General features: G+C 48.7%; 38 protein-coding genes, 1 riboswitch and 1 other annotated feature. Of the genes, 10 read left to right on the top strand and 28 right to left on the bottom strand.

The window, feature by feature from the left end; genetic code table 11:
- Window positions 1-233: 233 nt before the first annotated feature.
- The 5 genes from IC21_RS08490 to IC21_RS08470 all read right to left on the bottom strand — a co-directional run bounded on the left by IC21_RS08490 (window position 234) and on the right by IC21_RS08470 (window position 7,199).
- On the bottom strand, window positions 234-1,310 hold the full coding sequence (locus IC21_RS08490; RefSeq protein ID WP_029141444.1) for a bifunctional 3-deoxy-7-phosphoheptulonate synthase/chorismate mutase: 1,077 nt from the start codon (window positions 1,308-1,310) through the stop codon (window positions 234-236).
- 329 nt (window positions 1,311-1,639) lie between these two features.
- Window positions 1,640-2,017: a YtxH domain-containing protein gene (locus IC21_RS08485; RefSeq protein WP_017554629.1), complete on the bottom strand. Its 378-nt coding sequence runs from the start codon at window positions 2,015-2,017 to the stop codon at window positions 1,640-1,642.
- An 18-nt stretch (window positions 2,018-2,035) separates the two neighbouring features.
- Window positions 2,036-2,560, bottom strand: coding sequence for a DUF948 domain-containing protein (locus tag IC21_RS08480; RefSeq protein WP_019720690.1), 525 nt, complete (start codon window positions 2,558-2,560; stop codon window positions 2,036-2,038).
- Window positions 2,561-2,769: 209 nt separating this feature from the next.
- Window positions 2,770-4,083, bottom strand: a complete 1,314-nt coding sequence (murC, locus tag IC21_RS08475; RefSeq protein ID WP_029141445.1) for a UDP-N-acetylmuramate--L-alanine ligase — start codon at window positions 4,081-4,083, stop codon at window positions 2,770-2,772.
- A gap of 290 nt (window positions 4,084-4,373) precedes the next feature.
- Window positions 4,374-7,199, bottom strand: coding sequence for a DNA translocase FtsK (locus IC21_RS08470; protein ID WP_029141446.1), 2,826 nt, complete (start codon window positions 7,197-7,199; stop codon window positions 4,374-4,376).
- A gap of 173 nt (window positions 7,200-7,372) precedes the next feature.
- Between IC21_RS08470 and IC21_RS08465 the strand changes: the two genes are divergently transcribed.
- Entirely contained in the window at window positions 7,373-7,963 is a 591-nt protein-coding gene (locus tag IC21_RS08465) for a YhcN/YlaJ family sporulation lipoprotein (RefSeq protein ID WP_029141447.1), read from the top strand.
- Window positions 7,964-8,014: 51 nt separating this feature from the next.
- Here the strand turns inward: IC21_RS08465 and ytpR are convergent, their stop codons facing one another.
- The 3 genes from ytpR to IC21_RS08450 form a co-directional block, all read right to left on the bottom strand.
- Entirely contained in the window at window positions 8,015-8,620 is a 606-nt protein-coding gene (gene ytpR, locus IC21_RS08460) for a YtpR family tRNA-binding protein (RefSeq protein WP_013859985.1), read from the bottom strand.
- A 13-nt stretch (window positions 8,621-8,633) separates the two neighbouring features.
- Window positions 8,634-9,428, bottom strand: coding sequence for a DUF1444 domain-containing protein (locus tag IC21_RS08455; RefSeq protein ID WP_013859986.1), 795 nt, complete (start codon window positions 9,426-9,428; stop codon window positions 8,634-8,636).
- 148 nt (window positions 9,429-9,576) lie between these two features.
- Window positions 9,577-9,891 (bottom strand): thioredoxin family protein, encoded by a 315-nt coding sequence (locus IC21_RS08450; RefSeq protein WP_013859987.1) that lies wholly within the window; start codon window positions 9,889-9,891, stop codon window positions 9,577-9,579.
- Between the two features lie 143 nt (window positions 9,892-10,034).
- Between IC21_RS08450 and IC21_RS08445 the strand changes: the two genes are divergently transcribed.
- Entirely contained in the window at window positions 10,035-11,174 is a 1,140-nt protein-coding gene (locus IC21_RS08445; RefSeq protein ID WP_029713761.1) for a SpoIIE family protein phosphatase, read from the top strand.
- A gap of 255 nt (window positions 11,175-11,429) precedes the next feature.
- Here the strand turns inward: IC21_RS08445 and IC21_RS08440 are convergent, their stop codons facing one another.
- Window positions 11,430-12,269: a CheR family methyltransferase gene (locus IC21_RS08440; RefSeq protein ID WP_029141448.1), complete on the bottom strand. Its 840-nt coding sequence runs from the start codon at window positions 12,267-12,269 to the stop codon at window positions 11,430-11,432.
- A gap of 244 nt (window positions 12,270-12,513) precedes the next feature.
- Window positions 12,514-15,279, bottom strand: coding sequence for a hybrid sensor histidine kinase/response regulator (locus IC21_RS08435; protein WP_029141449.1), 2,766 nt, complete (start codon window positions 15,277-15,279; stop codon window positions 12,514-12,516).
- Window positions 15,280-15,659: 380 nt separating this feature from the next.
- Here IC21_RS08435 and IC21_RS08425 point away from each other — a divergent pair, with 380 nt between their 5' ends.
- Entirely contained in the window at window positions 15,660-15,971 is a 312-nt protein-coding gene (locus tag IC21_RS08425; protein WP_013859992.1) for a PepSY domain-containing protein, read from the top strand.
- 359 nt (window positions 15,972-16,330) lie between these two features.
- Here IC21_RS08425 and IC21_RS08420 read toward each other — a convergent pair whose 3' ends face one another.
- Window positions 16,331-17,185 (bottom strand): YtnP family quorum-quenching lactonase, encoded by an 855-nt coding sequence (locus tag IC21_RS08420; RefSeq protein WP_029141450.1) that lies wholly within the window; start codon window positions 17,183-17,185, stop codon window positions 16,331-16,333.
- A 300-nt stretch (window positions 17,186-17,485) separates the two neighbouring features.
- On the bottom strand, window positions 17,486-18,148 hold the full coding sequence (gene trmB / locus IC21_RS08410; RefSeq protein WP_013859994.1) for a tRNA (guanosine(46)-N7)-methyltransferase TrmB: 663 nt from the start codon (window positions 18,146-18,148) through the stop codon (window positions 17,486-17,488).
- A gap of 154 nt (window positions 18,149-18,302) precedes the next feature.
- Between trmB and IC21_RS08405 the strand changes: the two genes are divergently transcribed.
- A complete protein-coding gene (locus IC21_RS08405; protein WP_029141452.1) occupies window positions 18,303-18,581 on the top strand; it encodes a YtzH-like family protein in 279 nt (92 codons plus the stop codon).
- A 167-nt stretch (window positions 18,582-18,748) separates the two neighbouring features.
- Here the strand turns inward: IC21_RS08405 and IC21_RS08400 are convergent, their stop codons facing one another.
- Complete coding sequence (locus IC21_RS08400; protein ID WP_029141453.1) at window positions 18,749-19,540, bottom strand: phosphotransferase family protein; 792 nt, start codon at window positions 19,538-19,540, stop codon at window positions 18,749-18,751.
- 57 nt (window positions 19,541-19,597) lie between these two features.
- Here IC21_RS08400 and IC21_RS08395 point away from each other — a divergent pair, with 57 nt between their 5' ends.
- Window positions 19,598-19,828, top strand: a complete 231-nt coding sequence (locus IC21_RS08395) for a hypothetical protein (RefSeq protein ID WP_234969432.1) — start codon at window positions 19,598-19,600, stop codon at window positions 19,826-19,828.
- A 138-nt stretch (window positions 19,829-19,966) separates the two neighbouring features.
- Here IC21_RS08395 and IC21_RS08390 read toward each other — a convergent pair whose 3' ends face one another.
- Both IC21_RS08390 and thpR read right to left on the bottom strand, forming a co-directional pair.
- Window positions 19,967-20,917 carry an NERD domain-containing protein gene (locus IC21_RS08390; protein WP_017552524.1) on the bottom strand — a complete coding sequence of 317 codons (951 nt, stop codon included), beginning with the start codon at window positions 20,915-20,917 and terminating at the stop codon, window positions 19,967-19,969.
- 12 nt (window positions 20,918-20,929) lie between these two features.
- Window positions 20,930-21,499 carry an RNA 2',3'-cyclic phosphodiesterase gene (gene thpR / locus IC21_RS08385; RefSeq protein ID WP_029141454.1) on the bottom strand — a complete coding sequence of 190 codons (570 nt, stop codon included), beginning with the start codon at window positions 21,497-21,499 and terminating at the stop codon, window positions 20,930-20,932.
- 150 nt (window positions 21,500-21,649) lie between these two features.
- Here thpR and IC21_RS16995 point away from each other — a divergent pair, with 150 nt between their 5' ends.
- A complete protein-coding gene (locus IC21_RS16995; RefSeq protein WP_019720672.1) occupies window positions 21,650-21,817 on the top strand; it encodes a hypothetical protein in 168 nt (55 codons plus the stop codon).
- 48 nt (window positions 21,818-21,865) lie between these two features.
- Here the strand turns inward: IC21_RS16995 and dat are convergent, their stop codons facing one another.
- Together dat and pepV are read right to left on the bottom strand one after the other, a co-directional pair.
- A complete protein-coding gene (gene dat / locus IC21_RS08380; protein ID WP_029141455.1) occupies window positions 21,866-22,735 on the bottom strand; it encodes a D-amino-acid transaminase in 870 nt (289 codons plus the stop codon).
- A gap of 96 nt (window positions 22,736-22,831) precedes the next feature.
- Window positions 22,832-24,250 (bottom strand): dipeptidase PepV, encoded by a 1,419-nt coding sequence (gene pepV, locus IC21_RS08375; RefSeq protein ID WP_029141456.1) that lies wholly within the window; start codon window positions 24,248-24,250, stop codon window positions 22,832-22,834.
- A 730-nt stretch (window positions 24,251-24,980) separates the two neighbouring features.
- Here pepV and IC21_RS08365 point away from each other — a divergent pair.
- Complete coding sequence (locus tag IC21_RS08365) at window positions 24,981-25,202, top strand: DeoR family transcriptional regulator (protein WP_014097668.1); 222 nt, start codon at window positions 24,981-24,983, stop codon at window positions 25,200-25,202.
- A gap of 494 nt (window positions 25,203-25,696) precedes the next feature.
- Here the strand turns inward: IC21_RS08365 and IC21_RS08360 are convergent, their stop codons facing one another.
- The 6 genes from IC21_RS08360 to IC21_RS08330 all read right to left on the bottom strand — a co-directional run bounded on the left by IC21_RS08360 (window position 25,697) and on the right by IC21_RS08330 (window position 33,422).
- On the bottom strand, window positions 25,697-27,322 hold the full coding sequence (locus IC21_RS08360; protein ID WP_013860004.1) for a putative polysaccharide biosynthesis protein: 1,626 nt from the start codon (window positions 27,320-27,322) through the stop codon (window positions 25,697-25,699).
- A gap of 228 nt (window positions 27,323-27,550) precedes the next feature.
- Window positions 27,551-27,736 carry a sporulation protein Cse60 gene (locus IC21_RS08355; RefSeq protein ID WP_013860005.1) on the bottom strand — a complete coding sequence of 62 codons (186 nt, stop codon included), beginning with the start codon at window positions 27,734-27,736 and terminating at the stop codon, window positions 27,551-27,553.
- 52 nt (window positions 27,737-27,788) lie between these two features.
- Window positions 27,789-28,292: a hypothetical protein gene (locus IC21_RS08350; protein WP_029141458.1), complete on the bottom strand. Its 504-nt coding sequence runs from the start codon at window positions 28,290-28,292 to the stop codon at window positions 27,789-27,791.
- A 591-nt stretch (window positions 28,293-28,883) separates the two neighbouring features.
- A complete protein-coding gene (gene leuS / locus IC21_RS08340; RefSeq protein ID WP_029141460.1) occupies window positions 28,884-31,298 on the bottom strand; it encodes a leucine--tRNA ligase in 2,415 nt (804 codons plus the stop codon).
- Between the two features lie 69 nt (window positions 31,299-31,367).
- Window positions 31,368-31,574, bottom strand: a binding site (T-box leader).
- A gap of 54 nt (window positions 31,575-31,628) precedes the next feature.
- Window positions 31,629-32,816 carry an MDR family MFS transporter gene (locus IC21_RS08335; protein WP_013860009.1) on the bottom strand — a complete coding sequence of 396 codons (1,188 nt, stop codon included), beginning with the start codon at window positions 32,814-32,816 and terminating at the stop codon, window positions 31,629-31,631.
- 330 nt (window positions 32,817-33,146) lie between these two features.
- Window positions 33,147-33,422 (bottom strand): YtzC family protein, encoded by a 276-nt coding sequence (locus IC21_RS08330; RefSeq protein ID WP_013860011.1) that lies wholly within the window; start codon window positions 33,420-33,422, stop codon window positions 33,147-33,149.
- Window positions 33,423-33,802: 380 nt separating this feature from the next.
- Here IC21_RS08330 and mnmM point away from each other — a divergent pair, with 380 nt between their 5' ends.
- Window positions 33,803-34,375, top strand: coding sequence for a tRNA 5-(aminomethyl)-2-thiouridylate-methyltransferase MnmM (gene mnmM, locus IC21_RS08320; protein WP_029141462.1), 573 nt, complete (start codon window positions 33,803-33,805; stop codon window positions 34,373-34,375).
- A gap of 154 nt (window positions 34,376-34,529) precedes the next feature.
- Here the strand turns inward: mnmM and tbcS are convergent, their stop codons facing one another.
- On the bottom strand, window positions 34,530-35,624 hold the full coding sequence (gene tbcS / locus IC21_RS08315; RefSeq protein ID WP_029141463.1) for a tetraprenyl-beta-curcumene synthase: 1,095 nt from the start codon (window positions 35,622-35,624) through the stop codon (window positions 34,530-34,532).
- 10 nt (window positions 35,625-35,634) lie between these two features.
- Window positions 35,635-36,441, bottom strand: coding sequence for an alpha/beta hydrolase (locus tag IC21_RS08310; RefSeq protein WP_029141464.1), 807 nt, complete (start codon window positions 36,439-36,441; stop codon window positions 35,635-35,637).
- Window positions 36,442-36,599: 158 nt separating this feature from the next.
- Here IC21_RS08310 and IC21_RS08305 point away from each other — a divergent pair, with 158 nt between their 5' ends.
- Window positions 36,600-37,115 (top strand): gamma carbonic anhydrase, encoded by a 516-nt coding sequence (locus tag IC21_RS08305; protein ID WP_029141465.1) that lies wholly within the window; start codon window positions 36,600-36,602, stop codon window positions 37,113-37,115.
- A gap of 214 nt (window positions 37,116-37,329) precedes the next feature.
- On the opposite strand, the gene asnB is transcribed toward IC21_RS08305, so the two are convergent.
- Together asnB and metK are read right to left on the bottom strand one after the other, a co-directional pair.
- Entirely contained in the window at window positions 37,330-39,228 is a 1,899-nt protein-coding gene (gene asnB, locus IC21_RS08300; protein WP_029141466.1) for an asparagine synthase (glutamine-hydrolyzing), read from the bottom strand.
- A gap of 220 nt (window positions 39,229-39,448) precedes the next feature.
- Window positions 39,449-40,660 (bottom strand): methionine adenosyltransferase, encoded by a 1,212-nt coding sequence (metK, locus tag IC21_RS08295; protein WP_029141467.1) that lies wholly within the window; start codon window positions 40,658-40,660, stop codon window positions 39,449-39,451.
- A gap of 144 nt (window positions 40,661-40,804) precedes the next feature.
- Window positions 40,805-40,953, bottom strand: a riboswitch (SAM riboswitch).
- Between the two features lie 176 nt (window positions 40,954-41,129).
- Between metK and pckA the strand changes: the two genes are divergently transcribed.
- Entirely contained in the window at window positions 41,130-42,716 is a 1,587-nt protein-coding gene (gene pckA, locus IC21_RS08290; protein WP_029141468.1) for a phosphoenolpyruvate carboxykinase (ATP), read from the top strand.
- A gap of 18 nt (window positions 42,717-42,734) precedes the next feature.
- Here the strand turns inward: pckA and IC21_RS08285 are convergent, their stop codons facing one another.
- Window positions 42,735-43,124 carry an NUDIX hydrolase gene (locus IC21_RS08285; protein ID WP_029141469.1) on the bottom strand — a complete coding sequence of 130 codons (390 nt, stop codon included), beginning with the start codon at window positions 43,122-43,124 and terminating at the stop codon, window positions 42,735-42,737.
- Window positions 43,125-43,305: the final 181 nt, after the last annotated feature.

The raw sequence follows: 43,305 nt of genomic DNA, 5'->3' as shown, positions 1-43,305 counted from the left end.
GCTCTAATTATTTAAATTATTACATATTTAGCCGCATTTTTGGGGGGGATAGTTAAATTATCACGAAAAATTTTTACTCCTCAGAGCTGCAAGGTTTGACACAAAATTGCCACATTCTTCACAAACGAATTTAGCCAACCATCCGGATTCAACGTTTTATAACAGAATGTAGCCAACTGAAAAAGCGCCACAAAGAAAAACCTTCTGCAAGGCAGAAGGCTGGATGCTGATCCTTATATTTTCGCCGGCAAGGCGGATTGGATTTCCTGATAAAACGCATCGAACTGTTTCAAATCCATTTGCTGTGCGGCGTCCGAAAGCGCGACTGCCGGATCCGGGTGCACTTCCGCCATCACACCGTCCGCGCCGATCGCAAGCGCCGCTTTGGCGGCCGGAAGGAGCAAATCCCTTCTCCCTGTCGAATGGGTCACATCCACAAATACCGGCAAATGCGTTTCCTGTTTTAAAATCGGAACCGCCGTGATATCGAGCGTATTGCGGGTCGCCCGTTCGTACGTCCGGATGCCCCGTTCGCAAAGAATAATCTGTCCGTTTCCTCTTGACATAATGTATTCAGCGGCATTGATAAATTCTTCAATCGTTGCCGCGAGCCCGCGTTTTAAGAGAATTGGCTTCTGGATGGAACCTGCCGCTTTCAACAGCTCGAAATTCTGCATATTGCGCGCGCCGATTTGGATTACATCGAGGTAATCGGCCGCTTTTTCGAGATCAGCAGGTGTCACGATTTCACTGATCACAGCGAGATCATATTCATCGGCAATCTGCTTTAAAATTTTCAGGCCTTCAAGCCCAAGCCCCTGAAAATCATACGGAGAGGTGCGCGGTTTGTAGGCGCCGCCGCGAAGCAGTTTCAGCTCCTTCGCTTTTACGGATGCCGCAACAGCCGCAACCTGGTCGTACGATTCAACCGAACACGGGCCGAATACAAAATGCGGGTTGCCGTCGCCCACTTTTTCGCCTTTAATGTCAACAATTGTATTTTCCGGCTGTTTCTTCCGCGAAACAAGCAATGCTTTCCGGTGGTCATCTTCCTGCAGTTCAAGGGCCGCTTTAAAAATCTCTTTAAATAAATGTTCAATGGTAGACGTTTCAAACGGGCCATCGTGATGTTCTATAATGGCATTCAGCATTTCGCGTTCCCGGATCGGGTCATAGCGGCTTACGCCCTGGGCTTCTTTCAGTTTCCCGATTTCCTGGACGAGCTCACCCCGCTTGTTGATCAACTCCAGCAGCTTTAAGTTTACTTCTTCAACTTCTTTCCGCAATTGTTCAAGCTCTCTGTTCCCCACGTACCTCTCATCCTCTCTGTCAATATCCTTATCTCATTTTGTTGCCGGTGCCTGTTGCCATAAAAGTTTACAAGTGATTGCACTTATTATAATCGATTCATTTTAAAAAGTCACGGAAAAATTCTTTACTGGATAAACGCTTTTATGTACTAAAGCAACAACCGTCCTGTTATTGTTTTATATGTTTTTTTCGGAAAAGGTTCCCGCTCGGCCTGAAAAAAAGCGCACAAAAAGGGGCAGGCTCTTAGCCCGTATCATTCGTCTTGTTCTGTTTTGCCGCCTGAAAAGCGCAAAAAAAAAGCGGCAGACATGCCGCTTTTTTTGCGTCGTTACTCGCCGGCCGATGAGGAACTGCCTGGATTTGAACTTTGCTGGTTCACATCTCCCGTATCCGTTTCGGCTTTATCTTTTGCCTGCTGCGCGGTCTGGACGGCGCTGTCTTTCAGCTGGTTGCCTTTCTGCACGGCAAAATCGCGTACTTGTTTTGTTTTTTCAGCAGCCTGCGAAGCCAGCTGGGTGCCTTTTTCGGTCGCAAATTCACGCCAGCCGTCTGTTTTTCCTTTGATGGTTTCCACCTGGCCGCTTAAGTCTTCCCGAAGTTCTTTCCCTGATTTCGGCGCCAACATAAGCGCTACCGCAGCACCGACAACACCGCCGACAATTGCACCAGTCAAAAAATCTTTCGTGGACATTTGTTCTTCAGACATGTAAATTCCTCCTTCAGTTTATGAATTTCTTACCCGTTGGAGCAGCCTTTCATCATTACGGGCCGGTTCTTCAAGAAGGTGTTTCGGGATAGGGTTTTGGGCATGGACAGGATGGGTTTCATTCGTGCCTGCACCTTTTTTGCCCGACCATCTATCTTTTATTTCCTTCAGCGCAGCGCCCCATTGCACGGCCTGTGCAATTTTGTCCTGCCTTTTGCTGACGGCCGAAGCAATCGATGTTGTGACTTTACGCAGCGTCTGGCTCAGTTGCTGGGCGGAAACACCGATATCTTCCACGGCATAGACGACACTGTTCAGCCTTTCCAATTTATGCTCGATGTCTTCAACCAGCACATTCGTTTTTTCTAGTAATTTTGTAGATTCCTCTGTAATGCCGTGCATCTGCCCTTCAAGGCCCTTTACCGTATCCGACAAGTTGTCCAATGTTTTGCTTAATGATTTCAATGTCCTCGTCAGGGCGATGACCAGAATGAGGAATGCAACAGCAATTAGCGCCACGCTCAAATACAGGATAATTTTCATCTTTCGTTACCACCTCCATGTACAATGTACAATAAAATTACCCCAAATCGCCTTCCTTAAACAATTGGGGGTTGAAATCTTTGCGGGTACCACCCTTATTTTCGCATAACGGCCGCCTTATGCCAACAAAAATGGAAACATTTTCTGCTTGACAAATCTCATAACAAAAAGAGGCATTGCCCGCCTGTTTTTCGGACAATGCCTCTGCCTTACCGGCTTACATGCTTTTGCAGCAATGTTTCGTATGCCTTTTGGTACTTTTGGATATCCCCGGCACCCATAAAGAGGATGACACTGTTTTCAATGCCAAGAAGCGGGGACATGTCCTCTTCCTTGATAATTTGCGATCCGCCGACTTTTTCCTGCAAATCGTAAATAGAAAGCTTTCCGTGATGTTCACGCGCCGAGCCAAAAATATCGCACAGAAAAACCCGATCTGCAAGGTTTAAACTTTCCGCAAACGCTGTAAGAAATGCCTGCGTGCGGCTGAAAGTATGCGGCTGGAATACGGCGACAAGCTCTCTTTCCGGATATTTTTTCCGCGCGGCATCAATGGTTGCCTTAATCTCGGTCGGGTGGTGGGCATAGTCATCAATGATGATTTGCGTGCCGATTTCTTTTTCCGTAAAGCGGCGTTTGACCCCGTGAAATGTTTTTAAATGCGTTTTAACCGCTTCTTTTTCGATGCCTTCGTATTGGCAGAGGGCGATGACCCCGAGCGCATTCAGCACATTGTGGTTCCCGAAGGAGGGAATTTCGAACGTTCCGTAAAAACTATTGCGGACCACCACATCGAATTTCGTTCCTTGCGGCTCCGTCACAATATTTCTTGCCTGAAAATCGTTGCCTTCTTCAAAGCCATAAAAAACAACCGGCACTTTTGCCTGAATTTTTTGCAGCTGCTCGTCATCCCCGTAAGCGATGATGCCTTTTTTGACTTGCAGCGCCATTTCTTGAAAAGCGGAAAAGACATCGTCAATGTTCGCATAGTAATCCGGATGGTCGAAGTCAATATTGGTCATAATCGCATAATCCGGATGGTAGGAAAGAAAGTGGCGCCGGTATTCACATGCCTCAAATACAAAATATTCCGCTCCCGGAACCCCTTTTCCCGTTCCGTCCCCGATCAAATAGGAAGTGGGCTTGATCTCATGCATGACATGGGCAAGCAGCCCGGTAGTCGATGTTTTGCCGTGCGCGCCTGTTACAGCAACGCTCGTAAAATTTTTCAGAAACTCACCGAGAAATTTATGGTAACGGATCACAGGAATGCCGCGTTTCATCGCTTCATCAATTTCTTCGTGCGTATCGGGAAAAGCATTGCCGGCAATCACCGTCAGGCCGGGGCGGATGTTTTCCCGGTTGAAAGGCAGGATCTTAATGCCGGCATCTTCTAATGCCTGCTGGGTAAAAAAGCGCTTTTCCACGTCAGACCCCTGCACTTCGTATCCGATGTCATGCAGGATCTGTGCCAGTGCGCTCATGCCCGATCCTTTAATCCCTACGAAATGGTATACAGTCATAATAGAACCTCCAACAATGTCTATATGTATGCAGTATATGATAAAAACCCGCCATGTGCGATAAGGCATGTTTCCACAGCAGCTGTACAGGCTTTATACGGCCGCCTTCATGCCCATCATAAAAAAATCATACTCCATCATTATATCATTTCCAGGCAGCCGTGAACATGAAAAAGCGGAATTTTGCCCGCAGCCCGCCGGAAGCCGGAAAGGGCAGTTCACATCCGCATTCTTCATGCCCTTTTTCCACTATCCTTGCCAAAACAGCTGCCGGCTATAAGGAAAAACCATCACTCTCTGCTTTCTGCTTCCTGCATTTGCATCAATTCGCTTTTCGTGATTAAAACATCCCGCGGCTTGCTTCCTTTCGCCCCGGAAATAATCCCCTGCTGCTCCATCATATCAATCAGGCGGGCAGCCCGGTTATAGCCGATCCGGAAATTGCGCTGCAAAAGTGACGTGGACGCCCCGCCCTGATGAATGACAAATTCGCAGGCGTCGGGAAAAAGCTCGTCTTCTTCTTCGCCCGGTTCCGTTTGTCTCAGCAATTCTTCAGGCTGGAACAAATATTCAGGCGTTGCAGCTTCCCTTACATATGACACAACATCGTCGATTTCACGGTCGCTCACAAAAGTGCCCTGCAGCCGGACCGGTTTGGAAGTACCGTTTTCCAAAAACAGCATGTCCCCTTTTCCAAGCAGCTTTTCCGCCCCGCTCATATCGATAATGGTGCGCGAATCGACCTGTGAAGAGACGGAAAAAGCAATGCGCGTCGGGATATTGGCCTTGATTAAGCCGGTAATGACGTCCACGCTTGGCCGCTGTGTCGCCAGAATCAGGTGAATCCCGCAGGCGCGCGCTTTTTGCGCAATCCGGCAGATGGCATCTTCCACATCCCCCGGCGAGGTCATCATTAAATCAGCGAGCTCATCGATGACAATGACAATATACGGCAACTTTTCGGAAAACCTGCGGGTACGGGCGGCCATTTCATTATAACGGTGAATATCGCGTACACTTTCATGGGCAAACAATTCATAACGCCTTTCCATTTCTTCAACCGCCCACTTTAATGCCGCTGTTGCCATTTTGACATCTGTAATGACCGGGCTGACGAGATGCGGAATCTGATTATATGGCGCAAGCTCCACCATTTTCGGGTCGATCAGGAGCAGTTTCAAATCCTGCGGCGCCGCTTTATACAGAAGCGAAACAAGCACCGAATTGATACAGACGCTTTTTCCCGATCCGGTGGCGCCTGCAATCAGCCCGTGCGGCATTTTTTGCAGGTCGGTTACAACCGGTTTTCCGGAAATATCCAGGCCCATCGCAACCGTCAACGGGGATTTGCTGTTTTGAAATACGGGATCGCCGATAATCTCACGCAAACGGACAGGGCGGCTTTTCAAGTTCGGGATTTCAATGCCGACCGTATGCTTGCCCGGAATCGGCGCTTCGATCCTGATATCTTTCGCAGCGAGGCTTAATTTTAAGTCGTCGTTCAGATTGGTGATTTTATTGACTTTTACGCCTGGTTCAGGCTGGACTTCAAACCGGGTAACGGAAGGCCCCTGGCTTGCATTTACCACTTTCGCGCGGACATTGAAATTTTCAAGTGCCTCATCCAGCGTATAGCTTTGTTCTTGGATCCACCCCTCATCCCGGGTCTGCTTTACCGGCGGCTCCAGCAACGAGAGCGGCGGGAAAGAAAACGGTTTTTCACGACTGTTTTCGGCCGGGTTTTCCTGTTCCGGCCGGGGAACCGGGGCCTCTTTTTTTTCTGTGATCTTCCGGCGATCCTGTTTCAGCATCAGCACGTTAAACGGCAGATGCTTTCTCGGGCGTCCTTCCGTTTTTGTTGCTTCGCCGGATGACGGAGAAATGCCCGCCGTTTCCGTATGCCGCTGTTCCGGTTCATTTCCTGCATTTTTTTCGGCTTTTTCCAAAGCATATATCGAAGAGACTTTTTCCGGTTCATTTGCAAGGTCCGCCATGCTTGCCTTCGGAGAAACAGCCGCGGCTTTCCCTGTTTCCGGTCTGTTTGCCGGATCGGCTTCGGATTCCACTTTTCCAGGATCACTTGCCAGGCTGGCTTTCCCTGTTTCCGGTTCATCCGCCAGGCTTATGCCAGTTTTCTCCAATCCGTCTGCTGCTCCAGATTCCGGCGTTCCTATGCTATATTGTTCTGGCTCCATATTCTCCAAAGCGGACGCCGGGGTCTCTTCCGCTTTCCCTTTTGCCGGTTCACTTGCCGGATAGGATGCCATTGTTTCTTTTTCTGCTTCATCTGCCGGGTTTGCACCGGATTCTTCAGAAGAAATGGCCGCCGCATCCTCTTTTGGCAGCGCACTTGCCGGGCCGGATTCCGACGTTTTCACTTTCGGCTGTTCCGATTCATTAGACGGAATTGTGCCGGGTACTTCTAGCCTGTATGCCGTTTCGGATTCCGGCGTTCCTGCGGCTTCATCTGCCGCACCTGGCGAATCTTCGCCGTGCCCTGTTTCCGTTTGGACAGATTCGCCCTTTTCCGCCTGATCCGCTGTTGTGCGCCCGGCTTGATCTGCCGGTAAATCAGTTTGTTCCTCTTCGAACCAATGATCCGCCATTTGGATGCCGTGTTCCGGTTCTGCCGGGTTCCCTTCGCCGTCCGTGCCCGGATTTTCTGCAAAATCAAGCAATTGCTGCAGTTTTGCCATATCGAATAGATGGATATCCTTTTTATAATGATCTTCCAGCTCGTATTCCAACACTGTTGTTTCTTCTTGCGAAGGCAAATCATTTGCCGGCCGTTTGAATCCAAAGACCGGGGAAGGGATGTCCGTCGGCCGGAAAGGATGGCCTTTTTGCACCTTTTCTCCCCGTTCTGGCCGTGGATCCGGACGATGTTTTTTTGCCCGCGGCTGCTGCTTTTCCGGTTTTTCAGTCGTCTTCCGGCGTTCCCCTTCCTGATCCGGAATCACAGGAAAACGAAACTGTTTTTTCGGATAATGATAAGCCACACGGGTATCTATATTCTCCGGGCGTGCCTGGTAAAGCCCGGCCGGATCCCGGGCCTCTTCGTGCACGTTTTCATCTTTGAAGTATTTTGCCATTTTTTTAATCCAGCTCAAATTCATCACTCTTTCCTTTGCTCATGCGTCCGAAGAGCCTTTCAAAAATTCCTCTCACCTTCCATTATACAAAGGAAACACATGTTTTTCGAGGGATTTTTTAACACGGGCACGTCAGCATAAAAAAATCGGGGGTAGGCACATTATGACTGATACTATTTTTTGAAGGAGGGAATGGATTGAAGATCGCAAAAGCATTGCTCGGCATCGGGCTTGCATCCGGGCTATTAATGGGATGCGGAAACAATAACGGCGCCGGCGACAATAACGGCAACCGCAACAATGCACGGCCTGTACGCTATAACGACACAGCCGACAATAATGATGTGCGTTACAATAACGTCCGTTACAATACAGGAAGAACAGACGGCAATAATGGCGCCGATTTGACGAACAATAATGGCAACGGCAACAACAATAATAACAACAACGATGTCCGGGTGGCCAACCGTATTGCGCGCAGCATTGAGGATTTAAAAGAGGTGGCACAAGCGTTCGTCATCGTCACGAATGACAATGCCTATGTGGCTGTCTTGCTGGAAAGGAACCAAAACAACGACAAACTTGACAAGAAATTGAAAAACAAAATTTCAAAAGTCGTCAAGCAAACCGATCCATCAATCAATGATGTGTACATTTCCGAAAACCCGGATTTCTTTGACCAGATGAGTGATTACGTCAACGACATCCGGAACGGCCGCCCGATTTCAGGATTTTTTAACCAGTTTAACGATACCATCCAGCGTGTCTTTCCGAATGGATCAAGATAAGTAAAAAAGGGCTGCATCACGCGTGATGCGCCCTTTTTTGCCATCCCGGCTTTATTTTGGCAGCGGAAATTCGCTTCCGACTTTGTACTGCCCGTCGAGCACTAAGATGCCCTTTTTCTGCGGCGCATTCGGGAGCCCGAGTTCACGCGCCGAGCAGATCATGCCGCTTGAAGCCACACCGCGCAGGACAGCATCTTTAATGATCATCCCGTTCGGCATCACAGCGCCTGTTTTTGCAACCACTACTTTTTGCCCGGCTTCCACATTCGGCGCGCCGCAGACAATTTGCAATGTCTCAGTGCCGGTGTCAACCTGGCAAATGCTTAAATGGTCGGAATCCGGGTGCTTTTCCTTTTCTTTTACATACCCGACAACGAATTTCGGGGAAAGATCGGCGTCAAGTTTTTCATTGAACCCGTTTTCGGCGAGAATTCCGTTCAGCTTGTCGAGCAAAGCTTCCGTCAGTTTCACGGGTCCGCTTCCTTCAAACCCCCCGTACCGGGATGCTTCGAAAATATTGAACCCGGCTGTTTCTTTTGTCTTTTCATCATAAATGCGGGCGACAGTGCCCCTCTTTTCATAAGCGGCATGCTCCGCCTCTTTGATCATGACAATCAATGTATCGCCGATGCCTTCGCGGTTGTAAAAAACATTCATAAACGTACTCCTTTCAAGATTTCCGGTTTTTGCCCAAAATAAAGACCGGCTCCAGTTCGCCGTCCTGATATAAAAATGAGAGGGCTGTAATCGGCACATGGCCGTTTGCAAAAAAATTCATCGCCATTTGCGCGATTATATCATAACCTGTTGCATTGCGGATGTCACCTATAATGAAAACATCCTGATGGGGAACGGCGAGGACCATCTCCCCTTCCGTTTTTACAGACATTTCCTGCAAAAACTTTTCATTTAAAATCCGGCTCGCATCATAGCCGTCATTCGTATTTAAAAAATAAAAATCATTCCCGGCGACAGTGTCTTTTTTCATTTTCGTGGAAAGCGACCGCAAATTAAACCGCGCCGTTTCCCGGACATGTTCCGGGCTCCATCCTTCCCGCTCCAGCATTTGAAAATCGATCAGCCTGTACGTATTCCCGAGGTCGAGCGCGTAATAAATGCGCGTCTCCGCCGTGTGCGCATCCGTTAAAAAAGGGATGCCTCCCGGGGCTTCTGCCGGAAAAGAAGTAGACCGGATCACAGGAAAAATACTTTTTTCCCGGCCATGCAGTGAATGGTTTTTCCCCATCACGCCGAGCGCTTCTTCCGCATAATAGACAACTTCTTCAATCGCTTCTTCTTTTTGGGAGACCCATTTGGCGGCAATCTCCGGCAGGGAAATATTGAGTCCCTGATGCGTGTCTTCATTTTCGACCCGGAGTATATCTTTTTCACGGTCATAGGAAAAAATGCGGCCTTTTTTCTCCAGCCTTTTTTCCAGTTCCCGCCTTAATTGTTTCGTATCCATTTTCCGGCTGGCACCTCCTTTATCGCCGGCTACGGAAAAATCCCCCATCCGCAAAGAGGGGGAAATCCGGCCTGCTTTTTGTCTTTCCTGAAAATATGCGCGTGCATTCGGGTGATGCCACGTTCCATGCGGCATGGGCATCGATGATTCAGGCAAGGCTTTCGATGAATTTTTCGACTTCTTCTTTTGTTTTCCGGTCTTTGCTGACGAAACGGCCGATTTCTTTGCCGTCCCGGAATGCGACAAAACTCGGGATGCCATATACATCGAGATCCGCGCATAAATCCAAAAATTTGTCGCGGTCAACATGGACAAAAGTATAATCGCTGTATGCTTCTTCAATTTCCGGCATAAACGGGTCTAAAAAGCGGCAGTCCGGGCACCAGTCCGCTGAGAACAAAAAAATGTGCGCCCCGTTTTCTTTCAAGTTTTTAAAATCTTCCATTGATTGCAATTCCTGCATGGTTAACCCTCCAGTTTCTGTTTCTGCTTTTTATTATACCGTAACGGCAGAGCTGTTTCATTTTTCATCACCCGGCTTTCCCGGTATAATGAAAGTTGATCAGTTTGCGGGAAATGGATTTTTTTACATAAGGGGTAGACTTCATGACCATTTTAATTGTAGATGACCATAAAGTAAATTTATTTGTCATAGAAAAAATTTTAAAAAATGCCGGATATGATCAATATATATCTTTCACTTCGGCTAAAGAATTATTCGCTTATTTGCATCTGGGTGAGGAACATGCTCCAAAATCACCTGCCGACTGCATTCTGATGGATATTATGATGCCCGAAATTGACGGGATTGAAGCGTGCCGGATGCTGCAGCAGTCGCCGCGTTTCCGTGATATTCCCGTCATTTTCCTGACCGCGCTTGATGATGCCCGGAAGCTGGCGGAAGCGTTAAACGCCGGGGGAATCGATTATATTACAAAGCCGATCAACAAAGTCGAGCTGATCGCCCGCCTTAAAGTGGCACTGCGTCTGAAAGAGGAGAAAGACTGGCATACGGAACAGGAGAAACATTTAAAAGACGAGCTCGATCTTGCAATGCAGGTTCAGCGTACGCTTTTGAGCGAACCGATCAAAGAAAACTGCCTTTCCATTACATCTTCTTACAAACCGGCACATCAATTGGCCGGTGATCTTTATTACTGGTATAAAATAGATGACCACCGATACAGCCTCATGCTACTCGATGTGATGGGGCACGGCATTTCGGCATCGCTCGTCTGCATGTTTATTTCTTCCAAATTAAGGGATTTAATGCAAAGCAAGGCAGACCCTGAAACAGTGATGCAGGAATTAAACGAACTGATGCGTTACTTGAATAAAGACGGCGGGATGCAGCATTATTTTACGGCGATCTACCTTGTGCTTGACTGTGCCGGCAAAACGGTTGAATATGTGAATGCCGGCCACCCGCCCGCTTTTGCCCTCGTGGATGAAAAGGAAGTCGTGCCGCTTTCGGAAGGCGGATGTGCTGTCGGCTTCTTCCCGCAATTGGAAGTGGAAAAGCAGGTGCTCCGTTACCATGAAAGCCTGCAGCTCCTTTTATTTACAGACGGCGTAATGGAAGCACTCGATTCGGACAGCCGCGACGGCCTGAACATCCTGCAGCAGCTCGCCTCGTCCGCCTGGTCTCCGGAAAAGGCGGCTGCCCCCCTGGATGCCGTCCTTGCCAAAGAACTGCAGGAACAGCAGCTGGATGATATGTGTGTTGTGCTCGTTCAGGCAAATTGAGTATAGTTCCATCAGCCATTTTCTCCATAGGACGGATGTGTCGGGCCCGTTCAGGCTCCTTGCGCAGATGCCGTAAAAAAACGGCCGGTTCCATTCAGCACGCACTGTTTTGCTTAAAAACGGAAAATCAGGCTTTTTCTGTGCGATGCAGCTTTCCGCGCGCTTATATCACTTGCAATGGATCCGGCTATTTGCCGGATCCATTGCAATGAAAAACGGCGGGGTCATATTGCCCCGCCGTTTTTTGCAAATGGATTATGCTTTTTTTCGGTAAATTTTTTCATCTCTGTCAAAAACCTCATACTTTCCTTCCGTATCAATCGTCAGCACGGTTTCTTTATGGCCGAGCCCTAAAAATCCCCGGTTCGTTAAGCTTTCATCAAATAATCGCAAAACTTTTTTTTGAAGGTTTTGGTCAAAATAGATCATCACGTTCCGGCAAATAATGGCATGGAACTCATTAAACGAACCGTCCGTGACAAGATTGTGCTGGGCAAAGACGATATTGTCCGCAAGGCTCTTGTTGAAATAGGCATGCTGGGCATCCGCCGTGTAATAATAGGAAAATTCACGTTTCCCACCTGCCTGGAAATAATTTTTTGTATATGTCTGCATTTTATGAAGCGAAAAGGCGCCGCTTTCCGCCTGGCGCAGCACCCGTTCATTCATGTCGGTTGCATAAATTCTCGTTTTTTCGCGCAGCCCCTCTTCGTCCAAAAGAATGGCCATCGAGTAGGCTTCTTCACCAGAGGAGCAGCCTGCATGCCAGATCCGGATTTCCGGGTACTGCCTTAATTCCGGGACGACTTTTTCACGGAAGGCGGCAAAAAAGTCCGGATCCCGGAACATTTCTGTCACTTGAATGGACAAATCGTTTAGCAACACTTCAAGGAATTCGGGTTCATGGATCACCCTTTCGATCAGCGCACTGATGCTCGGGAGATTTTCGAGCCGCATCCGGTGCGTAACCCGCCTTTCAATGGAAGAACGGGCATACTGGCGGAAATCATAGCCTGATATCCGGTAAATGGCAAATAGCAGCATATCCATTTCAAGCTTCCTGATGTCATCATCCGTTAGTTGGTTTTTTTTCACGCTTTTTGCACTCCATCATCCTAAAGTTTGGGCTTATTGAATTGTGGAAGGAAGCATCCATTCCGGACAGGCGGCTAAGAAAGCAACGAAATTTTTCGGGCTTCCTTCACTAAAAAAGCATTCCTGCGGGAAGAAACCACGCTAAATTGCGGCCTCCCTTTACATAGAACAATCCTCGTGAGGAATCCCTTTATCCCCTACTTACAGCATGCTTTTTCACGTGCTTCCTTCCCTCAGCCTGCCATTATTCTTGCGGCAGCCATACCCGCATGACAGATAGCAGCTGGTCCATCTTCAGCGGCTTGCTGATATAATCTGTTGCGCCGGCATCCAGGCATTTTTGCCGGTCGCCTTTCATCGCTTTTGCTGTCAGGGCGATGATGGGCAAATCCGAAAAATTTTCGTTCGCCCGTATTTTTTGCATCGTTTCATAACCGTCCATGCCCGGCATCATAATATCCATGAGGACAATGTCGACCTCTTTGTGAAGGCCCAGCATATCCAGGCATTCGAAGCCGTTTTGCGACACAAGCACTTTCATGCCTTCTTTTGACAGCGCCTTTTTCAGTGCATAAATATTCCGGTTGTCATCGTCACAAATCAGCACGGTTTTATTCCGGAACGCCCGGCCGGCTGATTCTTCTTCGCCCAGCTGCTGATCCTCTTCATACAGCAATGCCGGCGCTGCTTCGCTTTCCGGCGCGGGCACTTCTTCCGTAGCGGCTATCCCGTTCGGCAGGCTTGGAATATACAAAATGAACGTGCTGCCTTTTCCGACGGTGCTGTCGAGACGGATCGTGCCGCCAAGCAAGCGGGCAAATTCGCGGCAAATGGACAAACCAAGTCCCGTGCCGCCGTATTTCCGGCCGGTTGCGCCGTCCCCTTGCTGGAAGGCTTCGAAAATGAGATCCTGTTTCTTTTCCGGAATGCCGATCCCCGTGTCTTGCACAGCCACTTCCAGCCAAAAATCTGCGCCTTCTGTTTTCACGTATTTTCCGGCTGTTTCTGCACCCACTTTGCGCATCCGGAACGTTACCGAACCATTTTCCGTAAATTTGACGGCATTTGAAAGCAGATTCTTCACGATTTGTTGGAAACGGCGCTGGTCGGTATAAATCAAATCCGGCAAATGATCATCTACATCAATCTTCAGTTCAAGCCCCTTTTGCTCTGCCAAATAAGCAAACTGGTTGCCGACATACACCGGCAATTCACGGGTATTCATCTCTTCAATAACCATTTCCATCTTGCCGGCTTCCACTTTGGACAAGTCAAGTATATCGTTAATTAAATTGAGCAGATCGCTACCGGATGAATGGATCACACGGGCAAATTCTTTCTGCTCTTCGGTCAGATTGCCCTCTTCCGATTCATCCGCAAGCATTTCGGAAAGAAGCAGAATGCTGTTGAGCGGCGTCCGCAGTTCATGCGACATATTCGCAAGAAATTCAGATTTATACTGCGAGCTCTGGATAAGCTGCTCTGCTTTTTCTTCCAGCTGCTGCTTTGTTTTTTCCAGTTCATGCGCTCTTTTTTCCGCTTCTTTCGTCCGTTCCTCAAGCTGTTCATTGATCATGCGCAATTCTTCAGACTGCGACTGCAATTCCTCCGATTGGGCCTGCAGCTCTTCCGATTGCGATTGCAATTCCTCCGATTGGGCCTGCAGCTCCTCCGTCATCATTTGCGATTCTTTCAGGAGCCGCTCGACCTCCATTCTGCTCAGGACACTGTTAATCGCCATCCCGAGTGTATGGTTAATTTGCTTAATGAGCTCAAGCTCAGCCGGCGTAAACTCCTCCAGGCTTGCCAGTTCCAAAACCGCCAGCACTTCTTCTTCATAAATAACAGGCGCGATCAAAATGCTGCGCGGTTTCGCTTCACCTAACCCGGTCGAAATGAGCGAATAATTTTCGGGAACATCGGTAATGACCCGGCTCTCTTTTTCCAGTGCACACTGGCCGGCCAGCCCCTCCCCGTATGAAAATGTTTCGCGGCCCGGATTTCCGCGGTCTTCCGCATAAGCGGCAATTTTAACAAACTCGGCTTTTGTTTTTTCTCCTCTTTTCAAGTAGAAGGCACCCATCGAGGCTGCCATAACAGGTACGGCTTTTTGAATAAACCGTTCCGCCAGCGTGTTGATATGGGTAATATTCTGGTACATCGTCGCCATTTCGGCAAGCGTCGTCTGCATCCAGTTTCTTTCCGATATTTGTTCGATATAATTTTTTTCTTTCTGGCTTGCCTGTTCAAGCGATGCGGCCATCCGGTTAAAAGCCGCGGCGATTTCTCCGATCTCATCCTCTGTCTTCACATCCACCCGCGGCAGTGACGTAAGGTCATCGTAATTGATATGCGCCATTACTTTTGAGATGTTGTTTAAGCTTTTCCCCGTTCCCGATACAATCCAGTAAGCAATAAACAGCATAACAGCAATCATCAGCCCGGAAGAAACGACAATCATCTGCAGCAAGTTTTTTTCCAGCTGGCTGGCATTTTTCATTGCTTTCGACATCAAGTTTTCCTGGAATTTTTTAAAATCGGTAATGTATGCCGTTAAATGGCTCCGCTTCGTTTGATAGTCGGAAATCACCCCGGACGGCACCGTTTTATTGTGCCGTGCATCATTGATAATCGTTTCTTCCGTTTCCGTATAGGAAGCAAATTCATTTTGGAGCTTTGCCAAAATATTCTTTGCCTGGCTATGGTTTAATATATTGTCTAGCTGGTTCAGCCTTGATTCGATTTTTGCACGGTTAGCCGTAATATTTTGAATGGCGGTTTCCGTGTCGCTTGCTTTTTCATCATTGATAATGGCTAAAAGTTCCCGGTCGGACTGCGAAAACAGCAGCTGGATCTCCGTTGCCATTTTTACTTTCATATAGCGGTCCTGCACGATTTCAGACATGTTTTTTTTCATATGGTTCATGGAAACGAGCATGACGACAGCCGTGACAAGCATAAAAGCGAGTATCACGCCGAACCCTGCATACTGTTTTTTCTTAAAGCCCATGCTTTCTTCCCCCTGTTTTTCCATCTGCCGGATATATCAACACTTCTCAAGCCAAGTGATGAAGCCATTGAAGCTTATACTCTATTCCCGATTTTCCAACATATTATACCACCAATTTGTGGCAAATTTGTTACAAAACGCTGTCCCCCGCAAAACCGGACGTTTTTCCCGGGACAAAAGCCTGTGGACGTTGCAAAGAAATGTCTGTGTGGTAAAATTTTTCTCGAAAGGCAGAAGTGTTGGCGCGGAAAAAGAAGCGACCGATCTGAAAAAGCTGGTTTATTCAAATTTTCCGATCGTTATCTTTCTTTGCTTTTTCAGTGTATAATGATAGCTAAGTGAAATATTAGATGCACTAAATAATGAAAGGGTGGGCACTTATGAATTGGAAAACTTTTATAGCCGGAATTGCAGTGGGCGCAGCCGCAGGGTATGCCGTAAATGAAACATTGCACCATACCGTTAACGTATCCGCAGAAACCGTTCTTGCAAAGGTCAAGAAAGCGTTTAAAGAAAACGGGCCGATTGACGGTTCCTGGATTCAAATGACAGCGGAAGATTATGAAAAATATCCGTTTAAAACGAGGGTTTATAAGGGCGGGGTTTCGCTTACAAAAGACGGGGAGAAGAAGCAGTACGAGTTTATTGCTGACTCCAAAACCGGCACCGTCCTCGATGTCTATCCGATTTAACGGAAAAGCAGATCTGTAAGGACCGGTTTTGTAAACCGGCTTGTGCCGGATGGCTGGAAAAGCAGCATCCTTTTAGGGCTGGCTTTTCATGCCGGCTCTATGCGCACGGGTTTCTTAATTTAAACCCGGCTCTGTTCCGGATATCCCGGTTTAGGGCTGGTTTTTCATGCCGGCTCTGTACCGGACAGTAAGCAGAATCGGTTTAAGGGCGGGGGTTCATGCCGCCCTTCTCAATACCGGCCAGTTTAGCAGGAAGCCGCAGGGGGTTATGGCCATGCAAGAAAAATATGTGCATAGATCGTTTTCCATACGCGGCAGTAAAAAACGGCGGACCTTTTGTTCACCGTTTTTTTGCTGCTTTATACGGGCGTTTTTTCACGCTCCACTTTTTCTGCCATATTCCCGTCCGTATCCCACTTCAGCGCCCGGTAGACAGCGTCGTGGTAAAATACAAACCAGGCATTGTCCCGGATCGCCTCTTCAATCCATTTCTGTTTTTGAAAAATGGAGGTCATAGGGTAATCATCATAAGCCATCACCCAAAGCGGGTTGCGGTGCGCATGCGTCGGCAAAAGATCTGCCATATGGATCCATTTTTCGCCGCCGGACTCCGCCATGACAATCGCATGCCCGTCACTGTGCCCGCCTGTATGTACCATCCGGACTTTGCCTTCAATAGTAACTTCTTCTTTAAACGTTTGTACCTGATGCTGGATCGCTTCCCAGTTTTCCTTCCAATACGTGCTTTTTGAACGGATATTCGGGTGGCGCATTTCGTCCCATTCCGTTTCAGATACATAGATGGCCGCATTTGGAAATGAAGGGACATATCCCTTTGTATCATCCGGCATGGTCAGGCCGCATGCATGGTCAAAATGCAAGTGCGTCATCAGGACAATGTCGATATTCTCACGTGTCAGCCCGAATGCGCTTAATGCGCGCTCAATCTGCGACTCCTCTGTGACGCCGTAATTCCGCTTCTGCTTGTCTGTCAGTTTTCCGTTCCCAATGCCGGACTCAATGAGGATGTTTTTCCCGTTCAGCTGAAAAAATATCGGGTCTGTCCGAAGTTCGATCTGGTTTTTTTCATTGTATGGATATTTCCGCGACCAAAGCGGTTTCGGGACAACGCCGAACATTGCCCCGCCGTCCAGATGCGTGACGCCGCCATCGAGCCAGTAAAGGGTCATTTCACCGACTGTTAAATGTTCCATTCTTTTCCCTCCTGTAATCGATTTCATTTAAAAGGATTCGCTGCCATTTCCCATTTTCCTGCCTGTGCCGCGACGAAAAAAGGCAATGCTCCCTGCTCGCTTTGCCCTTGTGGTTTTTCCCAGCCAGTTCCGTAATGCCAAAAACTGAAAATGCTGTTGCGTTTACCCCAGCCTGCTGCACGGTGCAAAAAACTGAAAATGCCATTGCGTTTTCCCAGCCTGTTCCTCGTGCAAAAAATTGAAAATAACGTTGCGTTTTTCCCTGCCGCGATGCAAAAAAAAGCGCCCGGCGCACTGCCATTATCCTTGCAGTGCGCCGGGCGCGTTGCGGTATTTTGCCTCACAGCGGTAAATGCGCTGCCCTTGTGCGGAAAACTTTTCTTCATATTCCGTCATGACATTGCCGGAAAAATCACTGCGATGCAAATCAAGGCTGATATTTTTTAACAGCAGGCCATATTCAGAAAAACTTTGCAGCGAGTATTCGAACAGGCCCTGGTTGTCGGTTTTTAAATGAATTTCCCCGCCGTCCGCCAAAATGTCTTCATAAAGCTGCAAAAAAGTGCGGTATGTGAGCCGCCGTTTTTCATGGCGATTTTTCGGCCACGGGTCGGAAAAATTCAAATAAATCCGTCCGACATCGCCTTTTGCAAAAAATTCCCGCAACCGTGCACCGTCTGCATTCAACAGTTTTACATTCGGGCTGTTCTTTTCAATCAGCTTATCGAGCGCAGACACGATCACGCTCGGCTGTTTTTCGATCCCGAGAAAATTGATTTCGGGATGCTGTTCCGCCATTTCGGAAATGAACCGGCCTTTCCCTGTTCCGATTTCAATATGGAGCGGGTTGCCGTTTCCAAACAGCGCTTGCCAATGGCCGCGCCATTTTTCCGGGTCCGGTACGACGAATTGCGGGTACTTCTTTAATTTTTCTTCCGCCCACGGCTTATTCCGTAATCTCATAAAAACACCCCAACTTATATTTTTTGGCAAAAGCCAGGCCTGCCTGCATAAAAAAAGAGGCAGGTTAAACAATAGAGTATGTATGGAGGCACCGGCGCAAGACCTTCATGCACATGTCAACAGCTGCATATCTCAAGTGAAGGATGTGTTCCACTTGGCACTCAGCCATCGCGACCAGTTAACCTTATTGATGGATATTTTGTACGATCATCAAACAGAATGCTGCGGATCTGTTTCAGAATGTGAACAATTGGAAAGGCTGGTCAAATCATTGCTCGTCAATCCGGCTGTCGCAAATGATATGAAACAAACGCTGACAGATGTTTACAGCTACAGCCAGGCGGGAAAATATGCACAGCATTTGGACGACCATATTGAAGCCCACCAAAACAAGCTTGAGGAATGGGTTGACCAGCTGAACACCTATTTTTAAAGAATGAGGAGCGGCAAAAAGAAGAGAAACCATCACCCGGTTTCTCTTCTTTTTCATTCGAAACCGGAAACACCAGGCACTCTTTTTTCGAAAGCAATAAGCCCGCAGCCAGCGTTCTCTAAAGCCCCTGTAAAAGCAGTCCCGGGCAAACGCGGATGAGCCTTCTCTTATTTTTTCACGCCGCCATGCACACTCTGCAAAAAATCAAGCCAGTGCTGCATTTCTTCGTACCGGCCTTTTTCTTTATGCCAGCAAATCATTACGATCGCCTGGTAAATGGTGTGCCATTTCATCCGGAGCGCCAGGCTTTCGGTCATTTCCGTGCCGTATTGGCGCAGCCACCTTCCCCAATTTTCGGGCGGAATGTAGGCGTACAGAAGCATGCCGATGTCCATTGCCGGATCGCCGATCAGCGGGCCGTCCCAATCGATCAGAAACAATTCATTTTCGTTTGATAAAAGCCAGTTATTATGATTGATATCGCCATGGCAGACGACACAATCTCCGTATGCAACGTTCGGCTGTTCGCGTTTGAGAAATTCAAGGGCATCCAAAACACCCGGTGTATCGGGCCATTCCCCTTTTGCGCCGGATTTGAGATCATGCAGCATGCTTTCAGGCTCCATCGATTCCAGCCCGAGCCTTTGCAGCATCGTTAAAAGCGGTTTTGAGTCGTGAATTTTTTTCAGCATCCTAGCAACGCGTTCTTCTTCCATTTCGTAAGGCTTTAGTTCCCTGCCCTCCACCCACTGCTGGGCAGTGATGGTGTCGCCGTTTTCAAGCCTTTTCGTCCAGACAAGCTTCGGGACAATGCCTTCAGCGGATAACACGGCCAGAAACGGCGATGAATTCCGTTTTAAAAAGAGGGATTGTTCCTGGTATTTGGCATAGAAGGCTTCTCCTGTCGCCCCCCCTGCCGGCATGATCTCCCAGCCTTTTCCTAATATATCTTCCAACATGTTCACCTTCAAATTCAGTAAGTCAACCTCACATCGATGAAAAAACAGCGATATAAAATGGACGAAACTTTGCGTCCCTGTTATAAAGCCGGGAAAAGCAGGATTTGTAAAAAAGTAAAAAATGCCATTCCATTTTACACAAAATATTGGCGCAGATTTTTCATGTTTGTTGAAAAATCCTCAGCTGCCGGTTTTTTCACGGCAAACGGAGACAAAAACAAAAAAAGACAGCTATTGGCAAGTATCATTCACAATAGCCACCTTTCAGTAAATTTTATCGCTTTTTGACTTTTTTCGTCAAGCGCAATTTTGGTTTGGCACGGGCCCGGGTTTCCCGAAAGTGTTGAAATGCCGGTAAGGCGGCTTTTTTGTATGCCAAAAATTTTCCAATGCTGCAGATAAAATTTTTACAAGGGACAACCCGCTTTATTCCCCGCCCCCGCCACGGGCAGCCCCGCTGTTTCCGGAACTTGTATTTGTAGCCAGGCATTCGTTAAGCAGCACTTGCGCCGCCTTCAGCTGCATATATTTAAACGGCGAGCGCAAATTCCGCTGATGCCGGAACCATTCGGCATGCGGGCGTTTGTCAAGAATATGGAGGCCGTCCGGCGCATCCGGCCATTGGATAAACCCGTTCCGGCAAATGAGCGCCCTTTCGACCGGAAACGTGATATCATGCCGTTTCAGGATGCTGCGCACGATTTTTTCCGTCCGCGCGAGGGCAATGGCCGGATTTAAAATCTTTTCTTCGTTCCTGGCTGTCCGCTTCTTCCAGAAACGGCCGTTCGACCCGAAAAAGACGGCATCTTTTTCTTTTTCCACAAAGGCAATACACCACACTGCCATTGGCGAAATCAAAAGATGTTCCATTTCCAAGACGGCTTTTTTGAAGGAAAGAACCGGCCGGTACATCAATAAAAATGTATCCGGAAATCTTTGCAAAAAGTATTTTAAATCCGGGTCAAAATAAAGGACAGCCGGGATTTCGGACTGTTGCAGCAAAGTGGAACTGGCCCATTTCAGCTGGAAACGGAACAGCTGGTCGAGAAATAATTTTTTTAACTGGTCTTCCGTCTCCGGCAAAAAGGCAAGCTGCGGGGCAAAATCCAATTCCCCGGGAGGCGCGGGGGAAACCGGCGCGGCCTGCTCCTCTGTTTCGGCCGTATCTTTTCTTTTTAGCCAGTGTTTCATGCGGGAAAGGACCTGGCGCGATTCTTCCGGCGCAGGCGCTTCCTCTTCTTCCTCCGGCCCGTTTTCCCAGTTTTCCCGGAATTTTTCCCACTGTTGTTTTTTCAGCCGGATAAACTGGTTGGTGTAACGGATTAAGTCTGTTTCATAACGTGATACAAAGTCTTGCATTTTTAATAACTGTCCCATTTTCCTTTTCCCTTACTTCAAATTCTGTGCATCAGCCAGCCTGAAAGACTGCACGATTTCGTATTTTGGCGTTTTATGGAGATTCGTCCGGTAGAGCACGATCCGGTCTGCCGAAAAAGGCACCGGTTCAGGCAAATACCTGTCCAGCATGCCGGCAGCAAAAGGCCTGTCGCCGCCCCATTTCCGCGCCAGCGTAATATGCGGGTGAAACGGTCTTCGATCAAGTGAAAATCCTGCTTCAAGGCAACAGCCGGCCACCATTCTTTCGAGATCAAAAAGCGGCTGCGATTCCTGTATGCCTGCCCAGAGCACGCGCGGTTGTTCTTTTTTTCCAAAAGTGCCGAAGTGGTCGAACACAAGCGGCAGCACGCGGAATGTGCTGATTTTATCTGCAATCAGCCGGTTCGCTTTTTCCAATTGCGCCTCTTCTGCCGCTCCCAAAAAAGCAAGGGTAATATGGGCATCATCGCGGTGCACCCATCGCTGGAACGGCAGGCTGCTTTTCATGCCGGCAGTTGCCTGCTGCAATTTTTGTTTGAGCGCTTCCGGCAGCATGACGGCATAAAAATAATGGTTTGCCATCGCTTTTTTCACCCCTGTCCATCATGGTTTTGTGTTTATTTTAACAAAAACCGCCCTGCTGGTATACTGTGCAAAACTTGGTTTCTGCCATTTTCCATGTTTTTATTTTTCAAAATCGGGTATATAAATATGTTAAGGGGGGGAGCTGGAGTGAAGATTGGCGACCATGTCATGTACAAAGGAGAGAATTGTGAAATCGTATTTATTTACAAAAGCGGGTATTGTGAACTGAAAAAGCCGTTTCTTCATCAGATTGTGCTTGCCCGCATGTCGGAGCTTGAACCGGCAGGAGAAGAAGAGGCCAGGCTCCAAAAATAGCAGGGGCTTCCTTTAACCGTTTCTCCGGCTAAAGGAATGCCCCTTCTTTTAGTTTGGCGCCCCCGGAACCGCTTGAGCCGAAAGGGCATGAATCTCCCTATCAAAAGCATGCTGCAGTTTTAACGTTACCGTGCCCGGTGTTCCGCCTGCAACGGGTTTACCGTCAATGTCCACAACCGGCATCACTTCGGATGTCGTGCTTGTAATCAGGACTTCATCCGCCGTGCACAAATCCTCTACCGTAAATGGCTCTTCCCGAAAAGGAATGCCTTCTTTCCCGCAAATGCCAAAGACCACTTGTCTTGTAATTCCGTTTAAAATGAGGTTCGTTGCCGGGTGTGTCAATAGCACGCCGTCTTTCACAATAAATACATTCGACGATGAACCTTCTGTCACTGTTTCGCCGCGGTGCTGGATTGCCTCATAAGCGCCATTTTCCGCAGCTTTTTGTTTGGCGAGCACATTGCCGAGCAGGTTCAGGCTTTTGATGTCGCAGCGCAGCCAGCGGATGTCTTCCGCAAGCACCGCTTTTACGCCTTTTCTCATTTTTTCCAGCGGCCGTTCCATTTCACTCGTGTATGCAACAAACGTCGTTTCGCTTGTTTCCGGAAAATGGTGTTTCCGTTTTGCGACGCCGCGCGTAAATTGCAAATAGACAATCCCTGTATGGAGCTGGTTTGCCGCAACCAGTGCTTCCAATTGCGCCGTCAGCTGCTTCATTGTATACGGAATGTGGAGCGAAAGTTTTTCCGCGCTTGAATAGAGCCGTTTTAAATGCATTTCGCTTGTAAACAGCCTGCCCCCGTATACGCGGACCACTTCGTAAATGCCATCCCCGAACTGATAACCGCGGTCTTCAATATCAACACTTGCTTCTCCCCTGTCGACCAGGGTGCCGTTTAAAACCAGTTTCTCCATGATGCAACCCCTTTGCCTTTCTTCATTTTATTGCGGCTTTCCCGCCCATTTCTGTGCTTGCTTGCATCCCGCCGGCATTGACGCTCACAGCTGAAGTCACGCGTGCTTCCCGCCCAGTTCATAAATGGACTGTGCATAAATCGCCGTTGCTTTGAGCAAATCTTCCACATACATGTACTCATCTTTTTGGTGCATGACATCTTCGCGTCCCGGGAAAAGCGCCCCAAATGCCACACCTTTTTTAAGGGTACGTGCATATGTACCACCGCCGATTGCCAATAGCTTCGCTTCCTCTCCGGTCTGCTCCTCGTACACTTTCGCAAGCGTCGTAATCAGCGGGTCATTTTTGTCAACATAATGCGGTTTCTGATCGGAAAAATGATCGAAACGCAAGCCGTCTTTTTTTAATTTCGACACAATTTTTGTTTTTCCTGCTTCAAGATCGAAAGTAACGGGATAACGCATATTTAATCCTATGCGGCCGCCTTTTTCCTGATGATAGGACATGATCCCGATATTGATCGTCAATTCCCCGGAAACTTCATCTTTGTACCCGATGCCGAAATATTCACCGCGTGAACGGCCGAAGAACTGGTTGAGCGTTTTGATGAATTTTGCCCCGGCACGGTCAAGCGCCACACTGTTTAAAAATTTTGCCAGATAAAGCCCCGCGTTTTTTCCGTTTTCCGGTTCCGCGCCATGGGCCGAAACGCCTTCCAGCTTTAAAATCAAAACGCCGCCGTCCACGAAATCCTGCCCGGCAAGCCCAGTTTCCTTCTGATAATCCTGGAATTTTTGCAAAAGTTCCGTCTGCTCGCCGTGCGCGACAAGGCGTGCCTCCGCATAGTCCGGCACCATATTGTAGCGGCGCCCCGATTCAAAAGAAAGCAGTTCCGCCTGCTGCGGGTCTTCCGTTTTTTCCGGATCCTGGATAATGTCAAAATCGGCAATCCCTTTTTCCGCATAAATGATCGGGAAGTCGGCATCCGGCGAAAACCCGATGGCCGGCATTTCCTCGTTTGCAAAATAGGCGTCCATGCATCTCCAGTTGCTTTCTTCATCTGTCCCGACAATGAGGCGCACCCTTTTTTCAAGTGGCACCCCGAGTTCTTTTACAATTTTCATGCCGTAATAAGCCGCCATTGTCGGGCCTTTGTCGTCGCTTGAGCCGCGCGCATAAATTTTCCCGTCTTTGACTGTGCCGCTGTACGGGTCAACTGTCCAGCCGTCCCCCTCCGGCACTACATCGACATGCCCGAGGATCCCGAGAATGTCTTCTCCTTCCCCCATTTCAAGGTGGCCGGCGAGATTTTGCACATTTTTCGTTTTGAACCCGTCTTTTTCACCGAGATCGAGCATATATTGGAGCGCCTCCCTGACGCCTTGCCCGAGTGGTGCTTCTTCCGTTGCATTCGCTTCATCGAGAACGCTCCTGATCTGCAAAATCCCTTTCAGATCGCGGATCAAATCCTCTTTCCTTTTTAATACTTCTTCCATCCAGTGGATATCGGCCATTTTTGTCGCTCCTTTATGTTGTCATTCGTTCTTTATTTTACTTCTTTTTCCATTGATTACAAAATGAATTGATATCTTTTGCGGGCGGGGGATGAAAGACAAAACTTTGGCCGGCAAACGGCATTTTGTCCTTCATCGGAGGGATGAAGGACAGAACGTGGTGCCGGAATCGTCGAAATGTCCTTCATTGGCGTGGTGAAGGACAAATCACGAACCGGAAATCAAAATATTGTCCTTCATAACCGCGATGAAAGACAAAACGTGGTGCCTGGACTGCCGAAACGTCCTTCATTGGCGTGGTAAAATCAAAATACCAGCCAATCCGACCTGTCCGATTGGAACGGGCGCCCAAATAGACAAAATTGCCAGTCACTACACACCAATTGTTCCATTAGCACGCCTAATCAGAAAAGCAAACAGCAAAATGTCTTTCATCGGGCTGGCAAAGGCCATACCTTTAGCGGGATTACAGCAACCCAGGGAAAAGGGTGGTGAAAAAAACGCTATCATTAGTGGTTATAAACTTAGCAGGCACAACATATGGTGTAAACAAGAGCTGATATATTTGTCAATTCAGGCAAAAAGATGTACAATATAATTGACTGACATCTTAGAAAAAATTTTAGAAAAAGGAGTTGTCCGAACGGCACGCATATTCCTGTAAGCTAAACACATGTTGTAAAGCTGTTTGTCGTCTTTGTCTTTGGAAAAAAGATGAGGGAGTGGTATTTTGAAACCATCAACAGACCGTATGCTTACTCGTATTAAGTCGATTTATGTGTTTATTAAAGAGAAAGGGACTGTGACAACCCAGGAACTGGTAGATGAGTTCGGCATCACTCCTCGCACCATTCAAAGAGATTTGAATGTGCTGGCATACAACGACTTGGTCAAAAGCACACACAGGGGGATTTGGACAACAACCAGCAAAAAAGTTAAGATGTCATCTTAGAGAAAGAAACAAATTGTTTTTTTGGAAAGCGGCAGCGGAGACATGCAGTGCCGCTTTTGGCATGTTTAAGAGCCTTTTATCCCCGCCATTTTCTTTTACCACAACGCCATCTCACAAGTTAAATGCGCCTCACCCTTATATCCGTTTTGCCTTCCCTGCACCAACTTTTTACCCAAATATGAAATCCTGCCTCCATCTATTAAACCCTGACACCGGGCACCTATCCGCTAAAGTGGGATTCAGCTTTTACTCCCGCTTGAAAACCCGCCTCCACGCATTGAACCCTGACACCGGAAACCTATCCGCTAAAGAGGGGGCAGCTTTTTACGCCCGTTTGTAGCCCACGGCTAAACGGTTGAACAACCGAAAACGGCAGGAAGTCCAGCTTTTTACCGCAGCTTGCAATCCCGCTGTCACGATAAAACAACCAGATACACAACTTTATCCCGCGTCTTGCCCGCAAGCCAGCTTCCTGCCGCACACACCCCGTTTCCTTACCGCATATGCAACCTGGCCTTCACGCGTTGAATCCTTACGCCGAACAGCTTGTCCGCAAGTTTCGATTTCAGGCCAAGGTAGGCATAAACAACCGCACCGGCCGCGGCGCAAATCGTGACAATCAGCAATGCCTGCCACCTTGAAGAAGGCGAAAGCACAAGCGTGAGCCCTTTATATACGGCACCGGTCACCGCCAGCATGACGGCATTAAAAATCAGAATCAAGATCGTGCGCCGGATCACTGTCCGATACGGATAGGCTGCGAAAAGTTTGATCACAATAAAGCTGATCAGAATCGACGCTGTATAACCGATTGCCGTGGCGTAGACTGCGCCGAGAATCCCAAACATTTTGATCAGCGGGATATTCAGGCTTAATTTTAACAAAAGCCCGACGAGCAAGCTTAAAATCGTCCAGCGCTGCTCATTGATCCCCTGCATGATCGCCGCCGTCACGGAATAAAGCGAGAACAAAATAGCAACCGGCGCATAATGCATCAGCACGCTGACCGAGACGGCGTTATCCGTATTATAAAAAATCGCAAAAATAGGCTTGGCCAAAAGCGACATCCCAAGCGCAGCCGGCACCGTAATAAAAAGCAGCACCTGCAATGTCTGGTCAACAGATCGGACGAGCATATCGCGCTCCCTTTTTGCGAAAGCTTCCGTAATCATCGGAACAAGCGTCATGGAAAAGGCGGTCGCAAGGGAGACCGGAATGATGACAAGCTTGTGCGACTGGAAATTCAACATCCCGAGCTGCGTCTGCCACATTTTCCCGAGCCCGACCGCTTCCATACCGCGCTTCACTGTCAGCTGGTCAACCATTTGGTAAAGCGAATTGGCGATCCCGACAAATACAAACGGCAAAGCAGAAAGGATGATTTCTTTATACAGCGTGGGGATCGAAACATGCATTGTGCCTTTGTCCTGTTCAAGCAGCCGGTCAAGATGCGGTTTTCGTTTGAACCAGTACCAAATGAGCACAAACAGGCTCGCCATCCCGCCGACAAAAGCCGCAAATGTTGCCGCACTGATGGCGGACACGATGCTGCCGTGAAGGATATGCAAAATCACGTAAGCACCGATCAGCATAAATAAAATCCGGACAACCTGCTCCACAACCTGGGAAACAGCAGAAGGCCCCATTGACTGGTGCCCCTGGAAAAAACCGCGAATCAGGCTCATCACCGGAATAATGATCAGCGCAAAACTGACCGCCCGGATCACCACCGTCACATCGGCTTTTGAGAAAACCTGCGCTTCCTGCTTGCCGGCCATCGCCAAATCCGTAAAATACGGGGCAAAAACATACATCACAAGAAAGCCGGCAATACCGGTCACAATCATTAAATACATGCTCGACCTGAACAGCTTCCGGCTGACCGCATATTCTTCCAGCGCATTGTATTTTGCCACATATTTTGCGACAGCAAGCGGGACGCCTGCCGTGGAAATGCTGATAAAAATATTGTAAGGGACATATCCGAACTGATAGAGTGCCTCCGGTCCCGATCCGCCGATAATCGCATCAAACGGAATCACATAGAATACCCCGAGAATTTTCGAAATGATCGTCCCAAGTGTTAAAATAAACGTGCCGCGCAATAATTTTGAAGACATAAAATCCCTTCCCGCCCGAAATGATCTTCCGGCCGCCCCTGATGCGGACGGGCCTTTTTTCACACACTATAATGTAGTGTACCGCGAACATACCCGCTTGACAATTTTTTTATGAAGAATTTTTTTCGCGGACAGGCGGCGGGATGGATGGCAATTGGGGCTGCAGCTGCCATGGATCATATTTTACAATCGTGTGGACGAAAAAAATCCGGGCCAGGCAACCCCGCTTTATTTATGGTATAAAATCATCGCCGAAAAACAGTAAATCTGGTCGTCGTCCTCCGGCTCCACCATGGCGGCAATATTATATTTGACATCAATGAGCTGGTCTTCGCTGATTTTTTCCAAAAACGTATTCATGCTCTCCTCAAGGTCTTTCTCATGTTCACAATCAAAAAGTTTAACCTGTACCATTGTGGCCCCTCCCTGTTTTATTTATTTCTATTATCTCCAATTTCAGAACATTTTAATCAGGCGCTTCGATTTTTAAAATCCAATTGGCATAAGTATAAAATACCGGGAAAAGGAAGCAATAGGCAACCAGTGAATGGAGATTGTCCCACCCTTCCAAGTAATGAAATACCCCGAACCGAACGGAAATGGATTCCATCAATAATGTGAATCCAATCCAGACAAGCAAATAAAACAGCACGATGCGCACAGAGCGAAGCCGCGCCCGGAATAAACTCTGTACCGTAATAAACAAATAGCCGTACAAAGTAAAAACCGGAATATAAATAATAAAGTCGAATAGTTCGATATCTTTGGAATCAAATGTATAGTATAAGTTTAAAGGATGCATCCAGCTAAGCACTTCATCCGCAAAGCAGGCCATTGCTGTAAAAAACAGCCCGGTCGCAAGCCCTGCTTTCCATGAAACGGCTTTTGGAAGAAGATACAGTGCCAGCATCAAACCTGCCAAAGCAACAAGGGTAAAGATTTCATTCTCGTCAAATTTTTTCGGAAGCATGCCGGCGCACCTCCTTTTTCCTGTCCAACCATCTATAGAGCGCATCGCCCACGTGTACCACCGCAAGATCAGTAAAGAAGAAAGCAAAGGCATACCGCCATGACCATTCGTAGGTATACAGAATTTGTAAAAAATCGAGGATGGCGACATAACCCGTAAAAACAAGGAAAAAACATACAGCGGCCAGGGTTTTCCGGCCGGACGTCCGTGATATGTGAAATACGTGCAAATACAGCAAAAACAAAAGGGGCACCTGAAACAGAACAAGCAACCTGGAAATATAGAACATCGGTGTATGGTGATCATGAACAAAGTGCAGGTTCATTTCCAATATCCTTAAAAAATTGATTGTCCAGTAATATAACCATAAGTAAAGCAGCAATGATTTCATTTTTTCTGCCTGAAACAGCGCGCGGGATAAATATGCCAGTCCCGCCCCTGCCAAAAGTGAAAATAAAAGAACCATCTTTTTTCCCCTTTTTTGTGGTTGATAGTCCTAGTTTGCTATTTCACAAACAAATTATGAATTTCACGCATAAAAAATGGGGCTTACGGCCATTTCACCGTAAAGCCCCGCTTTCCGGAAATCCATTAGTTTGCCACAATGTTGACAAGTTTGCCCGGCACGGCAATGATCTTGCGAATCGTTTTTCCTTCCGTAAACTCTTTGATTTTTTCATCCGCAAGCGCGAGTTTTTCCATGTCATCGCGGCTCATGTTGCGGTCGATCTTCACTTTGTTACGGACTTTGCCGTTCACCTGGAGGACAATTTCCACTTCATTGTCGACGAGTTTTGAAGCATCAAAAGAAGGCCATGCTTCATATGTGATCGTGCCGCTGTGGCCGAGTTTTTCCCACAGTTCTTCGGCAATATGCGGGCAAAACGGCGACAGCAGCTTGACGAAGCCTTCCACATACGTTTTCGGTATGACTTCCGCTTTATAGGCATCGTTGATAAACACCATTAATTGCGAAATGGCCGTGTTAAAATGAAGGGCATCGATATCTTCCGTCACTTTTTTGACCGTCAGATGATACGTTTTTTCAAGTGCCGGATTGGCCTTGTCCTGGATTTTTTCTGACAGGCTGCCGTCTTCATTCACAAACAGGCGCCAGATCCTGTCAAGGAAGCGGCGGGAACCGTCAAGGCCGTTTGTCGACCATGGAATCGAAGCATCCAAAGGGCCCATGAACATTTCGTACAGCCTGAGCGTATCTGCCCCGTGCGACTCAAGAATGTCATCCGGATTGACGACATTGCCGCGCGATTTGCTCATCTTTTCATGGTTCTCGCCAAGGATCATGCCCTGGTTGAACAATCTTTGGAATGGCTCTTTCGTCGGCACAACGCCGATATCGTACAAAAATTTATGCCAGAAGCGGGCATACAGCAAGTGAAGCACCGCATGCTCAGCCCCGCCGATGTAAAGGTCAACCGGCAGCCATTTTTTCAGTTTTTCCGGATCGGCAATCGCTTTGCGGTTTTTCGGATCGATGAAACGGAGGAAGTACCAGCAGCTTCCTGCCCATTGCGGCATCGTGTTTGTTTCGCGCCGGCCTTTTTTCCCTGTTTCCGGATCCACAACATTGACCCATTCTTCAACATTTGCAAGCGGTGATTCGCCTGTTCCGCTCGGTTTGATTTCCCTCATTTTCGGAAGTATGAGCGGCAGCTCTTCTTCCGGCACGGCAGTTATGGTCCCGTCTTCCCAGTGGATGACCGGGATCGGCTCGCCCCAGTAACGCTGGCGGCTGAACAGCCAGTCACGCAGGCGGTATGTCACTTTTTTCTGCCCAATCCCTTTTTCTTCAAGCCATTCGATCATGCGTTTAATGGCTGCCTGCTTGCCCAGCCCGTTTAAAAACCCGGAATGGACGTGTTCGCCGTCGCCGGTATAGGCTTCTTTTTCAACATTGCCGCCTGCGACGACTTCTTTTATCGGCAAATTGAATTTGCGGGCAAATTCATAGTCGCGTTCGTCATGGGCCGGCACCGCCATGATTGCGCCTGTCCCGTAGCTCATTAATACATAATCGGCAATCCAGATTGGCATTTTTTCGCCGTTGGCAGGGTTCACGGCATACGCCCCTGTAAATACGCCGGTTTTTTCTTTCGCAAGGTCGGTCCGTTCGAGGTCGCTTTTTGACTGCACCTGGGCAATGTAAGCCTGGACCGCTTCGGCCTGCTCTTTCGTTTTAATTTTATCCACAAGCGGGTGTTCCGGCGCAAGCACGGCGTAGGTCGCCCCGAACAGCGTATCCGGGCGGGTCGTGAAGACGGTGAACGTTTCATTTGTGCCTTCAACCTGGAATGTCACTTCCGCCCCTTCCGAACGGCCGATCCAGTTGCGCTGCATATCCTTAATGCTTTCCGGCCAGTCCAGTTCCTCGAGGTCTTCAAGAAGGCGGTCCGCGTAGGCGGTAATTTTCAGCATCCACTGGCGCATCGGTTTGCGGATGACCGGATGCCCGCCGCGTTCGCTCTTGCCGTCAATGACTTCTTCGTTTGCAAGCACGGTTCCGAGCGCAGGGCACCAGTTGACCGGCACTTCATCAATATAAGCAAGCCCGTTTTTCCACAGCTGCAGAAAAATCCACTGCGTCCATTTATAATATTCCGGATCAGATGTGTTGATTTCCCTGTCCCAATCATAGGAAAACCCGAGCGCTTTGATCTGGCGGCGGAATGTATGGATATTTTGAATCGTGAAAACAGCCGGATCATTGCCGGTATCAATCGCATACTGCTCAGCCGGAAGCCCGAATGCATCCCAGCCCATCGGATGGAGCACATTATACCCTTGCATCCGTTTCGCCCGCGAGATGATGTCGGTCGCCGTATATCCTTCCGGGTGCCCGACGTGGAGGCCCGCCCCCGACGGGTACGGAAACATATCCAGGCAGTAAAATTTTGGTTTATTTTCGTCTTCACCGGCACGGAACGTTTGATGTTCTTCCCAGTAATGCTGCCATTTCTTTTCGATTTTCCGGTGGTCAAAACTCATGACAGACTCCTCCTTTTTTATGTATCGACATTGACAACAAAGCAACACAAAAAACCTCCCATCCCACGAAAAAGGGACGAGAGGGTTCTCCCGCGGTACCACCCAAATTAGTGCAAGCACTCACTTTAAGTCCTTAACGCGGAATACGGCAAATACTAAAACGGGTTCATATTTGCAACTCAAAGGCGAGTTCACGGGGTTCCCTGATTGGCTTGCACCTCCCGCCAATTCTCTTGTTTCAGTGCCGCCGTTACTGCTCCTTGTCAACGTTCTTCTATCGTTTATTCAATTTATAACCTATTTTACAGAAATTCATTCCCGGTTTCAACATTATTTTCCTGCCACCTCAGAATGCGGTTTTTTTGCGAGCGGGCGGTCATACAACAAGGCCAGTAAAAGGGAAACGGCGAGAAAGAAAATGAGCAATCCGAACAATGCCTTCATGCCGAATGCATCTGCGACAAACCCGCCTACAACAGGGCCAATCATTCTGCCGCATGTTGCGACACTGTTAATGATGCCCTGGTAAAACCCTTCCCGCCCTTTCGGCGAAAGCGTATTGGCAACTGCGGGCACAGCCGGCCAGACAAGCATTTCCCCGACCGTTAAAATGCCCATTGCCACTGCAAAACCGGGAAAATGCCCGGCAAAGGCAACGACAGCGAATGACAGCATAAAAATGGCCGTCCCAGCAACAATTTGCTGTTTGACTTCCGGCAAGAACCGCTTTAAAAACGGCAAAAGGAGCGGCTGGCCGAGCACGATGATCGCGCCGTTCAATGTCCAAAGAAAGCTGTACTTGTTCAGCGATATATGAAGCGTCTGCGTATAAGTGGAAATCGTAGCCGTCCATTGCGTGTACGCCGTCCATGCCAGGAAATAAGCAAAGCATAATATGATGAGGGATGCCACTTGCGCCCTTCCTGCACTTTTGGCAGAAACAGCGGCTGCTCCCGCATACCCAGCATGTTTTTCGGCAATATTCCGGTAGCCGAAGATGGCAATCGCCATAAAAACGAGAAAAAGTGCAAGATTCGCTGCAAAAATAAGGTCAATGGAATAAGAGGCAATCACACCTCCCAGCGCGGCACCGAGTGCAACCCCGATGTTGTTGGCGACATAGATGGCATTGAACGCTTTTCTCCCTCCGCCTTTCCAAGCCGCGCCCGCCATTGCAAGGATCGCCGGGCCGATCATGCCGGAACCGAGCCCGATTGCGCCGAGGAAAAATACATAATCCGGCCAAGCGTGGTTCCATGTCAAGCCGGCAAGCGCAACGGCGGAAATCAGGCCGCCAAGCAGCACGGAACGATAACCCCCGATTTTATCATGCAAATAGCCGCCCAAAAGACTGCCGATGACGCTTGTAAAATGATTCAGCATGAGCACGAGCCCGGCGATAAACAGCGATTTGCCGAGATGATCGTGAATATAGATTGAATTTAACGGCCACAAAAAAGAAGCGCCAGTCATATTGACTGCCATGCCAATGACGAGCAGCCACACAGTTTTTGGCAAAAAGAATGCCCCCCTGCTAATGAATCGGTCAAAGGAAATTGTAGGGGTTTTTCCCGGCAGTTACAAGCATTCTTGCAAAATATAAATATTATGGCAATTCCCGCCCTCTGTTTGCGCCGCCATTTGCATGGAAAGCGGGATAAGGCCCGTGCCTTATCCCGCTTTCATGAATCCGGCCGGCTTTACTTGCTGTTTTTCCCAAGTTGCCGTGCTGAAACCGTTCCCATATTCCCGTTGTTCACGCCAGATTTTTCGCAGGAGTATCTTGCCTGGCTTTTCTGTTTTGCTTATCGGCAATTTTGCTCTCGCAAGCTTCGTTTTTGCCGGCAATTACATGGTCGGTTCATGTTCCTGCAAAATCATCTCGTTTTGCAGCTGCTGAATCACAAGGCGCATACGGTGGAGGCGCTCGCGCTGCTGGGAATTGGCACTGATCGCCAGTTTGCAAAGCTCGTTATAAGCGTCTTCCAGCTCTGTTAACGGCTCCGAAAAATCATAATAGCCGTAGTTTTCCTGGCGGTTGCCTTCCGCAAATTGCTCACGTGCCGATTGAACGGCTTGCTCGCAGCGGTTGATACAATTTTCGACTGCTTCCCGTGTGGCCATCACGATTCCCCCTTTATGCTTTGAAGCGTACAAGCTTCATTTGTATGATGCCCCGTGCAGAAAAATTGTTTCCCCTGCGCATTGGGAGTTTCTTCCGGACAGCAATTCCGAATCCGCCCACCTTTGCACCTGCATCCGTTCATGGTAAAATGCAAAAGAGCGCGCTGCAGAAAGACGGTTTATTACCATTTTGGCGCGCGAGCCTGCATGTCTGAAGAATAAGAACGATTTTGCCGTTTTCATTCCGGCATTCCTGTTAGAATGGAAATTTGATGTAAAACATGATTTTTAACGTGTCACTTATGCCTTTTTACGGTAAAAAAGAAACAGGCGTTCAACTTCCGCCTGTAGACCAATCAAAAAATGGAGATGTTGCAAAGATGAATATGCTTCCTGTTCTTCCATTTGCCCATTCACTGTTGGAAAAAGCCGTGAAAGAAGGCAGTTTTGCCATTGATGCCACGGCCGGGAACGGGCATGATACCGTTTTTCTCGCCAAACGGGTTGGAAAAAGCGGAAAAGTGTTTGCTTTTGATATCCAGCCGGAAGCGGTAAAACGGACAAAGGAACGCCTGGAGAAAGAAGGCCTCGTTACGCGCGCCGAACTTTTCTGCACCGGCCATGAACATGCCGGCGAGTGCATCCCGGCATCGCTGCACGGCAAAATCAGCGGAGCGGTGTTCAATCTTGGCTACTTGCCGGGCAGCGACAAAACGGTCATTACCCGGCCGGAGTCAACAATTGCCGCACTCGGGCAGATTTTCCCCATGCTTGAAACCGGCGGGATCATCGCAGTTGTGGTTTACCACGGGCATGAAGGCGGCGCATATGAACGTGACCGGCTCCTCGATTATGTAAAACAGCTCGACCAGAAAAAGGCGCATGTGCTCCGGTATGAATTCCTTAACCAGGCAAACCATCCGCCTTTCCTCATTGCCGCCCAAAAACGGTAACAAAGCGGACGGGTACGAATCCCTTTTTTCAATCGCGTATAAACACGGCCGGCTCCTGGTTAGCAAAAAGCCCGGACGAAAAAAATGCATGTGCTCCGGTATGAATTCTGTAACCAGGCAAACCATCCGCCCTTTCCCGTTTCCATCCGCCGGCTTATTTTACAATTGTTTTTGCCAGGCTGGCCGGGATCATGTTTTTGATGGCGCGGTACATTTTTCCGTTAACATAAAAGAATAAACTGATCGAGCCGGCAAATTTGATCATTTTCCGCGACAATTTCTGAACGCTCCGCTGCTTCCTCACCTTTTCATCTGACAAATAAACAGCCAAAAGCCCCCGGTTAATCAGCTTATGGAATTTTTCATTCGGAAGCCGGGCCGTATGTTTATCCGCCTCCTGCAAGAAATGCTTCAGCCGCTTAAACAGCTCTTCTTCTCCCGGGTAATAAAAACAAAAATTCAAATCCCCGCCTTTTTTGTCTTCGTCCTGGTCGATAAAATAATCCAGCAAAATATGCAGCCCCTGAATATAAGGAAAATACCCGTCACGGATAATTTTCGCATATTCAGGGCGGAAATCATCCCGGAGCGCATAGGAAACAAGGCAGAAAATCCCGAGGGTCGAGCCGGAACAGGCGGAAAATTCATACCATTCCATATCCGGAAAATCCGCCTTGTAGTGCAAAAACCATTCCTTTAGCCGCGGCACCCGTTCCTCTACGCGCACATGTTTATGTACCTGCAGATCCGAATAATAACGGCAAAGTTCCAGCAAATAAGGCTGAATGGCTTTATATTGGGGGATGCGGCTCAACACAACCTGGCATGTCCGCACGAGTTCATGCAAATAACCGCCGTCATCCTGGTCCTGCCTGTGCCGGTAATAATTTTTCAACGGTGCGCCGACCGTAAGCGCATCAGACATGGACTCGTGCAGCGCCCGGAAATCAACCGGGTCAAGCGATGTGCTGCGGTCGCATAAATTATCAAGATAGTCGCTGATCGTCTGGTATGCGACAATAAACCGGAAAGCCGCTGTCCGCTCTTCCATTGCCAAAAGGCCGAGAATCGACCCGCCTTCGCAGTGGAACGTTTTATGCTGAATGCTGGCGAGCGCCTGTGTCTTTAATTCATCATTGGGAATCCGGCGTGCCTTTTCCCGCCAGTAATGGAGTTCATGGTGGACAGCCGGCATCACCCGGCGGTAAACTTGCGCCATTAATGAGATCGGATAGGATGGGATTGTCACAAGCGTCACCTCATTCTAATATATAGCCTAACGCGCGGAGCCGGTTTTCCACAAAATTTTTCGCATAAAGGAAAACATCTTCCCTCTCCGGTTCATTGAAAATTTCATGGTAGCATTTCGGCCATTCTTTGTATAATTTTTCGGACACGGAAGTTTGGTTAAACCAATTCACGACAGCTCCCTTGTCCACAATTTTATCACTTCCGGCCTGCATGACAAGAAACGGGACGTCCGGCAGCCGCACGGTATCCATGTGTGCCTGCCGCATGGCTGCGAGCAGCTCGCGGTACCAGCGGACAGACACTTTTGTCAGCATCAATGAATCGTTGACCGCCTGCATTTGAATATCCTTATTCCGTGTTGCCATTTGCACGGTCAGCGGGCTGTTAAAGCGGAGGCCTGGGGCAATCCGGTTTAACCCGATTGAAAGCAGGCCGAGCAGCTTTGAAGGATACTGGACAAGCCCGAGGCACGGCGAGGAAAGCATAACCCCCGCAATTTTCAGATGTTCCTTCTCAAGCAGCCGGATGACCGCCAGCCCGCCCATGCTGTGGCCGAGGAGAAAAATCGGGAGGTCGAACTGGTATGCTGCCGTCACCCACTCTTTTATCTCTGTTGTATATTCATCAAAGGAATCAATATGCCCCCTTTTTGCTCTCGACGTCATCCCATGGCCGGGAAGATCGCCCATCACGACATGATAGCCGCTTGATCTCCACATCTCAATCAGCCAGCTGTAGCGGCGGTGATGTTCCATCGCGCCATGGACCATAACGATGACTGCTTTTGGGTTTTCATCTGCTTCCCATTTCCACATGTTCCTGCCTCCTTCAAAACCTGCGAAACCATCCTGCTTTTATTTTACCCATAATCCTTCTGTTCTGAAAAACATATGCCATTTTTAACTCGATTTATTCACAATTTGTTCCCAATTCTTTAAGATAAAAGAAAAGATCAAAAATAGGAGGGTACGAAATGATCTATGCTTACAATGGAAAAACCCCTTTGATTGCGCCGACTGCTTATATCGCAGACAATGTGGCCATTACGGGGGACGTTGAAATCGGCGGCCAGTCCGGCATCTGGTTCGGGACCGTCATCCGCGGCGATGTCGCACCGGTAAAAATCGGGCAAAAAGTGAATGTCCAGGATAACTGCGTCCTGCACGAAAGCCCGCAAACGCCGCTCATACTGGAAGATGAAGTGACGGTCGGCCACCAGGTGATTTTACATAGCTGCCATGTCCGGACAAAAGCTTTGATCGGCATGGGTTCAATCATCCTTGACGGCGCCGAAATCGGGAAAGGCGCTTTTATTGGCGCCGGCAGCCTTGTCACGCCCGGGAAAAAGATCCCGCCGCATACGCTTGCATTCGGCCGCCCGGCAAAAGTGATCCGCGCGCTTACCGAAAAAGATATCCAGGATATGCGCCGCATCGTCCGTGAGTATGCTGAAAAAGCGCAGTACTATAAAAATGCCGCCGGGCGCTGACAAAGGTTAACGGCGGGCACCGGCAGCCGCATTGCTTTAAGCCGCAAACAGGCGAAAAAAGCATGATAAAAACAGGGTCATACTGCTAACCGGGTTTAAAAACCGCCGCGATGCAAAGCTTGCGGGCATGTGCGAAAAAAAGCGTTATACGATAAAGGGCCTGCCCCCGTTTCCGATTGATTACGGAAGCGGGGCCAGACCCCCTTTTTTTCTGTTACAGAGAAGCACCCGCAGGCCGCCCTTGTGCTCCTTTTTGAAAACCGTACTTGTCTTCCATATACACGGCATGCCAGAGCATGAAAATCAGCACGGTCCAGATTTTCCGGCTGTAATCCAGCTTGCCTGCACAATGGTCTTCCAGCAGTCTTAATACATATTGTTTGTTGATGATATCGTCCGTCGGGCTCGTTTTGATGATCTCTACCGCCCAATCATGCATTTCATCTTTCAGCCAGTGGCGGATCGGAACCGGGAACCCGAGTTTTTTCCGGTTCAGCACATGGTCCGGCACGATGCCTTCCACTGCTTTTCGCAAAATATACTTCGTTGTGTTATGGGACGTTTTTAAGCCCGCCGGAATTTGTGAAGCGACCCGGAACACTTCTTTATCCAAAAACGGCACACGCAGTTCAAGCGAATGGGCCATCGTCATCCGGTCCGCCTTCAGCAAAATATCGCCGCGCATCCACGTATGGATATCGATATATTGCATCCGGTCAACCGGGTCGTAGCCTTTCGTTTCATCGTACAGCGGCTTTGTGATATCGCGGTAGTCAAGGCTGTTGTTATAAGTCAACAGCAAGTCGCGTTTTTCTTCTTCCGTGTACATTTTCGCATTGCCGATATAACGGTCTTCCATTGGCGTGACACCGCGTTCGATAAAGCTCTTTCCTTTTACCCCTTCCGGCAGCACTTTCGCCAAAGCCTTCAAAATTGATTTTCCGGCAGCCGGAATTTTATCAAAAACTTCAAGCGACTGCGGTTCACGGTAAATATTATAGCCGCCGAACAATTCATCCGCGCCTTCGCCGGACAGGACAACGGTCACATGCTTTCTTGCTTCGCGCGCCACAAAATAAAGGGGAACACAAGCAGGATCTGCGAGCGGATCGTCCATATGCCAAATAATTTTTGGCAGTTCTTTCATATATTCCTCCGGCGTGATCACATAGCTGATATTTTCAACACCGAGTTTTTCCGCCGTTTCTTTGGCAACATCGATCTCGCTGTAGCCATCGCGTTCGAATCCGACGGAGAATGTTTTAATGCCCGGGTGGAACTGTTTTGCAATCGATGCCGTAATCGAGGAATCGATCCCGCCCGACAGGAACGCGCCAACCGGTACATCGCTGCGCATATGTACCTTTACGGAATCGATAAGCACATCGCGTACTTCTTTTACAAATTCGTCCTCGCTCTTATGGACCGGGTGGAAGGAAGCTTTCCAGAACTGTTTGATTTCCATCGGTTTGCCGATTTTTTTCATAAAATAATGGCCCGGTTCGAGTTTTCGGATGCCACTCGTCATGCTGAAAGGTTCCGGCACAAATTGATAGGTTAAATAGTATTGGACAGCATCATAATTGAGTTCCGGTTTTTCCATGGCAAGCAAAATGCTTTTCTTTTCGGAACCGAAATACATTTTATCGCCGTCTTCATAATAGAAAAACGGTTTAATGCCGAACGGGTCGCGCGCGCCGCACAGCGTTTGTTCCTGCTTATCCCAGATCGCAAATCCGAACATCCCGCGCAGGCGCCCGATTGCTTTTTCGCCGTAACGGCTGTACATGGCAAGGATGACTTCCGTATCCGAATTCGTTTCGAATGCCATCCCTTCTTTTAATAATTCTTCACGCAATTCAACATAATTATAAATTTCGCCATTAAAAATGATCCAGTACCGTTCGTTTTCGTATGTTAAAGGCTGGTGCCCCGCCTCGATGTCGATAATGCTCAGGCGCCTGAAACCGAACTGGATATGTTCGTCTTCATAAAAGCCTTCATCATCCGGGCCACGGTGCTCGATCATATGGTTCATCTGTTTAAACCGTTGCCTGTCTTCGTCTGATAATGTAACGGGTTGGTCATGGACGCAGCCAATAAATCCGCACATGTAAAAAGTCACCTACTTTAATCATTTCGATATACTTCTATTGTAAATTTATTTCTTGAAAAAACAAATCGATTTCCGCCAAAATTTGACGGCCAAAATCTGCACATGTAATATAGTTTAGCATGTTTTCCGGCAGTTTGCAGGGATTTTGTTAAAAAAGGTACATGTATCTCCCGCATGGAAAAAGAGCGGCCTATCAACAGGCACGCTCTTTTTCCCATTATTTTCCGATATGATTGCGGGCGAATTCATTCAACGCCCCGGCTTTGTCCGTTTTTTCCCAAGGCACATCCAAATCATCGCGGCCGAAATGCCCGTACGCAGCGGTCTGTCTGTAAATCGGGCGGCGCAAGTCGAGCATTTTGATAATGCCGGCCGGGCGCAGGTCAAAATGGGCTTCAACCGCCTCGATCAGCACTTCTTCCGGAACTTTTCCAGTCCCAAACGTATCGATGGAAATGGAAACGGGCTTCGCCACCCCGATCGCATACGCAAGCTGTACCTCACATTTTTCCGCAAGGCCGGCCGCAACAATATTTTTCGCAACATAGCGGGCGGCATAAGCAGCGGAACGGTCCACTTTCGTCGGGTCTTTCCCGGAAAATGCGCCGCCGCCGTGGCGTGCATATCCGCCGTACGTGTCGACAATGATTTTGCGGCCGGTCAGCCCGGCATCCCCTTGAGGGCCGCCGATAACAAAGCGGCCGGTCGGATTAATCAAATACTTTGTATCCGCATCGAGTAAGTCTGCCGGCACAACCGGTTCAATGACGTATTTTTTCATATCCCCCTGAATTTGCCCGGAACTGATGTCAGGATTATGCTGCGTTGAAATGACAATTGTATCAATCCGGGCAGGCTGGTTGTTCTCATCATATTCAACTGTCACCTGTGTCTTCGCATCCGGGCGCAAATACGGGATCACTTCATGTTTGCGGAGTTCAGCAAGACGGCGGGCAAGCTTGTGGGCAAGCGAAATGGGAAGCGGCATCAGCTCTTCTGTCTCATTGCAGGCAAACCCGAACATCAGGCCCTGGTCGCCGGCTCCGATTGCCTCAATCTCTTCATCGCTCATCCCGCCTTCGCGGGCTTCCAAAGCCTGGTTAACGCCGCGCGCAATATCCTCGGACTGTTCGTCAATCGATGTCAAAACAGCGCAGGTTTCCGCATCAAACCCGTATTTCGCGCGCGTATAGCCAATCTCTTTAATGGTCTTGCGCACCACTTTCGGAATATCCACATATGTATTGGTGGAAATTTCCCCCGTGACGAGCACGAGCCCTGTCGTGACGGAAGTTTCGCAGGCAACGCGGGCATTCGGGTCTTTTTCTAAAATGGCATCCAAAATGGCATCGGAAATCTGGTCGCAAATTTTGTCCGGATGGCCTTCCGTCACCGATTCCGATGTGAACAAATGCCGTCCTTTTAACATCCGCTTTTCCTCCTTATATGGTTACATATTGGAAACGGTACTCATACCCTAAACTCGATTCATTTTAAGTACAAAGCCAAAAATAAAAACCTTTCCCATTCATATGAGTGGAAAGGTTTTGACTTCAATCAATCGCGCCTTTCACTCTTATCGTTCAAGGAAACATTCCTTGCTGCAGGTTAGCACCTTTGCCTGGAAGTCAAGCGGCAGCTGCGTTGCGAGCGCATTGCCTGTTCCAGAGGCGGGTTGCTGGGTTTCATCGGGCCCGTCCCTCCACCAGCTCGGGATAAGAGTATCCGTTCAAAGTAAAATCATACGCAATTTAGCAGGCGCTGTCAATGCTTTTTTCACCATTTGCCCTTTTGCCCCCTGCATTTTTCCCGGAAAAAAGTATGTAATAAACGGATGAATATGTTATACTGATATCGTTTAAAGCGAAATAAGTTATTCAAAGGGGCGGTTTATAAAAATGGATCTGATTGGCGCTTCTGACGATTTAAAGTTTTTGTTGTCGGGGGAAAATGTGCGCATGCAGCTTTCCGTGCCGCAATTAATGGAAAAAATTATTGAACGGAAAGAAGCTGTGCTGACAACGGAAGGGGCCATTTCTGCTACAACAGGAAAATACACAGGAAGGTCGCCGAAAGATAAATTTATTGTCGTCGACTCCCAATCAAAAGACCGTGTCGACTGGGGCAAAATCAACCAGCCAGTATCTCCCGGCGTGTTCAACAGGCTCTATGAAAAAATGGTCCGGCATTTAAAAGGGAAAGACGAAATTTTTGTGTTTAAAGGTTTTGCGGGTGCCGATCCAAAAAGCCGCCTTCCGATCCAGACCGTGAATGAGTTCGCCTGGCATAATTTATTCGCGCATCAATTGTTTATCCGGCCGGATGCGGAGGAACTCAATCAACACGATGCGCAATTTACCATTCTTTCCGCGCCGCTGTTTAAAGCAGACCCGGCGCTTGACGGCACGAATTCCGAAGCGTTCATCATGATTTCACTTGAACGCCGGATGATTCTGATCGGCGGAACGGAATATGCAGGCGAAATGAAAAAAAGCATTTTTTCCATCATGAATTATTTGCTGCCGCAAAAAGGCATCCTTCCCATGCACTGCTCCGCCAATACCGGGAAAAACGGCGATACGGCCCTGTTTTTCGGCTTGTCCGGGACCGGGAAAACGACACTTTCCGCCGATCCGGAGCGCGCGCTTATAGGGGACGATGAGCACGGCTGGTCCGACAGCGGCGTCTTCAATATTGAAGGCGGATGCTATGCAAAGTGCATCGGGCTTACAGAAGAAAAAGAACCGCAAATTTACCAGGCAATCCGGTTTGGGACCGTACTTGAAAATGTAGTCGTAGATCCGGTGTCCCGTAGGCCGCAATATGGCAACAATGCACTGACGGAAAATACAAGGGCTGCTTACCCGATTGAAAACATCGGCAATATTGCCCGTTCCGGCATGGCCGGCCATCCGTCAACCATTATATTTCTGACGGCTGATGCGTCCGGTGTCCTGCCGCCGATCAGCAGGCTGACAAAAGAGCAGGCCATGTACCATTTCTTGAGCGGTTACACTTCCAAACTGGCCGGCACCGAACGCGGCGTCACGCGCCCGGAAGCTGTGTTCTCCACTTGCTTCGGCGCGCCGTTTTTGCCGCTTGAGCCCGCCGTTTATGCGGAAATGCTCGGAGAGAAAATTGGCAGGCACAACGTCCAGGTATTTCTTGTCAATACCGGCTGGACAGGCGGCCCGTACGGAACCGGTTCCCGCATGAAATTAAGCTATACGAGGGCCATGGTCCGGGCTGCGATAAACGGCAAACTGAAAAATGTGGAAACGCGGCAGGATAATATTTTCGGGCTGCACATCCCGGCCCGTATTGAAGGGGTGCCGGAGAAAGTCCTTTATCCGCAAGATACATGGGTGGACAAGCGGGCTTACCGTGAAAAAGCGTTCGAACTTGCAGCCCGGTTCAAAGAAAATTTCCGGCAATTTTCATCAGTGCCGGATGATATTGAAAAACTCGGCGGCCCGCTTATTTAAGCATAAGCGGGAGCCCGGCTAAAACCAGGTACTTGCCTGGACGGCGCTGATTCCTTCCTGCACTGCCCATTGGTGGTGGGCGCCGGCCATTTTTTCCGCAGCCTCGTGAAGGTTGAGCCATTCTAGGTTATGGCTTCCTTTGCGGGGCTGTCCCCATTTTCCCAAATAAAACAGGCCTTCATCCATGGACCGCGCGCCCGTTTCCTGTGCCGCTTTACCTAAAAAGCCCGCGATTTCAAGATCCGCGCCGACTGTCCGCATCAGGCAGGCAAGTTCAGACTCCCCGCGGCTGATTTCCCCGCCCGGCAGCCTGTAGCCGCTGCCCGACGGCACCACCCCGACTTTTTCTTTTTTCGCATCAAAAATGACGGCATATGCGCCGCAAGCTTTTTTGTAGCCCGTTTCCATCTTTGGCATTCCTCCTCCTTTTTTTAGCAAATGCAAAAGCCGGCCCCTTTTCCCTCAAGTATTCCATTGTGGCGGACGCTTGGGCCGGCCCTTTTTAACGTCTTTCCGAAAGAAGTCTCCCATCCTCAAGGAATGTGAAGGTGCGAATCGCACCAATGAGTAGGTGGGAGATGAATTTCGG

The organism is Heyndrickxia coagulans DSM 1 = ATCC 7050, assembly GCF_000290615.1.
GTDB classification, from domain to species: domain Bacteria; phylum Bacillota; class Bacilli; order Bacillales; family Bacillaceae_C; genus Weizmannia; species Weizmannia coagulans.
This window is presented reverse-complemented; position numbering and strand designations above follow the sequence as displayed.

Bases quoted from the DNA above. Each gene is read 5' to 3' on its own strand.
- IC21_RS08485 (WP_017554629.1), bottom strand. From the start codon at position 2,017: ATGTCTGAAGAACAAATGTCCACGAAAGATTTTTTGACTGGTGCAATT.
- IC21_RS08480 (WP_019720690.1), bottom strand. From the start codon at position 2,560: ATGAAAATTATCCTGTATTTGAGCGTGGCGCTAATTGCTGTTGCATTC.
- murC (WP_029141445.1), bottom strand. From the start codon at position 4,083: ATGACTGTATACCATTTCGTAGGGATTAAAGGATCGGGCATGAGCGCA.
- IC21_RS08470 (WP_029141446.1), bottom strand. From the start codon at position 7,199: ATGAATTTGAGCTGGATTAAAAAAATGGCAAAATACTTCAAAGATGAA.
- ytpR (WP_013859985.1), bottom strand. From the start codon at position 8,620: ATGAATGTTTTTTACAACCGCGAAGGCATCGGCGATACATTGATTGTC.
- IC21_RS08455 (WP_013859986.1), bottom strand. From the start codon at position 9,428: ATGGATACGAAACAATTAAGGCGGGAACTGGAAAAAAGGCTGGAGAAA.
- IC21_RS08450 (WP_013859987.1), bottom strand. From the start codon at position 9,891: ATGCAGGAATTGCAATCAATGGAAGATTTTAAAAACTTGAAAGAAAAC.
- IC21_RS08445 (WP_029713761.1), top strand. From the start codon at position 10,035: ATGACCATTTTAATTGTAGATGACCATAAAGTAAATTTATTTGTCATA.
- IC21_RS08435 (WP_029141449.1), bottom strand. From the start codon at position 15,279: ATGGGCTTTAAGAAAAAACAGTATGCAGGGTTCGGCGTGATACTCGCT.
- IC21_RS08425 (WP_013859992.1), top strand. From the start codon at position 15,660: ATGAATTGGAAAACTTTTATAGCCGGAATTGCAGTGGGCGCAGCCGCA.
- IC21_RS08420 (WP_029141450.1), bottom strand. From the start codon at position 17,185: ATGGAACATTTAACAGTCGGTGAAATGACCCTTTACTGGCTCGATGGC.
- trmB (WP_013859994.1), bottom strand. From the start codon at position 18,148: ATGAGATTACGGAATAAGCCGTGGGCGGAAGAAAAATTAAAGAAGTAC.
- IC21_RS08400 (WP_029141453.1), bottom strand. From the start codon at position 19,540: ATGTTGGAAGATATATTAGGAAAAGGCTGGGAGATCATGCCGGCAGGG.
- IC21_RS08395 (WP_234969432.1), top strand. From the start codon at position 19,598: ATGGACGAAACTTTGCGTCCCTGTTATAAAGCCGGGAAAAGCAGGATT.
- IC21_RS08390 (WP_017552524.1), bottom strand. From the start codon at position 20,917: ATGGGACAGTTATTAAAAATGCAAGACTTTGTATCACGTTATGAAACA.
- thpR (WP_029141454.1), bottom strand. From the start codon at position 21,499: ATGGCAAACCATTATTTTTATGCCGTCATGCTGCCGGAAGCGCTCAAA.
- dat (WP_029141455.1), bottom strand. From the start codon at position 22,735: ATGGAGAAACTGGTTTTAAACGGCACCCTGGTCGACAGGGGAGAAGCA.
- pepV (WP_029141456.1), bottom strand. From the start codon at position 24,250: ATGGCCGATATCCACTGGATGGAAGAAGTATTAAAAAGGAAAGAGGAT.
- IC21_RS08360 (WP_013860004.1), bottom strand. From the start codon at position 27,322: ATGTCTTCAAAATTATTGCGCGGCACGTTTATTTTAACACTTGGGACG.
- IC21_RS08355 (WP_013860005.1), bottom strand. From the start codon at position 27,736: ATGGTACAGGTTAAACTTTTTGATTGTGAACATGAGAAAGACCTTGAG.
- IC21_RS08350 (WP_029141458.1), bottom strand. From the start codon at position 28,292: ATGCTTCCGAAAAAATTTGACGAGAATGAAATCTTTACCCTTGTTGCT.
- leuS (WP_029141460.1), bottom strand. From the start codon at position 31,298: ATGAGTTTTGACCACCGGAAAATCGAAAAGAAATGGCAGCATTACTGG.
- IC21_RS08330 (WP_013860011.1), bottom strand. From the start codon at position 33,422: ATGGCCACACGGGAAGCAGTCGAAAATTGTATCAACCGCTGCGAGCAA.
- mnmM (WP_029141462.1), top strand. From the start codon at position 33,803: ATGAATATGCTTCCTGTTCTTCCATTTGCCCATTCACTGTTGGAAAAA.
- IC21_RS08310 (WP_029141464.1), bottom strand. From the start codon at position 36,441: ATGTGGAAATGGGAAGCAGATGAAAACCCAAAAGCAGTCATCGTTATG.
- IC21_RS08305 (WP_029141465.1), top strand. From the start codon at position 36,600: ATGATCTATGCTTACAATGGAAAAACCCCTTTGATTGCGCCGACTGCT.
- asnB (WP_029141466.1), bottom strand. From the start codon at position 39,228: ATGTGCGGATTTATTGGCTGCGTCCATGACCAACCCGTTACATTATCA.
- metK (WP_029141467.1), bottom strand. From the start codon at position 40,660: ATGTTAAAAGGACGGCATTTGTTCACATCGGAATCGGTGACGGAAGGC.
- pckA (WP_029141468.1), top strand. From the start codon at position 41,130: ATGGATCTGATTGGCGCTTCTGACGATTTAAAGTTTTTGTTGTCGGGG.
- IC21_RS08285 (WP_029141469.1), bottom strand. From the start codon at position 43,124: ATGGAAACGGGCTACAAAAAAGCTTGCGGCGCATATGCCGTCATTTTT.